Genomic DNA, 57,671 nt, shown 5'->3' on the forward strand with positions numbered 1-57,671 from the left:
ATTGATTACATCAATAGCCTTTTTTAAAAAATACAATTTGATTTTTCGTTTAAAATTAATTTGTTTTTGGTCATCTGAGAACAAAAGATAGCGCGATCTCAATAAACAATTTGAATTTGATTATTAGATAGTTTATTCATCAATTAAGAAGTTAAATATGTTACCTACAACAAACCCACTACGAGTTGGACTTAGACAAGAGAGGGTCATTTCGCCTCAATGTTTAATTATTTTTGGAGCCAGTGGAGATCTAACTCATAGAAAACTTGTACCAGCACTATTTGAACTATTCAAACAAAGAAGGCTTCCTAGTGAATTTGCTGTACTTGGTTGTGCAAGAAGGCCATGGAATGATAATGAATTCCGTAGAAAAATGTCTGATTCTCTTTCTGCAGAAATCAAACAAAATCCTCAAGAATGGGAGGAATTTTCATCAAATCTATTTTATGAACCAGTAAATCTTGAACACTCAGAAGATGTTATAAAGCTATCCCATAAATTGGAGGATATTGACAAACTAAAAGCAACTCATGCTAATAGAACATTCTATTTATCTGTTTCTCCAAAGTTTTACGCAAATGGCTGCAAAGCTCTTGCTGAGGCTGGACTTCTTAAAGACCCTAAACGAAGTAGAGTTGTAATTGAAAAGCCATTTGGTCGTGATTACAGAAGCGCTCAAAGCTTAAATCGCATAGTTCAAAATTGTGCACTTGAGAGTCAGATATTTCGTATCGATCATTATCTTGGGAAAGAAACTGTTCAAAACATTTTGGTTCTAAGATTTGCCAACACAATATTTGAGCCTATCTGGAATAGAAATTATATTTCTAATATTCAAATAACATCAGCAGAAACAGTTGGAGTAGAAGATCGAGCAGGGTATTACGAAAGCGCAGGTGCATTACGAGACATGGTACAGAATCATTTAACTCAAATGCTTGCCATTACAGCTATGGAACCTCCTGGTCATTTTGACCCAGAAGCTATTAGGAATGAAAAAGCCAAAGTTTTGCAAGCCGCTCATCTGGCTGATGAAATAGAACCGTGGAAATGTTGCGTACGAGGCCAATATTCCAAAGGAGGTACCTCCTCAGATCCATTGCTTGGTTATAGAGAAGAAACTGGTGTGAATCCAAATAGCACCACTGAGACTTACGTTGCTATGAAGCTTTTCGTTAATAATTGGAGATGGCAAGGAGTGCCTTTCTATATTCGCACTGGCAAAAGGTTGGCTAAAAGGACTAGCGAAGTTGTTCTAACTTTTAGGGAGGCTCCTGTTCATTTATTTGATGCTGCAGGCGGTACACCTACTTCTAACCAATTAATATTAAGAATTCAGCCTAACGAAGGTGCTGATTTTCGATTTGAAGTGAAGTCTCCAGGGTCAGGGATGAGGAGTAGGCCGGTTGAGATGGAGTTCTCTTACGACGAATCATTTGGAGAGCCTTCAGACGAAGGATACGTTAGGCTTTTAGCTGATGCAATGTTAGGAGATCCAACTCTTTTCACAAGAAGTGATGAAGTAGAAGCAGCCTGGCGCTTATATACTCCTCTTTTGGAACTGATTGAAGACAGCCCATGGCAACTACCTACTTATCCCTATGAAGCTCGCACTTGGGGGCCATCAGAAGCTGATGAATTATTGGCTAAGGATCATTTACTTTGGCGCAGACCCTAATAATTACTCTTAACTACTTTTCAATAAATATCAGATCAAATGTCTCCCCAACTAACGCTTCAAACCCCACTTCAAATACCTTTAGAAGAGATTCCTGGCTACTTAAAGAAGCTTTGGTCACAAGATCAATCTGACAATAAAGGTGCAAATACTTTTTGTCTTCTTGTATGGCATCCAGCTTGGATAGAGCAAAAGCTAGTCCGAACTGGGAGAGTAAGCGGTCCGATAATTGGCAACCAACGAAGTGAACTTATCAATGAGGCAAGAAAAATAGTTTTAGAGAAAGATCTTCCTCACTCAACTCCACCTTTGGCTAAGGAAGTTTTCACATCTATAGATGAACCCAACCAAAATGATCAAGAAGATGACTTAAGGGGCCAACATATTGATTCATCCATAAGTCAACTACAACCTAGGCGATTAATAACTCTTGCTCCTAGTCTTAAGACAGGTCATAAACTGGAAAGTCTAGTTGCAGCCTATTGTCCTTTGCCAGAAGAAGGAGGAGGCAATGCAGCATGTGGAGACGTAATAGTACTTAAAGGTGATATTCATTCCCTTAAAAGCAACCTTTATATTGTTGAGGACTTAATACCTGAGGATCTACCTTCATGGCTTTGGTGGAATGGAAATCTTGACGAAGACCCAGAACTATTAAATCAACTTGCATTGCCAACCAGAAGAATAATTATTGATACAGCTCTAGGGGATCCATCGAGATGTTTAGATGTTCTATCTCAGAGGATAAAAAGTGGCCAAGCAGTTAACGATTTGAATTGGTTAAGACTAAGAACTTGGAGAGAGACTCTAGCAATGGTGTTCGACCCACCTAACCGTAGAGATGCACTATCGAAAATCACTAATTTAGATATTGATATTGAAGGGAATCACATTGTTCAAGGATTACTCTTAGCCTCTTGGATCGCAAATAAATTAGGTTGGGAATTAACTGAAAGTACTGAAAAAGAAGGTAATGGTTTTAGAACAAAATTTAGACGCTCTAATAATGAAATAGTTAATTTCAGATTAATGCCTTTACCTGTAGGAAAACCTAGTATTCATCCTGGTCAAATTATAGGATTAAGATTAATCTGCAAAGCCGACAGGAATGACAAAACAGGGTTATGTGTGATCCTAGCCTCTGAGTCTGGGGAATGCATGAGACTTGAAGCAGGCGGGATGGCCAGAATGGAATTATTGGAAGAGGTAGTTCCAATACAAAACAACCCTGTTGAAAATGATGTAGCACTTTTACTTGAAAGCAGCCGAGGCACCACAAGTCCTTTACTTAGCAATGTGGCTCCAATATCAAAAAAACTGCTTAATCTTATTAAATCTAAGACGTAATCATTACAACAATAAAAAGCCATTATGGCATTTGTAATAGCGGCACCAGCAAGTAGTAATGGGAAAACTCTTTTAAGTCTTCTTCTATGTTCATGGGCAATAAAAAAAGGCAAAAGTCTTCAGGCTTTTAAAGTGGGCCCAGATTACCTTGACCCACAACTACTTAGCTCTGTTACGAAACTACCCTGCAGGAATCTCGATCCAGTTTTATGTGGGCAAGAATGGGTTATCAATAATTTCAATCATTTTGCCAGCTCAACTGATTTTTCATTAGTTGAGGGAGTTATGGGATTATTCGATGGAATTGGAAGTTCAACTAAAGGAAGCACCGCTGAGATTGCCAAGCTTTTAAATCTTCAAGTTGTCCTAGTTGTTAAAGCAAATGGTCAGGCTGGCTCTATAGCAGCTCTTATAAAAGGTTTTAAAGATTTTGACCCAAAGTTAAATATATCAGGAGTAGTTTTAAACAATGTTAATAGCAATAGGCACAAAGAGTTATTAACTGAAGCGCTTAGCAAAATAAGCATCAAAGTTCTAGGTTGCATTCCTCAAAATGATAATTTAATAATCGAAAATGAAGATCTAGGACTTAAGCCAGCTCATGAAATAACAAACTTTAATAGTCTTATAGATATCTGGTCTAGTCTGGCAGAAAAATATCTTCAAGTTAATTATTTTGAAGAACTACTTAAAAAACCGAATAAATTAGAGTATCCCAAAAGTATGTTAATTAAAAAAGAAAATAAATTATTAAGTAAAGAGAAGATTGAAATTGCAATTGCTCAGGATAAAATCTTCCACTTTCGATATCCAGAAACCAAAGAATGTCTTAAGGAGATTGGATTCAATTTAATTGACTGGAAATTAAGTGATGATAAAGCAATACCAAGTAAAGCAAAACTATTAATAATTCCTGGAGGCTTCCCAGAACAATTTGCTGAAGAGATAAGTCAGTGTAAAAGAAGTTTAAATTCAATTAGAGACTTCTCCAAAAAAAATCTTATATATGCAGAATGTGGCGGAATGTTAATTCTTGGTAAATTATTAACTGATAAAAATGGCTTGGAATTTCCCATGGCAAATTTATTACCTTTTACGGCAAAGCAAGGTAAATTAAAAGTTGGATATAGAGATATTAAATGCATCTCTGATGGACTTATATCCAAAAAAGGTGATATATTAACTGGACATGAGTTTCACAAATGGGAAATAAAACCCTTAACTAAAAACAATATTGATACACAATTTCTTAAGCACAATAAAGAATTATATTATCCATGGGAAACAAAAGGATGGGGTGTGGAGTCAACGGAAGAAGGATGGTGTAACAAGTATCTTCATGCAAGTTGGATACATCTTCACTGGCCAAGTTCACCAAGTATTCTAAAAAATATTACCAATAAACTTAATAGTTAAGAAAAAATATCTTATTTCAAATAATACTATTAGTCCAAGGATTATTTAACAGCTTAAGTGAGTTATCTCCAGCAAGCCAAACCTCTTTACTTGCTCTTGATATTGCTACATAAGCCAATTGTCGTCTCAAAGAAATATCCTTAGCCCAAAAGACATCTGAAGCAACAAAGACTTTCTCGAATGTGCTGCCTTGACTTCGATGAACAGTCAAGACAGAAGCAGGGCCAACAAAAGCAAATGAATCTCTTAGATGAAAATAATTTCTCCAAAAGAGACGAGCTTCTTTCTTGGGCAATGTCTTTGCCTTATCGCATAAATTACGCATCAAATCCTCCAAAAGGAATCTGGAATTTGTGCCAATTTCTGGCATTAATCTAATAACTGACTTAGAAGAGCTTGCTCGGACCTTTGCCACTAAAATATGAAGTTGAGGAATCTCAACTTCATATTCAATTTCAAAATCAATGTCTGAGCAATTAAAGATCTCATTGCTTACTTCCTCAACAACAATTTCAGTATTTGATCCAAATAGGATGCCTGGCTCTTCCTCTACACCATTACTTTCTATAGATGCTGCAGTCATCACAGCTCTTCGACTAATCAAAATCTCACCTGGCAAGACTGACATTTGATCTGCCATTTCCCCATGGACAGCTCTTCTTGCATGAGGAACTAATCTTTCTAAAAAGCTATTGGTATAACAAAGGATCCTAGCTGCATCTGGTTGATCACTTAGAGCAGCCATTCTTAACGATGATTTAGCTTTCTCCAGCCAGCTTTTTTGATCTAATGCACCAATTACTCCATGTTTAGATTCACCGCTAGAAAAGCAAGGGGGTTGAATACAAGGGAAGGTCCTTTCTCTAATTACACTAGCCAGTTTAAGTAATTCCCCTTTATGCCTAATCACCTCGCTCAGATGGGATTTTGTTGCTCTATTAATCAAAAAGACAGGGCTGCTTTTCTCACCGACAGGTGGAAGTTGAGCTGGATCTCCTATAAAAACCAAGCGTGTTTTATAAATATAGGCACAAGTAATTACAATTTCTAAAAGCTTGCTATCTATCATCGAAGCTTCGTCTATTAATACCAGTCCAATTTGATCTAAAGATTTCTCAGTTTGATCTGTTCTCTCACATATCTCTAGATCGCCTTTTCTCTGCAACTTTAATCTTAAGAGTCTATGTAGGGTAGATGGATGCCATGTAGGTCTTAATCCTTCCTTTTCAAGAGCATTACGTAAAACACCAACAGCCTTATGAGTAGGAGCGGCTACTGTCCAGCAAATACTTTTATCTTCTACAATTTTCAAAAATTTTCTAGCTAAATATGTTTTTCCACTTCCCGCAAATCCGCTAAGTAAAAAAGGCCCTTCAACAACTTTCTTCTCTAACCAATAAATAAATTCTTCAAGAGCGTTACTCTGATCTGTGCTTAATTTAGGCTTCTTAGTCACCCTAAGGTCAATCCAAATTCTTGCAACAAATGAAGAGGTGAACCAAAAAATATCATCCCAGGCAATGCAACAGCTGGGCCAATTAGGCTGCCAATGAATACCTCTAGGCGAGAATGTCCAAGAGATTCCTTTAAAGGGGATTCAGGAAAGGATGGCCAATTCTCAGCTGGAAGGTCATTAACTCTAGAGGCAATCATACCAGCAGATTTTCTAATCCCACTAGCGTCATACATGACAATAAAAGAAAGTGTAGAGGCAATTGCAAAGGCTGGGTGATCAAAACCAAGCTCTAAGCCAACCCCAGAAGCCGTTCCTGTTACAAGTGCAGAGTGACTAGAAGGCATTCCTCCTGTTTCCAAAAGGACTGATGGTCTCCATTGCCGATTAAATATTAATTCAACAAACAATTTGGAAAATTGTGCTGCGCCACAAGCCAATAGGGACCAAAACAGAACTGAGTTGTCAAGCAATTCAGTTAAAGGCAATGGAATTATTTGATCAGAAAGATTCATCGATCTCTATCAATTATGTAATCAGCCAAGGCTAATAATGGTCGAGCTTTTTGTTCCCAAGGTTGCATTACGTCTTTGGCTTTAGTTATTAACTCCTTAGCTCGTTTTCTAGATTCATCTAAGCCAAGCAATTTTGGATAAGTTGTTTTATCAGCAATTAGATCCTTCCCGGCTGTCTTGCCTAACACATCACTACTTGCTGTCACATCAAGAATGTCATCTACTATTTGAAATGCTAAGCCTATCCCATTTGCATAAGTACTAAGAGCTTGTAAAAGTTCTTCTTCCGCTCCTCCAATAAGGGCACCACAAACAACTGATGCTCTTAGTAAAGCCCCTGTTTTATGAATATGAATAAATTCAAGGGTTTCTAGATCTACCTCTTTGCCCTCACATTCCAAATCTTCTACCTGGCCACCTACCAAGCCTGGGGCACCAGCAACCAAAGAAAGTTCTCCAACAACTTTCAATAATCTTTCTACTGGAACATTGGTAGTTCTTAAGGAAACCATCTCAAATGCCCTTGTTAAAAGAGCATCTCCAGCAAGTATTGCTATAGCATCTCCATAAATTTTGTGATTAGTTGGTCTTCCTCTTCGGAGATCATCATTATCCATAGAAGGTAGATCATCGTGTATTAATGACATCGTATGAATCATCTCTAATGCGACTGCAGTAGGCATAGCTTTACTAGAATCTTCTCCAGTCAATTCACATGCAGCCAAGCAAAGTATTGGTCTAAGTCTTTTGCCACCAGCTAATAAGGAATAACGCATTGCTTCCCTTAACTGTCTGGGCCTCTCAGGACCCAAAGATGAATCCAAAGCCTCCTCAACTTGATCTCTAGCTTTCGCGAGATAAGCGGTGAAGTCAAAAGGAGAAATGACTGCTTCCGCCATAAATGAAAAATGATTAATTAGATTCTCTCAGGATTAATGCTTTAAAAGAGCAAATCACTAAGGGTAGATGACAAACCGCAATGGTATTGCCATTGATTAACAGTATTTACTAAAAGCATTGAAACTGTCATTGGTCCTACACCTCCTGGAACAGGCGTAAAAGCTTTTACTTTAGATTTAATTTCGTTAACTTTAATATCACCGCAAAGTTTAAATTTTGATTCTAATGGATTCTCGGATTCTATAGGAATCCTATGAATTCCAACATCAATAACAACTGAGCCAGGAGAAACATGCTCAGCTCCAATTAATTGCGGCTTTCCAGTTGCCACAACTAATACATCAGCTTCTTTAGTCAATTTAGCTAAATTAACAGTTCTAGAATGAGCAACAGTAACAGTTGCATTAGCAGCTTGTAGCATTAATGCCATTGGCTTCCCTACAAGAATACTCCTACCAATAACAACCACTCTTTTTCCCTCTAAAAGAATATTATTTTGTCGAAGAAGTGCCATTATACCAGCTGGAGTACATGATCTAGGACCTTTTTCTCCTTTAATTAATCTACCTAAATTCAAAGTATTAAGTCCATCAACATCCTTTTCAGGGTTTATAGCTTTCAATAAAGGTGCTTCATCAATCCCTTTAGGTAAGGGTAATTGCAATAAAATGCCATCTATATTTTTATCCTCATTCAAGATGTTGATTTTTTGAAGAATTTCTTCAGTAGAGCTATTGCCTGAGAAATGAAACACAAAACTGACTAAACCTATCCTCTTGCACGCCTTTTCTTTATTAGATACATAAACTGCACTTGCTGGGTCGTCACCAACTCGAATAACTGCCAAGCCTGGAGGCCTCCCAGTTTTAGGAGTTAATTGATTAATTTCATGCTTAAGCCTAAGCTCTAATTCTCCAGCGAGTTTTTTACCATCAAGAATATTTGCCATAAGAACAAATTAAATTAAATACAACATGCTGCCAACAGATAGCTAACTTTAGATGGGTCTTACAAATCCTGTGCAAAAAATTCCTAGTTTGAAAAGCATTTGGAGAAATTGGTTTGTTAGCCAGTCACCAAGCAGGTCTCTTAGACAATGGTCTTTAGGAGAAAAGTCTTTAATAGTAATTTTAGCTGTATTAATAGCAATTGTTTCGTCATACAAACTATTAGCTGTTCCTGACTTGAAACCTGGAGACTTATCAACTTTTGAAGCCAGAGCCCCTAAAAACGCAAATGTAATTGATAGCGCTGCCTTAATTCAAAAAAAATCTGATCTTCTTCCAAGTACTTCGGTACAAGTAATAGACAAGAAAGCTTCCGGCAAAATAAAGGACCAAATCATTATTCAACTTAACGACTTAGAGCTATTAGCCAAAACAAATGATTCAGACCGAATAGGTCCAATAAACCTAACCTCTCAAGAGAGACTATGGCTTAGCAATCAGTCAAGAAAAAGATGGAATGTCTGGACCAAAGAAATAATCAGCGTTTCTGAAAAAATGCTTAGCCAAGGTTTAGTAAAGACCTTGGCATTAGACCAATTGAAAGAATCAGCATTTATACAATTGTCAAACTTTGAAGATAGCAGTCCTGCAAAGAGTATTGGAAGCAAATTAATTTCAAATACATTACAAGGAAAAAGCAATCTCAAACATGACCCTGGTAGAAGTCAACAATTACTTGAAGAATTGATTACAAAACAGGGCATCCCAACAATTGAAGTAAAAAAAGGTGATCTAATCACCAAGAAAGGTGAGGCTATTACACAAAAGAAGTATGACGTTCTTGATCACTTTGGTCTGATAAGAAGAAGGCCTCGACCAACTGAATGGTTTTGGACCTTTAGTGAGGCTCTAGTGAGTTGCTTCATATTGGTAATGATCATGAGAAAAGAAAAGCCTTTTCTTAAATCCAAACATGCATTATTAGCACTTGGTTTATTACTTACCGCACAACTCGCAAAGGATTGGTTTGGTGCTGCCATTAGTCCTCTTCAAATACTGGTTCCACCAACTCTTCTACTCTCCCAAGGGATTGGTCCGTTAAGTGCTTTAGGCTGGATGTCTATTACAAGTCTCTTATGGCCTGTCCCTGTAAGTGGCATTGGGGAGGGAAGATTAGTGGTCGCTGCAATTACAGCCTCATTAGTTGCATTTCAAGGTGTTCAAATGAGAAACAGGGCGCAATTACTCCAAATAGCCGTATTACTACCATTTAGCGCACTCTTACTTGAATGGTTCTTATTAAAAACCCAAATAGCTCCTTCAAATAGCGCATGGGGGAAACTTGCTCCAAATTCCGAAACTCTGATAACTGAAGTATTGGTTCTTGGCGCAATGCTTATGATCACAATCTTACTTTTACCACTTCTGGAAAATGCTTTTGGGTTATTAACTAGAGCTCGTTTACTTGAACTAGCAGATCAAGAGAGACCATTGCTAAGAAGGCTCTCAAGGGAAGCGCCTGGAACATTTGAACATACATTAATGATATGTAGCTTGGCTGAAGAAGGAGCTAGAAGCATTGGAGCAGACGTAGATCTTATCAAGACAGGAGGTCTATATCATGATATTGGAAAACTTCATGCCCCAAAATGGTTTATAGAGAATCAAGGCGACGAAAAAAACCCTCACGATGAACTTGACAATCCATACTTAAGTGCAGATATTTTGCAGGCGCATGTTGATGAAGGCTTAAAACTTGCGAAGAAGCATAACCTCCCAAGCCCTATAGCTGATTTCATACCAGAACATCAAGGCACATTAAAAATGGGATTTTTTCTTCACAAAGCGCGTGAAGCAGATTCTTATGTTAAAGAAGCTCGTTTCAGATATAAAGGTCCAAGACCAAGATCAAAAGAAACGGCAATCCTAATGCTTGCAGATGGCTGCGAAGCATCATTGAGATCATTAGGTCCCAAATCCAATGAATTAGAAGCAACTTTAACTATTAGAAAGATTATTAAATCACGAACATTAGATGGTCAACTTTCTAATAGTGATCTTTCAAAAGCAGAGATTGAATTAATTGTTTATGCATTTATAAATGTATGGAAAAGGATGCGGCATAGAAGAATAAAATATCCTATTAGTAATAAAAAACCATTCCTAGTTTCCTAAATATATTGAGATTTTAGAGCCTTATGTTTTTTCTATGAACAGGTAAAACCCAATAAATCAATGCAAATAAATTAAGCAGGGCTATCAAAAGGGAGATTCCAGTTAAACCAAAAAAGCCATCTACTAATAACAATCGAACAATTCCATAAGGCAATGCTCCAGCAAGAACCATAGAAGTAGCAATTATAGACATTATTACTCCCCATTTTCTTTGGGCCAAAAGGCCTGCAGAAGCAACAATCCCAACTATCGCTGCTGGCCAAGCAAGACTAATAGCAATAGTTATATTTGCCACTTGGAAAGGTGGGCCAGACGCAACAACATAAGCTATTAAAGGAAGGGCTACAATGTTTGCAAATAGTCCTACCCAAGAAAGAATCCAGTAATCTCGATAACCTATTCTCATAAGAATTAAAATAGAGAATAATAACAATTAAAATAGCTATAAAATTCTCACTAGGAGATAATCAAGTCAAAGTTGAAACTATATTTTTATACATAAGAAAGACTATCTAACTTAATCTATAAAAGCATATTTACTGAGTGATTTTAAATAATCTACTATTTAAGAATATTTTATGGTTCTCCAGGAACCATTAGAAGTCATCACTTCAATTCCAATTTTGCTATCGGAGTTTCTACTATCATCAAAGTTCATCCCTGAATTCCAATTTTTAGCGGCTCTTATAGCTGCATCAATAGATTCGTATTGCATATCTAGTACTGGATGAGGATGTCCATCCATACCGACCAATCTATAAAGGCTTGATTTAACTGGCATTATGGCCAACCATACAACTGTCACCTCTTAATTCTATATCGAATTGTGGTCACTCGGTAATTTCTTTACTGAATTTAGATCTTCAAAGATTTGCCTTTACAACGTCATGTTGTGGATGAATAGGAGATTTCTTTTCTGATGAGACAAGTCTATTAAGTGCATTGAGGTAAGCCTGAGCTGCAGCCACAACAACATCAGTGTCTGCTGAATGTCCTGAAAAAATCTTCCCATTTCGTCTAAGCCTGATTGTCACTTCACCAAGTGCATCTATCCCTTCAGTAACTGATTTAACCGAAAATTCAATTAAATCATTTTGTTCAGAAGTCAAAGTTTTGAGTGCTTTACATACAGCATCTACTGGCCCCGTTCCCAAGGCAACTGTTGTGTGTTCTATACCATCTTGATCAGCAATAGTTACTGTTGCTGTTGGCTTTAAAGCAGTTCCACAACTAACCTGAACTAAATGCAAATGAAACCATGCTTCTGGTTGCATAACTTGTTCACTAACTATTGCCTCAAGGTCTCTATCAGTAATTTCTCTCTTACGATCTGCTAAATCTTTAAATCTTGCAAATGCATCATTCAAATCGTCCCTATTGAGATCATATCCAAGCTCTTCAAGCCTTGCTCTGACAGCACTCCTTCCACTTAACTTACCTAGAGAAATTCTATTGTCAGTTAGTCCAACAGTTTTAGCGTCAACAATTTCATAGGTAAGTCGATTCTTCAAAACACCATCTTGATGAATTCCCGACTCATGAGCAAAAGCATTAGCACCAACAATCGCCTTATTAGGTTGTACAACCATCCCAGTGAGATTGGAGACCAATCGAGATGTTTTAGTAATTTCTTCAGTTCTAATTGCTGTTAATGGGGTTGGACTATTATCAGCCTTCCCAAGGAATGGATTGAAATAACGTCTTCGTACATGTAATGCCATGACAAGCTCTTCAAGGGCCGCATTGCCTGCCCTTTCTCCTATTCCATTAATGGTGCATTCTAATTGCCTTGCTCCATTTTTTACAGCCTCAAGAAAATTAGCTACTGCAAGGCCCAAATCATTGTGACCATGAACAGAAAGAATCGCTTCATCAATATTTGGAACATTATTATTGATTCCAGAAATCAATTTACCAAATTCAGATGGGGTAGTATATCCGACTGTATCTGGGATATTGATTGTTCCTGCTCCTGCAGAGATGGCATTTTCAATTACTTCGTATAAAAATTCAGGATCACTCCTTGCTGCATCTTCACAAGAGAACTCAACATCATCAGAAAGTGATTTTGCATATTGAACCATTTCGGGAACAATTTTAAGGACATCCCCACGTGACTTTCTAAGTTTATGCTCAAGGTGAATATCACTGGTTGCAATAAATGTATGTATTCTTTTTCTAGGAGCAGGGGAAATAGCTTCTCCACAAGCTTTTATATCTGCAATTGAGGCTCTAGCCAATCCGCAAATAATAGGTCCATCTTCACCTCCAACATTCTCAGCTATTTTCTGCACTGCATTAAAGTCGCCTTGACTAGCAAAAGGAAATCCAGCTTCAATAATGTCTACTCCTAATCGGGCAAGTTGTTGAGCTATAGCAAGTTTCTCCTCTAAATTGAGACTTGCACCAGGAGACTGTTCTCCATCCCTCAGGGTTGTATCAAAAATAAGAACTCGGCCTGGATCTTTGGCCATTTGAATTTCCTATTTAATTCAATAATGTTTTTATTCTAACTAGATTTCCATAACATCCTAAATTTACTAAAACTGTTTTTAAAACTTGGCAAAAGGAAAGCTCGCTATAATCTTGCATGCGCACCTCCCATACGTGAGGTCAACAAAACCTGGTTCTCTGGAAGAAGACTGGTATTTTCAAGCCCTAATGGAATGTTATCTTCCACTTTTACAAGTTCTGGAAGAATCCTCAAAAAATACGAATGAGAATCCAAAACTGACAATTTCACTTTCTCCAACTCTTCTTTCTCTTATAAATGATGAGGATTTAAAAAAAAGATTCCCAAGGTGGCTCAAAATTAGATTAAATCTATTGAGCAAAGTTGAAAAAGAACAACAAACCGCTGCTGATTTTTTAGCTGAAAAAATCAAGAATCAACTCGATAATTGGTTTGGCTGTGAAGGGGATTTAATTAAAAGATTTTCAGAGTTAAGGAATAATCAAGTTATAGATATTCTTACTTGCGCAGCTACACATGGATATCTTCCTCTTCTTAGAGAGAACAAAGAGTGTGTCAAAGCTCAACTTTCAACAGCTGTCAAACAACACTTTCGTTTTTTTGGGACCAATCCACAAGGCATTTGGCTCCCTGAATGTGCCTACTATGAAGGATTGGATAAACTAATGCTAGAGAATGGTCTTAGGTACTCTGTACTAGATGGGCATGGAGTTTTACATGCCCATCCCAGACCAAGATATGGGATATATGCTCCAATATGCACAAAAAGTGGAGTAGCATTTTTCGGAAGAGATAGTGAGTCAACCCTACCCGTATGGTCAGCAAAGCATGGCTACCCAGGAGATCCAAATTATAGAGAATTTCATCGAGATTTAGGTTGGGATCTACCTTTAAGTACCTTAAAAAAGATTGGAATAAATGAGAATAGGCCACTTGGTCTTAAACTTAACAAAGTAACTGGTGCAAATATATCTCTTAATCAAAAAGGCTTTTACGATCCTATAATTGCTGAAAGAAAAACAAAAGAACATGCCAAATCATACTTATTAGGGAGAAAGCTTCAAGTTGAAAATCTATCGAAAACAATTGATAAACAACCTATACTTGTAGCACCATTTGATGCAGAACTTTTTGGGCATTGGTGGTTTGAAGGTCCTTCTTTCCTCGCAGAGATCTTTAGACAAGTTAACAAGCAAGAAATAGAGTTTGTAAGGTTAAATGATATTTTATCTAAAAAGAGCAGTATTCAATTGTGTGAACCATGTCCTTCAAGTTGGGGGCAGGGAGGCTTTCACAATTATTGGATTAATGAAAGTAATTCCTGGGTTATAGCTGAATGGAGTAAAGCTGGTAAAGCAATGGTAGAAAAATGTACTAAAGGAGTTGAAAATGATTTTGAAATTAGAATTCTTCAACAGGCTGGAAGAGAATTACTTCTATGTCAATCATCAGACTGGAGTTTTATACTTCGTGCTGGAACTACTACAGAGCTTGCTAAAGAAAGAATCAATAGACACTTAAAAAGATTCTGGATTTTAATAGAAGCTTTAGACAGTAAAGAAAAACTATCAAAATCAACCTTGATACAGTTTGAAAACGACGATAATATTTTTCCGCTAATACAAGCCAAAGACTGGCAAGAGATAGAAGATAATTGATAGGATTAGACTTTAACCAAGCCAATCATTCCTAACTTTACTTTTAAAGGTGAAATAGTAAAAAGCCTTAGCATAACCAAAATCAACTGAGGCAAAGGGAGTGTGTTAGCCAAAAATCTAGACCAATCCTCCTTAGGCAGTCGAAAGAAAGTTGCAAAGAAACTTCTTAACAATGCCTCATCAAAACTCATTAAACGTTTTAAGCCAAACTGATATAAACGATGTCTTTGCACTAGTTCTTTTGTCCATAAAACCTTCCAACCTTTTTCTGCCAATTTAGCTGAATTCAAAGCTGGCTCAATTGACATTGACTGAGACAATACTTTAGCCAAATCTGGAGCTCGTCTTAAAAGAGCCCCAACCATATAACCAGAAGCAGGGTGAACCATGCTTGCAGATCCACCAAAAGCAAGAATAGGCTGGTCACGATCAGGCAAAGGAAGATTCATTGGAAATAAGCAATGTTCTTCATCTAAAACCTCTTGTATCTCTATCCCTCTCTTAGCCAACCTTGCTATTAAACGTTGTTTCAATTTACTCCAAGACAATGGGGGAGAACATGCAAGTGAGGTCTCTTCTACAAAAAATAATTCATCTCCAAAATCCATTGCATATAAAAAGGAAGGTGGTTCTTTCAATTCATTCTCTGTTAGATGATTAGATCTAAAATCCATTAAAACAAATCTATTTTTCTCTACAGGCGGTAAATTAAATCTTCCTACAACTCCATATGCTGCCTGTTGAGCTACTGCTCCATGATTAGGTCGACGTATAAAAGGACTTCTATGTCCACTTGCATCAACAACAATTCTGGCTCTATAAATATTTCCTGATGTACAAATTACTTCAGTAATTTTTTCGACATATCTTATGCTTTCTGCTGTTTCAATAAGCCAATCTAGACCTGAACATTTATCCAAAAGTGCATTTTGAAAGGCAGCCTGATCAAAAAGCCCATAATCAAAATCATGAGAAATTGGATCCACTCCATCAAAGCCCTCACCATTTCCAAAATAACTAACAGTGTCTTTCCAGCGGTGACCTAATAGTGACGCCATGCCAAGAGACTCAAGTTCTTCTGCCCATATGCCATAAGTATTAGTCCATGGTTTTTGGGGAGAATGTGATGCTAATGCACTTACGTCCAATCCTTGCTGAATCAACTCTGAAGCTATGCAAAGGGCAGCTGGTCCTGCACCCATAACCAATACATCGGAACAATTTTCCAATTTCAATCTTTAGTTATGTTTTCAACTTCAACATCATTAGTTGACCCTGAAGATTCGCTTTCAATCACTTCTTCTAACAAAGGAGGTACCAAAACGACTTCCGCTAAATGATCTCCTGTATCAAGACGTTGAAGCCTCACTCCAGTGGCAGCCCTGGATTGCTGAGAAACCTTATCAGCACTAGTACGAACAATCACACCTTTTTCGCTAACCAACAGCAATTCTTCCCCTTTGTCTAATACTTTTAAACCTACTAATTTATCTCGCTCACTTCTAAATTTTATTGCTCTTAGTCCCATACCAGCTCTTTTTTGTAATCGAAATTGCGTCACAGGAACTCTTTTACCCAAACCATTAGCTGATGCAACTAAGACCCAAGGCCCTTCATATTCACCCGATGAATCTATTTCTTCATCCACATTGGTATTAGCAATACGATCGGCAAGCTCCTTAGATAAAACATCCATACTTACCAATGAATCTGCTTTTCTAAGGTTCATAGATCTAACTCCCCTTGCTGTTCTACCCAAAGGCCTCAATTCACTATCATTTAAACGAAAATGAATAGTCATTCCAGTCCTCGATCCAATCAAAACGCTATCTCCACTTGAAGCTAATTTGACCCATCTTAATGAGTCTCCTTCTTCAAGATTTATAGAAATAAGTCCATTGGCTCTGATTTTACTAAAAGCTGAAACTGGCGTTCTTTTTATAAAGCCCCCAGTGGTGAGCATAAGCAAATGATTATCCTCATCAAATGAAGATACAGAAATCAATGATGTAATTGCTTCTTCACGGGGGATTGGCAAAAGTTGAACTACTGGAGTACCTTTTGCAGCTCTACTACACTGAGGGACACGATAAGCAGGAACAGAATAAGCAACTCCCTTAGCACTAAAGAGAAGCAAATTATCATGATCATTACAACTAATAAAACGTTTAACTTCTTCTTCTCCTTGACTTCTTGTTCCAGATTTACCTCTAGTTCCCCTACTAGTAGATTCAAATTCATTAACAGGCATCCTTTTTAAATAACCAGTTTCTGTAAGCAATACAACAGACCTTTCATTTGCTATTAAATCTATATCTTCAAGTCCGCTACCCAAATCAAGTATTTCAGTCCTACGCTCCTGTAAATATTTTTCTTTTATTGAAGATAATTCAACTTTAACAATATCCAAGACTCTAGTTTTATTAGACAAAATATCTTTAAAGTCGGTGATTTTACGAAGTAAATCCTCATGCTCTAGTCTTATCTTATCTGACTCTAAAGCAGTTAATCTTCTTAATTGCATCTGCAAAATAGCATCAGCCTGTATATCAGTTAATCCATGAATATCTTGAAGTTGCTTCTTTGCAATAGATGCATCAGGAGCTGATCTGATTAAAGAGATTATCTCATCAAGTTGATCTAAGGCAAGAAGTAGTCCTAACAAAAGATGGTTTCTTTCCTCTGCTTTCCTTAACAAGTAACGTGTTCTTTTCTCTATTATTTCAACCCTAAAGTCTAAAAAGACTTTAAGCATTTTTAACAATGACAAGGTTACAGGTTCACCATCAACTAGCGCAAGCATATTTGCACTAAAATTTGACTGCAAAGGTGTTAGCTTAAAAAGATTATTTAAAACAACCTGAGGATAAGAATCCCTTCTCAGTTCAACAACTACCCTCATCCCATCACGATCACTTTCGTCTCTTATATCTGAAATACCTTCAAGCTTTTTATCATTAACCATAAAGGCAATCCTTTCTATTAAAGCAGCTTTATTTGTCTGATAAGGCAATTGAGTTATTACAATCGCATCCTTATCTGGCCTGCCAGGACTTTCCAAAGTCTCTATTTCAGCGACCCCTCTCATGGTCACAGATCCTCTACCTGTTAAATATGTATCCCTTATTCCACTTCTTCCCAAGATCTGTCCACCTGTTGGGAAATCTGGTCCTGGAATAATTTTCATAAGCTCTTGATCGTTTAAATCTGGCTTAGAAATCAAAGTCATCAAACCATCAATCAACTCACCAAGGTTGTGAGGCGGTATATTTGTGGCCATTCCTACGGCGATTCCTGATGAGCCATTAAGCAATAGCTGAGGAATACGTGCAGGCAAAACAGTTGGTTCTTGCTGTGAACCATCAAAATTATCAATGAATTCAACCGTCTCAGACTCAATATCTTCAAGCAAACTATCTTGAGTTAAAGATCTTAAGCGAGATTCTGTATATCTCATTGCGGCAGGAGGATCATTATCAATTGAACCAAAATTCCCATGACCATCTACTAAGGGCATTTGCATAGAAAAATCTTGCGCCATACGAACCAAGGCGTCATAGACTGCAGTATCTCCATGGGGATGATATTTACCTAAGACTTCTCCCACGACACGTGCACATTTTCTATAAGGCCTGTCACTTGTAAGTCCTAATTCATACATTGCATAAAGAATTCGACGATGAACAGGTTTCAAACCGTCCCTTGCATCAGGCAAAGCCCTTCCAACAATTACACTCATCGCATATTCCAAATAGGAACGCGACATCTCATTTCTCAGGTCTGTCTGGATGATCCGATCTTCAAACTCGCCTGGAACACCTAAATTGGGTTCCGTAGGATCAGCCATACAAGGTACTCTTATTAAATATGCCTATTTTATCTCGGAACTAGCTTAATTGTTAGTACAAAATACCAAATTCTTCTACATGATTTGATCTCATCACAAGCCATGCGCAAACGCGCCTTAAAGAGTACGAATAAAAATATCATTTAAGATAAGCTATCCCTTTTCGTAAATCAATAAAACCATCCTTCAACGATGAGTCTTCTTCGAAAGATTTAAGAGCACAAGAGGATGTTAAGAGCAACAATTAAATACAATAAGCAAGTCAATTAAGGCCTAAAGTTAGAGGGTGTTGTCCAGAAGAAGAACCAAAGCGTAAAAGAATAGAAAGAAATATTAAATCAAGAAAGGGCCAATAGACCTATTAGAACTAAATATAATGATCTATTCTCTTTTAAATTTAGAAGGATAAATATTTTATTAATTTAAAGTTGTAAAATTTTTACCAAAAAGAATAAATTCAAAAGAATATCAAGATTTTTTCAAAACAAGTAATTCCCTCTAATTAGATGGCTACATTTATATTATAGATTTATAGCCTTAAATGATTTGGAGTATAATAATTTATATAATATAAAATATGATCTGCATTAATTTACTTTAAATTGTCAATATTTCTTCAGTTAAATCTTCCGATTGATAAAAGCAAATTAGTTATTTACCTACCGCCCAATGACACATCCAATACTTCTTGCTATTAAAAAAGATGCTGATTAAGAAACTTTTCATTCACGATCGAACACTATACCGATAATCTCCTAGAACAATGTTCAACTACTAACAACCAAAGCATTAGACTTTGTTATTCGTAGTGTTCCAGAACACCTATTGATTGAAACCTAACTTGGATATTCAACTCGGCCACTCAAAACATGTTCGTCGTGCTTATGGCATAGATGAAATAGCACTCGTACCTGGAGGAAAAACAGTAGATCCAGAAAACACAGAGACAACCTTATTACTAGGCAATAAAGAACTCGAAATACCAATTATCGCAAGTGCAATGGATGGTGTGATGGATGTAAATATGGCGGTTACACTTTCGAGACTTGGTGCATTAGGAGTATTGAACCTTGAAGGAGTACAAACCAGATACGAGGACCCTCAGAAGGTATTAGAACGTATTTCTTCAATAGGCAAAAACGAGTTTGTCCCGCTAATGCAAGAAATATATAGTCAGCCCATACAAGAAGACTTGATAAAAAGAAGAATAAGTGAAATCAAAGGCCAAGGAGGAGTAGCAGCTGTAAGTGGAACTCCTATTGCAGCACTTAATTTTCAAGAATCAATTGCTCAAGCAGATCTATTTTTTCTTCAAGCAACAGTGGTATCAACTGAGCATATTGGGAAAAAGGATCAAACAAAGCTAGACATCTCTAAACTTTGCAAAACATTAGGCATACCAGTAATAGTAGGCAATTGTGTAACTTATGAAGTAGCAATCAATCTAATGAAAGCAGGGGCTTCAGCAATTCTTGTTGGAATAGGCCCTGGTGCAGCATGTACATCTAGAGGAGTTCTTGGTGTTGGAGTACCTCAAGCTACTGCTGTATCAGATTGTTCAGCAGCACGAGATGATTATCAAAAAGAGACTGGAAAATATATACCTATAATTGCCGATGGAGGAATTATTACTGGTGGAGATATTTGCAAATGTATTGCATGTGGAGCGGATGGCGTAATGATCGGTTCTCCTATTGCTAGAGCGTATGAGGCTCCAGGCAATGGTTTCCACTGGGGGATGGCGACGCCCAGTCCAGTACTTCCAAGAGGAACCAGAATAAAAGTTGGGTCAACTGGAAGCATAAAGCAAATACTTCGTGGGCCAGCGACCTTAGACGATGGGACTCACAATTTATTGGGTGCATTAAAAACATCAATGGGGACTCTTGGTGCGCAAACAATAAAAGAAATGCAAAAAGTAGAGGTAGTCATAGCACCATCGCTTCTATCGGAAGGGAAGGTATATCAAAAGGCCCAACAACTTGGAATGGGCAAATGATTTATCAGAATTGTCAACAAATTTGCGGTTAGTTTTTATGGAGAAATGACTCAAAGGTTAAAGCCCTTTTCAATTAGCCTAGAAGATACAAAAGACTTATTCCAATTAAAGGTCAAACAAATACAAGTAATGGCAAGAATCATTTTTTCAGGCAAAATAAATATATAAAAACAGTTTTCTTTAGTTTTTGAATTCATGTCTAGCGCTGCTGCTGTAACCGATTCTTCATTCGAGCAGGAAGTGCTCCAGAGTAGTATACCTGTACTTGTAGACTTCTGGGCACCCTGGTGTGGTCCATGCAGGATGGTTTCACCTATTGTTGATGAAATTTCAAAAGATTTTGAAGGCAAAATAAAAGTTTGCAAACTCAATACAGACGAAAATCCCAATGTTGCAGGTCAATACGGTATTCGCAGTATTCCAACACTAATGATCTTCAAGGGTGGGCAAAAAGTTGATACAGTTGTAGGCGCTGTACCTAAAGCCACTCTTTCCAGCACGATATCCAAGCATCTATGATTTTTAATAACAAAAGAATTTAATTATCTGATTTAGTGAATATTAATATTGGTCTAATCGATTATGGGATGGGAAATCTACATTCTGTAGAGCAATCATTCAAAAGACTTCATCAGCCCTTAAAGATAGTAAAAGAAGAGAAAGATATAGACGAATGTCATGCATTGATTCTTCCTGGAGTCGGTGCATTTGACCCAGCAATGAGAAACCTTAAGCAAACCAATCTCATTCCCAAATTAAAAGAGTGGAATAAAAGCAATAAGCCTCTTTTGGGAATATGTCTTGGGCTCCAACTTTTATTCGAATCGAGTGATGAAGGAACTTTAGAGGGATTAGGGCTAATCAAGGGGAAAATAAAGCATCTACCAGAGCAACAAAATCAATTAATCCCTCATATGGGATGGTCATTATTAAATCATCACAAGCAATGCCCATTGTTTGATAAAAAAGATGGTCCTCAATGGATGTATTTTGTACATTCATTCGCAGCCGTACCTGATGAAGATATAGACATTGCTGCATCAGTTAATTTTGGAGAAGAAAAAATTACTGCAATTATATGGAAGGATAAGCTTTCAGCTTGTCAATTTCATCCCGAAAAATCAGGTAAGTCTGGGCAGAAATTGTTGACTCGCTGGCTTAATTGGGCAAAAGAAGAGAGGTTAAAGTCAAATTGACAGGACAATTACGTTTATTAAGTGGGAGAAAGCTTATAAGTCCTATAGGGAAATCAACCAGACCTACTACATCAATTGTAAGAGAATCATTAATGAATATTGTCAGAAGTAAAATTATTAATTCCAACTGGCTTGATCTATATAGCGGCAGTGGAGTAATTGGGTGTGAGGCCATTCAAGCTGGAGCAAGCTCCGTATTAGCAGTTGAAATTAATAAAAAGGCATATCAAATATGTAAATCAAATCTCTATACTGTGAATAAAGCATCTCATAAAAAAGTATCTGTTAAAGTAATAAATAGTGAGGCAAATAGATTCCTTAAGGAAGGCTTTGAAAAATATTCCGAAGACATGTATAAACGTATTCAAATAAAACCCTCACGATTTAATTTCATATATATAGACCCACCTTATAAAAGCGACTCATATTGCTCGACACTTGAAAACTTATTAAGAGGTAAATGGGTAGAAAAAGAATGCTTAGCAATATGTGAGTTTTCAATTTTCAATCAAATCAAAGTGCCTTCTAAATGGATTATGAGCGAACAAAAAAATTATGGGAAAACAGGGTTAATGCTTCTCACTCCCAATCAGGCATAGCACTGCCGCGTCTATATTGATTCCATGCAGCCACAAATAAACCTAAAATAGTGATAGGGACTAAGCCTAAAACAATTCCACAGAGTAGAGGTTCAATCATTTGCTCGCAAAAAGTTAGATTGTTAATGACAATTATTTCATGTTAACTCTCTTTTTGTGAAAAGCACTTCATCAATTGGTGCAGTTGAGGCAGAAAACCTTAAAAGAGGTTTGATTCCCTTATTAATAATCTGTGGAATTTCTTGTCTTTTAATTCTGTTCTTACTAATAAACAATGCTAAGAAAGATCCATATATAGAAAAAAGTCTTAGCCTCACAGGGTCTATAGATAAAGGCAGCAAGCTTTTTCGAATGAATTGCGTAGGGTGTCATGGAATCAGTGCGCAAGGATTTGTAGGCCCTCAACTAAATAATGTGACTGATGATTTAAACGACGAAAAAATTATCAAGCAAATTATAAAAGGTCTTACACCTCCCATGCCCAGCTTTGAGATGGAACCTCAATCAATGGCAGATCTACTTGTTTATCTTCATTCATTGAATTCTTAGCTGTGAATCTAAACACTCATAAACTAAAAATCATTCTTGTTGAGCCACTAGGAGAAATAAATATTGGAAGTGTAGCAAGACTTTGTGCAAACTTTGATGTAAATGAATTACGACTAGTTTCACCACTATGCGATCCAATGAGTACTGATTCAATAAAGATGGCTGTTCATGGTAAACGATTCCTAGAAAATGTATCGATTTATTCAAATCTTATAGATGCTATTAATGATTGTGGTCGTGTAGTTGCAACTTGTGGTCGGATTGATCATGGAAATATTCCTCTCCATTCCTCAGAGAATGCATTGAAATGGCTTTTAGAAAAAAACACACAAAAGCCTATTGCAATAATTTTTGGGCGCGAAGATAGAGGTCTTAAAAATTCAGAACTGCAAATGGCCCAAAAAGTTCTAACATTAAGAACATCCCATCAATATCCTTCATTAAATCTCTCCCATGCTGTGGGAATTGTCCTCCATGAGTTATCCTCATATTCTCAAAAAGATTTTTCACACAAATTATCATCAAAAGCTGAACCTGCTTCAGCAAAAGAGCTTAATGATTTTTTAGAAGATACTAAGAGCTTATTATTAGAAGTAGGCTTTCTGCTACAACATACTTCTCAAGCACGAATTTCTAAAATAAAAGGGTTATTGCAAAGGGCAGAAGCGAGAAGTGAAGATATTGCTTTAATAAGAGGTATGATAAGGCAAATACGATGGTTTTCTCAAAATAAAAACCAGGATCTATAATTTAAGACGGGGAAGTCTAATTGGAAAATAATAACGATTCATTCAACAGATTTAAATTTAACGATTTAATTAAAAATATAATTAATCTCATTTTAATCGGTATAGGTCTAGGAATAATAACAGGCACTCTACTAAAGATTAACAAAGACGAAATTACAAAAGATTATTCTAAAAGCGATTCAAATATTGGTAAAAATCAAAAACAATTTAAACCAAAAGAGAATTTAAAAGATCCAATTCCATATTTTAAAAAGAGCATAAAAAGTAATGAAAATAACTATTCAACAAAAGATTATAGCCATTTAACAGAAAAATATCCTTCGGAAGTTCAAATTAGGATCCTAATACAAGAATGGTTAAAAGCAAAATCTGACATCCTTTCAGGAAATGAAAATTCCAATTTATTAAAAGTAGCAGATAATAAACTTGTTAATATTGTCAAAGTGCAAAGAAGAAAAGACATGTTATCAGGTGAGAAGCAAATTATAAATGCAAAAATAGATTCATTAGAAATAAAAGAACAACTCGACAAAAGGATTGAGGTTAATGTTATAATTCAATATAATGACAAAAGGATAAGCAAATATGGTGAGGTCATTAAAGAAACAAATCTTACTTCTTTGAAGATCAAATACATATTAGGTAAAATCAAAGGCAAATGGAAGCTTCTTGACTTTTATAATATTAAATAATATAAATGCATTGTTTTAGTTAAACATCAAAGCTATATAGAAATATAAAATCATCTATTAGATAATTCATAAGGGTTCGAAATTTATTCAAGATATGAATAGGAAATAGTATGATGATTTAATGGTTTATCAGAAAAACTTAATTTAAAATTATTATCTTAATTAGCATATTAGATGCAACCTACCAACTTAGTCATCGGTTCAAGCATTTTGTTGATCATGAAATCCATTTGGGCTTTCATGGATTTCCTTAAAGATTGCTATATCAACCTTTTACTAAAAAAACAAGTTCTAGGTATCCCAATTGTGAAACAATCTTCTTCAAGACAAAATATCAAAAAGTGAGTTCACCTCGGAAGCGCAGGGTTTTCCCCTTTGCAGCAGTAATTGGACAAGCAGAGATGAAGCTTGCTCTTCTTCTCAACGTAATTGACCCTCGCATTGGCGGGGTGATGATTATGGGAGATCGTGGTACAGGGAAATCAACCACAATTAGAGCCTTGGCAGACCTCCTACCCGAAATTACCGTAGTACAAGGAGACCCATACAACAGTTCCCCAGATGATCCTGATCTCCAAAGTTCAGAAGTCAAGGGATTAATTGATCAAGGAGAAGTTCCAATTACGGAGAAAGCCCAGGTACCAATGGTTGACCTGCCACTAGGTGCAACTGAGGATCGCTTATGCGGAACAATTGACATCGAGAAAGCATTAAGTGAAGGAGTAAGAGCTTTTGAACCAGGACTGCTAGCAAAAGCAAATAGAGGCCTTTTGTATGTAGATGAAGTAAATCTCTTGGATGATCATCTTGTTGATGTGCTTCTTGATTCAGCAGCTTCTGGATGGAATACGGTTGAGCGAGAAGGTATTTCTATAAGGCATCCAGCTAGATTTGTCCTTATTGGTTCAGGAAATCCAGAAGAAGGCGAATTAAGGCCACAACTTCTTGACCGTTTTGGAATGAGTGTGGAGGTTCGTACAGTTAGGGAGCCAGAACTGAGAGTTCAAGTTGTTGATCAAAGAACAGCATTTGACAATGATCCTGACGCGTTCACCTCTGCTATTGAGGCATCTCAGGAAGCTCTTCAGAACAAAGTTCTCTCTGCTCAAGAGCTACTTCAAAAAGTTGAGATCGATGATGACCTTCGCCTTAAAATCTCAGCTATTTGTGGTGAACTTGATGTGGACGGTTTAAGAGGAGATATTGTCACAAACCGATCTGCAAGAGCTCTCGCTGCATTTGAAGGGCGCTCAGAAGTCACTGAAGACGATGTTGCCCGAGTTATTTCTTGCTCTCTTAGGCACAGACTTAGAAAAGATCCGTTAGAACAAATCGATTCAGGAGATAGAGTTATAAAGGCTTTTTGCAAAATATTTGAAAGAAGCGATCAAAACACTCTCAATGAATTCGAATTAGCTTCAGCGGAGTAATGGCATTGTGATCATTCTTGGAATTGATCCAGGGCTGGCAAGAGTTGGGTTTGGCCTTATAGATGTGACACTTGGTAGAACAAAAATGCTTGATTGTGGAATAATCAAAACAAGCAAAAGTCTCAATGAAGGGAAGAGAATGTTGGAAATCAAGAAAGACTTGAGTGAATTAATAGAGCAATGGAGACCAGATTTAGCAGCGGTGGAAAAGTTTTTTTTCTATAAGTCCAGTACAACAATTAGTGTGGTTCAAGCTAGAGGTGTTTTGTTAATGACACTAGCTAGTTTTGATATACCAATATTAGAGTTTCCACCAATGCAAATCAAACTTGCTGTGACAGGCTACGGTCATGCAAAAAAAGATGAAGTATTAGAAGCAGTAATGAGAGAATTAAATCTTGAAACTCCACCTAGGCCTGATGACGCAGCAGATGCTCTGGCCATAGCTCTTACAGGTTATTTTCAAAAATAGAACTTATCAAAACAAGCTATATAAAGTAATTAATTAAACATTTAGTTAAATGAATACATACAAGCAAAAAAAAGAAGCTAGAAAGAAATATAGAGCTATTAGGATGGAAAATATATCATTGGCACAGGATTTTATTCTTATAAAAGTTAAAGAGTATATAAACAGTTTAGCTTTAGAAACTTCATCAAGATTAATGATAGGGATCTACTGGCCTTTAGCTGGAGAAGTTGATTTAACAAGTTTAAAAAACATTCCTAAAATCGCTCTAGCTTTACCTGTTGGACATAGTAGAGGTTCAATTAGTTACCACCGATGGACAAACACCCCCTTAGGTAAAGACTCATATGGCATTCCAGCGCCTATATCAGAACCACCCCTTCACCCACAAGATCTTAATCTTCTTCTTGTACCAGCTTTGGCAATTGATCAAAACGGAATCCGATTAGGATATGGAGGTGGATGTTTTGATCGTCTAAGAATGAAACCCATTTGGTCGAAAACTCCGGCTTTCGTAATCACTCCAAAAGCTTGTATAACAGATTCCTTATTGCCTAGAGATAATTGGGATATTCCTTTTAATGGATGGATCAACGAAAAAGAGATATTGGAAATAGAAAATTTAAAACTCTAGTCAGACAGATACTATGCTTAAAGGATTATTCATTACTGCAATTTCACTTTATGACTCAGTCGACAGTTAATGATCCAAATAAGGATAATTTTGGAAGTGATGAATTAAATAAGATCGTAGCAAAATTGCAATCATGTTCCAATCCTCGTATCCGCTATGAATATTTACTTTATTTAGCAAAGCATCTGCCATCTCTCCCACTGGAATCATTAAATGAATCCAGCAAAGTCAGAGGTTGTATTTCCCAGGTATATGTTATCGGTCAGCTTAAGAACGGGAAATTATTCTGGGAAGGCTATTCAGATGCACTTATCACTAAAGGCATGCTCTCTTTTTTAATTAAAGGCCTTAACAACTTAACTCCAAAAGAAGTCCTAAATATCGATCCCAATTTCATCCCAGCAACAGGTCTAAGTAATAGCCTTACGCCCTCAAGAGTAAATGGATTTATGAATATTTTTCTTAAAATGAAATCCCAAGCTCAATCTTTTAATAAGTAAATAGACCTGTAGAAAAAACCATCACTATATAATTAAAACCATGACTCAAAAAATTGGTATTGGACTCCTCGGTCTTGGAACTGTTGGAACTGGTGTAGCGAATATTATCGGTTCCCCAGAAGGGCGAAACCCTCTACTGTCAAGTATTTACATCTCGAGAATAGCCGTAAAGGATTTAAACCGTACTAGAAATATACAGATAGATTCTTCAATACTTACTGATGATCCATTCGAAGTGGTAAATGATCCCAATGTTCAAATCGTTGTGGAAGCGATTGGTGGTATCGAACCAGCAAGAAGTATTATCTTAAGTGCTATAAAATCTGGCAAATCTGTAGTTACAGCTAACAAAGCTGTTATAGCTAGATATGGTCAAGAAATTTCAAATGAAGCTAATAATGCAGGTGTATACGTACTGATTGAAGCAGCTGTAGGTGGAGGCATCCCAATTATTGAGCCATTAAAGCAATCTCTAGGAGGCAACAGAATCAAAAAAGTAACTGGGATAATTAATGGAACAACCAATTTCATTCTTAGCCAAATGACTAAAGATGGTGCTAAGTATCAAGATGTTTTGAAAGCAGCTCAAGATCTTGGATATGCAGAAGCCGATCCTGAAGCTGATGTCGATGGACATGATGCCGCAGATAAAATTGCAATATTGAGTGGTCTTGCATTTGGTGGTGCAATTGAGCGAGAAAAGATACCCACCAAAGGAATAAGCAATCTAGAAAATATTGATATTAATTATGCCAAGCAACTGGGATATGAAGTCAAATTACTTGCAACTGCTCAACATTTAGTCGACAAGGAACCAATTAATTCTTCTATAGCTTTGGCTTTAAGTGTAGAGCCAACCCTTGTTCCCCAAGCCCATCCCTTGGCAGCAGTTAATGGAGTAAATAATTCTATTCTTATAGAAGGTGACCCTATAGGCGAAGTAATGTTTTATGGCCCTGGTGCAGGAGCTGGTCCTACGGCATCAGCTGTAGTGGCTGACATACTGAACATTGTTGGGATAGAACTTACCCAAGACGTTAAAAAGTCACTAGATCCACTATTGTCGGCATTTAGCTGGAGAAAATGTTTTTTAGCTGATCCCAGAGACATTCCCCAAAAAAACTATTTGAGGTTAATTACTAAAGACACTCCAGGTGTAATTGGTAATATAGGAAGTATTTTTGGGGAGAATCAAGTTTCTATTCAATCAATAGTTCAATTTGATTCAATGAATTCTCAAGCAGAAATAATTGTAATAACTCACAAAGTTAGCAAAGGGCAAATTTCTGATTCATTACAGAAAATAGAACAATTAAATGACGTAATAAAAATCGCCTCTCATTTGAGTTGTCTTTAAACAAAGTCATTTATGGCATATAACAGGAAATATTGTTAAATATATATATGTTGGGAAAATCTCAACTTATAAATCCTCTTTCCTATTTGAAATCCTCAGTGGGCAAGGGAATTAAAATTAGTATTCTAAGCTGAGCCAATGCCTCCAGAAACCCTTAATCAAGGTGATTGTGTAAAGCTATTAGATGAAGAAAGCCTTTTTCAAGTAATAGGCGTAGATACTGAACATAAAAAATGCTGGGTAAGGCGCTGGCCAATGCTGCCAGCGGGATCTCCTGTGTTTGAAGTACCAATTCAAAAGGTAGCTGCTCAATAGATACTTCTTCTTATTCCAACAGAAATCAATGAAAATCATTAAATGCATTTCAAATACAAGTCTGACACATTAAAAAATTTAAGTCCATTAGCAAAATTGGGAGTATTAATATTACTTTTAACTCAAATTTCGTGTGCTAAAAGTATTTCGGAAAACAAAGTAATTATAGCCAGCAAAGGGAAGATTGAATCTATTGATCCAGCACAGGCTTACAAATTACTTGCAATTCAATTAATTAGCAGCCTAGGAGATACATTATATCGTATCAATTCCAAAGGTATTATTGAGCCAATACTAGCAAAGTCAGTTCCAAAGATTAGCAAAGATGGATTAACAGTTTCTATAGAGTTGAGAAATGATGTTTTGTTTCATGATGGGACTCAGTTTGATGCTAAGGCAATGGCATTTACCATCAATCGCTTTATAAATATAGGAACACTTAATTATGTTATTGATGATAGAATTAATTCTATTGAAACACCTGAAAAATTTCTTTTAAAAATAAATCTTTCCAGGCCTTCAAGCTCTATCAAAGGACTCTTATCTTCCATAAACCTTACACCAGTTTCACCAAGTTCATACTCGGAAAATACTGATAAATTCCTACATGATAATTTCATTGGGACTGGACCTTATAAATTAGTTAGTTATACGCCAGAAAAACAAATCATTGAACCTTTTAAGGAATATTGGGGCGAAAAAGCAAAAAATCAAGGTGTGAATTATATTAGTTTAAATACATCAACAGCACTTTTCAGTGCAATTAAAACAGGTCAAGTAGATATATTATTATCTAATTCTATAGAAGATGGTCATAGACTTGCATTAAATAGATTATCTATCAATAGTGTTTTGCAGCAAGTAGAGACTACTCCTATGCAAATTGGATATATAGCATTTCGAACAAATTCAGAATTACTTTCAAAAAATGCAATTAGAAAAGCACTCTTACATTCTTTGGATAGAGAGTTAATTTCTAAACAGGTAAGCTATGGGTTAAGGAAGCCTTTAAGATCATTAACACCTCGATTCTTATGGAGCCGAAGCACTTCACCTTGGCCAAAATACAATATTAATATTGCCTCTAAATTATTTGAAGAAGCAGGATATTGCAAAACCAAAAAACTGAAGCTACCTCTAACATTTAGATCAAATGTACCTTCAGATAAGCTTTTAGCCCTTACATGGAAAGAACAAGTTAAACGTGATTTGTCTAATTGTTTGGAGATTTCACTGAATGGAGTTGAGTCAACAACTGTATATAAACAACTTGCCGATGGAGTTCACCAAGCAGTAATTCTAGATTGGACTGGGGACTATCCAGATCCATACGCTTACTTATCCCCTCTACTTGATTGCAAAAAAATCAGTTTCGAAAGCTGTAAAGAAGGGGAAGCAGTATCTGGAGGAACTTTTTGGACAAATAGCGACCTGCAAGAATCTCTAGAAAGAAGTGAGTCTCTACAAGGGAATGAAAGACTCAAAGAGCTCCAAAAGGCTGAGGATATAGCATCAGATGGAGCTGCTCTTTTACCAATATGGCTTCTTAGACAAAGAGTTTGGTTCCAAAACAACTTAACTAAACCTGAATTTGATGGAAGCGGAAGGCTTCTTCTTCATAAAATCGTCAAGACAAATGAATAGATCCAAAGCATTACTTCAATACTCATTAAGCAGATTGGCTTTAACCCCAATAATGCTATGGCTAATTTCTACTTTAGTTTTTTTATTACTTCGAGTGGCTCCTGGAGATCCAGTAGATGCAATTTTAGGTAACCGTGCAGACAATGCTGCAAGAGAAGCTCTAAGGGCAAGGCTTGGTTTAGATATACCTTTAATAAATCAATATTTTCAATACCTAAATAACCTTATCCATGGAGATTTAGGTCAATCACTTAGCAATCAAGAACCCGTTCAGGCAATAATTGCAAAAACCTTACCTGCCAGTTTAGAGCTAGGGATTTCGGCATTGTTAATTGCTTCAATACTTGGTTTTTGTGTTGGCTTTACCAGCATTGCCATACCAGAAGGGAAGACAGATCTTGCAGGTCGTTTATTTGGGATTGGCACCTATGCATTACCGCCCTTTTGGGCTGCAATGGTAATTCAAATTTTCTTCTCAGTTGTTCTAGGTTGGCTTCCAGTAGGAGGTCGCTTTCCACCTTTATTGATGCAACCAGAAGGCAGTGGCTTCATAATATTAGATAGCCTTAAAAGTGGAAATATAGATGCATTAATAGGTGCAATTAGACATCTTGTTTTACCCGCAAGCACATTAGGTCTCCTATTAAGCGGTATATTCAGCCGGTCTCTAAGAATAAATCTAGGAAAAGTACTAAACGCTAATTATATTCAAGCCGCAAGAAGTAGAGGCATTAAAAAGTATAAGATAATTTTAATTCATGCTTTACCTAATGCTTTATTACCCGTTCTAACGATTGCTGGACTGACAATTGCATCATTGATAGGAGGTGCACTTTTAATAGAAGTAACATTCTCATGGCCTGGGATTGCACTAGGTTTAAAAGAAGCAATAAGCCAAAGAGATTATCCAACAGTTCAGGGTATTGTCATTGTGATTTCAGGCCTTGTAGTACTAATTAGTTTAGTGGTAGATCTAATTATTGCTTTTATAGATCCAAGAATTAATTACTAATATTTTTTACTTTAGTAACAATATTACGGTCAAGTAAATGAAATCTTAAATCTGTTGTGACATTATTCATCAATACAGGAACAGATTTATTTTGTTCCAAATTATCAAGGAAGTTTATTATTTCCTTCGCTAATAAGCTTTGTACTGAAAAAGGGTGTGAACCAACCAAAATATCACTAATTTGATATATATCTGTTTCTTTTAATTGCTTATTTTGATCATCAACTCTAATAGGGGAAAAATGGCTAGCACCTTCAATAATTAAAACCCTACTTAATTTATTAGACTTAGCCGAAAGAAAAAGGCCTAATTGTTCTGAGAGAGCTGGAGTAACAAGATCAAAAGTTCCACCTGTTAAAAAAATAGGTACATTTATTTTTGCACTTAAAGGCTCTGGCCACAATAATTTACCAAAGCTATTGATACCAATAATTGCAGATAAATCAAAAATTTTATCTTCTTTTGCCAAAGGCACATCTACTAATTGACACTGTAAAAGTCTAGAAAGATTAGTAATTGAAAGATCATTTAATGCAGAATTACATCTTGCAGCCAAACCTGCCTGAGGGGTGGCACCAGAAGCCAAAAATGCCGTTAAAGCTCCTAGAGAATGTCCCATTAAGACAACTCTCTTCCCCTTTAAATTGAGTATTCCTTTTTCCTTGGCATTTAAGACTGCTTTTAAATCAGCTAAGCGATAAGGATATACTTCTGCTCCTCCTGGTACAGGATTGCTACCTTCAACAAAAGAATGCATTGCTTTTGCATTACTTCCAGGATGATCAAGGACAACAACCTCCCAGCCTCGATGACTAAGACTTCTAGCAAGCCAACGAAAATGACTTTGGTCTCCTCCTAAACCAGGCATAAAAGCAATCCAATTATCTCTTGAGGAACTTCTTGCTAATGGTTTCCAAATCTCAACTTCTAAATCTTCAGATCGATGAGATACCTTTATTTTCAAAGTCTCTTTTAACGATTCCTTTAAATCATCTTCAGAACTTTTATCAACTTTCAACAAATTTATATTAGAAGAAAAACTTCTTAAATCTGTCAATAATTTTTGCTGCTTCTGCAATTCATTTCGCCAATTAGATAAAACAAGGAGCCAGCCATCTAAATCAAAATGTACAACCTCTGCAGATAATCCCTTTAAAAGATCTAATAATGAAACTTCCTCCTGATCCTCAAGGAGAGTCTCTAAAGTATTAAAAAGCTTTATACCACTATTATCATCATCTATTACAACAAGATCACTGATTTCGTCTAACAACTTGCGTCCTGCCCAACTCCTAAGGAGTTGTCTAGCCATACTTTTATCTTTAATTAGAGGAGCTTCTAAGAATTCTGATAATGCAGCTCTACTTTTAAAGCCAAGCATATTAAGCCAAAAAGCTAGTTCTGAATTAGCCTTTAAATCATCGAGATCTTTGTCATTTAAACCTCTATTCCAAAGATTCAATTCGTCTATTGGAATAGGAATAGTCATTCCATCAAAATGAAACTCCACCCTTTCAGCTGCATATAAATGGCTTCCAAAGCAATTGATTGTACCAATAGTGGCAACCAAGCAACTAACAATTATTCTTCGTATTGAGCTTCTTAAAGGCAACGACAACTCTCAAACAATGGTGGAATCAGTTTCCCTCAAAGCTGCGCAGAATCACAACTTGTAGATTATTAGCTTCAATTGGAGCTGGAGGTGTTCTATACCTAACTCCTCTTGTATTTAATAATCTATCTTTTAGTGCAACTCAAATTGGATTAGGTTTTTGTGCAGCTGCAGCAGCAGGAACATTTACAAGACTAACAACTGGCATTTTCCTTGACAGGGGAACTGGATTTTCTATCCCATTAAGGATAGCTGCCCTATTAGCAATTACAGCTGATCTTATTCTTTTTACAGCCTATACGAAGCAAGCCTACATCTTCGGTGAATTATTCCTTGGGGGGGCTGCAGGTATTTATTGGCCTTCTGTCGAAATAGCTATCCCAATTTCCTGCAAAGAAGGTCAGTCTGGTAAAGGGTTTGCACTAGCTCGTACAGCTGACGCTCTAGGAGTCAGCATAGGTGTTTTACTAGGCTCAGTTTCTGCATCAATTGGCTATTTAAGGTCAATTTATTTGATAGAAATATGCTGTATGTTTATTTTACTCGCATTGCTCGAAGATAAGGATTCCAAGCAAATACTTCCAGTCAGCAGAGTCAATCCAAATATAAATAGTTCAAATATGATAATAAAAAACTATTCGGAAATAATTAATTTAATAAAAACACTTTCTCCAATGTTGGTATTAAGCATATTAAGCACTGGCATACTATCTCTAATGCAAATCGGACTTCAACTTGACCTAGTAAAAGGAGGGATTAACAGACCGGGAATAGAAAGCAATCTAATAGGATGGGTTATAGCCTACAAACTTATATTATTATTATTATTACAATGGCCCATTGGCAAATGGCTATCCAAAAAGAATATTAAATATGGATTAAGACTTAGCACAATTAACTTTATGGTTGGATGTTTACTGCTTTCACTTTCAAGTTTTTACTATAATGGTCTGATATTAATGATAGTTGGTTTAGTTCCTATTTCTATTGGAATTGCAATGTTCTTGCCAACTGCCACTGAATCAATAGTTCAAATATCTCCTAAAAGTTTTCGAGGTTTGTCAATGGCTATCTACTCACAATGTTTTGGAATTAGCTTCTTAGTATTTCCATTAATAGCAGGTAGAATAATAGATGAAACTGGAGATGGCATGATTCTATGGTTAGCTACAAGCATATGCTGTTTACTAGTATACCCTTTAATAAATAAAATCAAGTTAGCATAAATTTATTAGATTAAGAAATACTTAGTATTTAAATATGTAAGAATAGTAAATGATAAATATTCAACTATTTGGAAGGTTTTCATTCTCAATCTCATAAAGCCGACGTTCCCTTAAAAAGAGAAAAAATGGTGCTGAGAATCCTATAGCAATAGTAAATGTTCCTAAAGCTACAAGCCAAAAATACCTTATATTCAATCGACGAGCTTCTACATACATCCATAAGAAAATTGCACTTGCTAAAAAGAGCAAATCAAATGAAAGAGATTGTGAGGCTGCATTAGAAGTCGCCAAGTCTATGAATTTTGCAAAATCAAAGCCTGGTCCATAAGTTTTTGCAAATCGAACATTGGCAAGAGTGGGGAAAATTGCTCCTGCTATTGATATAAGCAAGTAAAAGTAAGCAAGCATCTTAGAGAATAAATCCTACTTATATCAAAGTTACAATGAGATTAAATATATATCAAATTTCTTAGAAAACCACTAAATAATAAAACCAGGATTCAAAGGGTATCTATTGAAATCAAACTAAAACATTAAACAATTTATGCTGACGATTCATTAGCAAGCAAAAAAACATTTCAACATAACTCCTTGACAAACAAATGATTATTTCCATTGAGAAAAAGGCTTTAATAGTATACATAAATCTCTAATGAAAGGTAATTAACAGAAAAATAGATTTACAATAGTATCGATTGAATAGAATTATATTAGAAATTCTTTAATTAATAGCATACAGAAAGATATAATTATGTTTAATATGTTTTTTAAAGTTCGTTAATCAGATGAAATCAATAAATAATATAAGATTAGCTGTATTAGGTCATATCGAATGGGTCTCATTTATATCAGTAGAGACAATGCCTACTCAAGGATTGATAACACATGGTAATAACTTTCTCGAAAATGCTGCAGGAGGTGGGGCTGTAGCAGCAGTGCAAATGTCAAAACTAACCAATCAAAAAGTTCATTTCTTTACATCTCTAGGCAATGACTCTATAGGTCATAAATGTTTTAAAGAACTAAGCTCATTAGGGATAGAATTACATACTGTTTGGAAAGAAAAGCCTACAAGAAGAGCATTTAGCTTTGTAGATAAAAATGGGGATCGTGCCATAACAGTTGTTGGAGAAAGGCTTCAACCGTCATATAAAGATTCGCTACCTTGGGATATGATGGAAAACTTTGATGCTGTGTTTATAACAGCAGGAGATTCAGAGGCAATTAATGCTTGCAGGGAAGCAAAAATTGTTTGCGCAACTCCTAGAGTAAAAATAAAAGCCTTGAATGAAGCGAGTATTCAATTAGATGCTTTAATTGCTAGCAAATTAGACCCTGATGAACAAATTAAAGAAGACTCTCTGTATGTAAGACCTAAATTCATAATAAAAACAGAAGGCGCTTTAGGTGGGCTAATAACACCAGGTGGTAGATATGAAGCAGTAAATCCAGGAAAAGAAGAAGTAGATAGCTATGGATGTGGCGACAGCTTTGCAGCAGGAGTTACTGCAGGATTAGCAGCAAATCTGGAGATAAAAGAAGCTGTGCAACTCGGTGCAAAATGTGGGGCAGAATGCGCTTCTCACTTTGGAGCTTATAATAAATAAAAAAGACGCAACTTTACTACTTAAAGTGAAGACTTCAGAAGAATCAAAAAGAATTGAGTCTAAGCAAAGCTTACGATCAACAAAACAATATAAGAAGGACTTTATTGCAATGTATATATTAACTATAATAACTCTTATAGTTATGTTCTTAAATTCCGTCTATATATTATTGAAAGGGATACAAAGAGGTATCTTTAAAAAGGAGGTTCTTTCAAAAGAAAGTGATTTAGGATTTGATATCGATATTATAATAAAACCTTGATTAGGTTATTAATAATCTTAAATGTAATTACCTAAAATAAACTATATAGAATAAGATTTAAACCAAAATGAAAATCATTATTGCTTTTATTATCATTTCATTTATATCCCTATTATATAAATATAAAAAGGCAAAGCAGGCTAGAAAATTAACTCGAACAAGGATTTATTCCTTCCGGAAAAAGTTAACAGGTAATGTTCATGCAAATCGTAAGTTATTTCTACAATATTCATATTCTTTAGAAATAGATCCCACAAAGAATATTCAGGTGAATACATTTGACAAAGATGAAGAAGTTTTTGAGAAAGCAAGTATTCACAAGGCTAGGCTTTTAAAATTTGGAAAATCAAAAATGAACGGTCAAATGTTTTACTCATCTTTAAAAGGCGATGTTTTTATTATTTCAAGTGATGGGAAGAAGGAATATGTATGATTACTATAAACATCCTTGGAAAAGTAAAACCAATAAATTCAATAGATTTTTTATAATCCAAAATCTTATATGTTTTATAAGATAATATAGTTGATTATAATCTATAGTTCTTTGCTTATTTTTTATTTGCAAGGGCTTAGGAGAAGTTATTCTATATGAATGTCCAGCCATCTATTCTCTAACCATAAATGCTCACCAAGCAAAAGATAAGGATAGAAAGAAGAAAATCTAAGATTATTCTTCTGACTTTTTTGAATTCTTTCTAACTACCTTTTTTATAATTCGTTCCTATAATCAAGAGTAAATTTGATGTGTAGTTGAAATGTATAGCTAGATAAAATAAAGAAATCTAATTTTTCAATGGGAAAAGAAGATTTTCCTCACAACGTATTAAATCAATGCAATTTGGGTGATCGTGTATGTACTTATTGAATTCCATTGCAAGCATTCTTGCTTCAAAGGAATCACTCGCATAAAAACAATTCTCCTGCCTTAAATTATCGAATGATCGATAACGAACTGTATAAGGTTTCAAATTAATCATGGACTCCTTAAAATTAGGATGTCAATTTAACTATCACTCTTAAAGAAGGTAAATTACCAGCTATGTCTTCCAATCAATATATTAATAGTATTCCTGAATTACCCAACACAAACCAATAAATTAATTACCAGGCATTGCAGGTTTATACCCAACACCTCTCTCTGAACATTCAAGACTGTTTCTAGTTTCAACTCCTGTTACGGGGTTAGTACCTTCTGCGATTTCACAAAGATTTCTCTGATCATCACTATCAAGTACTGCATAACTAAAGTCAGCTCCTTCTATTAGGGCTCCTGCAAAACTACTTCCAGAAGCAATCATATTTACTAAAACAGCATTTCTTAAATCAGTTTTCTGAAAATTCACCCTATCCGATAATGTATCCGTCAAATCAATACCATTAAGATTGGACCCTTTTAAATCAGCTAGCGTTACGACTGTCCCATGCAAATCAACATTACTAAGGTTTGCATCTCTAGCAGTAGCTCCAGCAATGGAAGACTTGGACAAGTCTTGCCCGTGAAGATCAATCCCAGTAATTTGAGAGCGAACATAGTTTGGCACCTCATCCCCTACATTTAAGACTGCATTAACCGACAAACAGGGAAGGAAAGTCAAAAGTAAGGCTATAGAAACTCCTAAAAGTCTCTTAAAAGGGGAAATTATCGACATTGGATTAGCCCTAATCTGATTGTTCTTTTTATTATCACCCCTAAGGGAAGGACAAATCACATGCAAAGATATATCCAGTTACCTTAAATATCTTTTCAAGCAAAACTAATTAAATAAACCATCAAAGAGGTCTACCTGAAAAGTATTGGTGAACCGCAGTATTTGTCCAGTAAACACAAACAAATGACATGAGGAACAAATTAAATAGAACAAAAGCTCCTCCTATTCCAAAAGAATTCAATTGAACACTAGGCCTAGTGTTTAATGCTTCTGAATCTACTGTAAACATCCTTTTAACTTCTTGACTCATCCTAATCATTAAGAATACAGTAATGAGAATATAACTTAAAAAAAAATCCGACGTGGTCAGCTAAGTCTATAAAACAACTTCGAGACAAGATCTTTATTTTTGCTTAAGTATTGTCAAGACTCAAATTAATAGCCTTCATGCTATTAAAAGCTCAAAATCGATTTAAAAGAATAATTTCTCTATTTATTTGATTAAGTAAACATCAATTTTTCTTAAAGTAAATATAAATACTATTTAGCTCATAGTTTGAATGATATTAATACAAAGGAGGGCTTAAACGGAGTCAAAAAGACTTGCCATTTGATTGACACAAATAAAATGACATAGATTCCTAAAGTTCCTAAATTGTTAGTCAAAATTACTTACTCTTAATAATTTCATCAGCATTTTCATATTCTTAAAACTGGTTTCTTGCAAGCTAGTCATAGGCGATTAACATTTTCATATCTAATACAACTTTAATGTCCACTAGCAAAAGAGAAGAAATCAGCTCACATTTGCGCTATATACGCCAAGAGCTAAGGGATTTAGACCAGATGCTTAATGAAGATGGCCTCCTACCTGAGATAACAGAGCTTAAGGAAGTTTATAACTCTTTAGATGCTCTTCATCAGCTTTTGACTGGCAAAGTCAAAAAGAAGCCCAAGCCAGAATTTGATGATTAATCCTTAGAGATAGATTGATGTTTTGAATATTTAATACTTTAATTAAAATTAAGCTCCAGGCATTTCACTTTTCAACTGCTCTGCCCATTGAGATATCCTTGTATCTGTCATATCAGATTCACTGTCTTCATCCAATGGGAGGCCGCAAAAAGTTCCTCCTAGTACGCTCTTAGACTCATCAAATGTATATTCACTTGTACTTACATAGCCAACCATAGTAGCTCCTGCTTGTTGGAAATATCTATGCAATTCCTCCATTGCATCGCAATAATTTTCTGTATAGGTCGATGAGTCTCCTAAACCAAAAATAGCGACTTTTTTACCTGATAAATTTAGTTCGCCTATTTCCTCGAGGATTGTGTCCCAAGCTGTTCCTGACCTCTCTGAATCTGCTCCTGTGTTCCATGTTGGTATTCCACAAATAATTCCATCATGGCTTGCAAGCTCTGAAAGGTCATCAACATCTGACATGTCTTTGGGATCTTCTGCCCCATCCAACAATCCATGAATCCTTTCTGCAATGTCCTCTGTTTTTCCAGTAGTTGTTGCGAAATAAATACCTATTGTCATTAGAATTTTAAAGCCAACTATGTCCTAGGCGATTCTGGAAAACAAGGGTGAAAAGATATCACTAAACTACGTGCAATCTTATACTTTCGAAGGTATCGATATGATCATGATGCTTATGTGAATTGGGTTAAACCGCTATGCAAGCCATATGAAATCAAAAGAAATGACATTACACCAAGACTTATAAGCATTGATGTATAAAGCCTGTTAACTCCATAGTCATCTTCAACAGGAGTAAAGTCTGCTATTACAAAAGATTTATTTGAATATTTGGCTCTATCAACAAGACCAGAAGGTTTTAGCTTAAATGCCTCATTTTGTATTTTTGTATTCAATGAATACTGATCTTCCTTGAAAAATCTGGGGAACATATAAGTATGCCATAAAGCAATTACTGCAACCCAGAAGATTGTGCTTAATCCGGCTATACCAAAGAGAAGATACTTAAATAATTCCATGAGAATAAATCAACTTCTTTTATGTCAATGGATTCTTAATTGAATTCCTTTGTTTTTCTAGTGCTTTGCCTCTGATATACATGAAGATACAAAGTGTTGCTATGACTATAGGAGGATGAGAAGAAAGTAAATTTCCTACAGTTTGAATTTCCTCTGCTGTCATAGGAACTTATTCTTGTGACTAACTAATACAGTAATTCTTTAATAATGATTAGGCTGTGATATAGATCATTTGCGTAAGCATTCTTTTTTACTTTTAAGCCTATCAATTATTTAATTCTTATTGGATATGAAAACTTTTAATTCTTATCAGAATATTTCTTCTAAATAAAAGATTCCAATAAAAAACCTCGTTCTCACGAGGTTTTTTATTGGAATCTTCTGATTATCCAAAGATTACATCTAGGTAATTAAGAATTTATTCTAAATGTACTCTCCTTCTCATTACCAATTGAAGCAGTTACGCTTTTGAAATTAAAGCCTAATGCCCGTAATGCATGCCAGAAATGGCCTTGCAAGAAAAAGAAGCCAAGGTAGTAATGAACATTTGTTAGAGCAGCTCTAGTTGAATGTCCCCAAAATGCAGTTGCATCAGAAAGATCTCCTGTGTCAACCCAATAGGGAGAGACAGCAAACTTAAGTTGAAGCGTCTCACCATACCAAGCCTCTGGATAAACAGTTGTATTAGTTGCACACCAGAATGCTGCAACTATTGCCATCCAACCAATACCTGCAAGTGACCAAGAGAGTACTGCCTCTGCTGAAAGCAATTCAGAACCCTTGAATTTGCTCCATTCACCAAGTCTTTTATCTTCCCATGGGGTTGATCCTGCAATAACGTGAAAAGCTCCACCAGTAATTTCAGCGAAACCCAAGAAAGCATGGCCACCCATAACATCCTCAAGGCTGTCAATAGTAATGAAATCAAACTGCCTTTGCCAGATCATAGAAAGGTCAAGGTTGTAATTAACCTGACGGACTGCTCCAAGAGCAGGATCATAAATTCCATGAATCCTGGCCCATTCAACAAACCAAACACAGGCAACACCCATAAAAACTAAATGGTGTCCAAGAATAAATGTCTGGTTGTCAGGGTTATTCCATTCAAGCTTAAATTTCTGAGCTTGCAAAACCTCACTATCTTCTACATTTTCATCAAAGAGGACTCCATGAAGAAGGCCTCCTCCTCCATAAACCATAGAGAAAATAAGGTGGAAAATAGCAATAGTTGCAACACCGGCTCCAGTCCAAACACCAGCTTCATCAAAGCCAATGCCTATAGAAGCAAGGTGTGCCAAGAATAAAGAGCTCTGATGTCCCATGGGTATCTCGGGATTGTACCGAGCAAGCTCCCAAAGAGTGCTACCACCAGCTGCAAAGCAAATCAGGCCTGTATGTCCTACATGAGAGGCAATGAATCGGCCAGAGCGGTTGGTAACTACAGAATTACCAGCCCACCATCCATAGGTAACTTCTGGATTTCCATAGGTCTGCATAATTTTTTAAGCAATACAGGCGAATATCCAATGCAGATTACACGGTGCTCAATAGATATGCGCAGAATAGTTAAAGGTCTTTATTTTGTTAGTAAGAAATAATTTTAGATCGTAAAAAAAAACTGCTCCTCGATGCCTATATAGGAAAAAATTTTCCGGCTAGATTGATTAAGACAATAAGTGTTAAAGCCTGCAGTACAAGGGGTTCCACAATAAAAGCGGAAAGTTTTTTTCAAGCGGGAAGACTAGAACATCGTTATAAAGTTGAAAAAATAAAAATAAAAGCAAAAATAAAAAAATTATTAAGAAGCAAGGTCGAGGTGATTTGGCTTAAAAATAAAGACAGGAAAAATCATTTTCAATAACTTTTATAGCGCCCAAAGATTTCCAAGAAGAATAAAAGTGCCGAATCAGAAATTGATCAAATCAAAGAAACAAACACTTGTTCTGAAGAAAAACAGAAATTTTAGCTTTTTAAATTAATAGTGATGTCAAAAAAGGATTTAATTGCAAATTACTTTTAACTCTAGGCTATAACTAATCTACTTTTCATTGACTTGATGATTGATTTCTCGCATTTGCTGGATTTCGCAACGCAACTACCTCACCCATCAGACATAGGTTTAGTAAAGCCATCAGGTGGTTTCCAACTCATACCAGTAATTTTTGGAATACTTGCAATAATTCAAGTATCTCAATTCCATTGGTATGCAAGAGACTGCAACGATCCAGAAAAATTTGAAGGAACGGAAAGACAAAAATTATCACGTTAAACTTTGATTATTTAAATCTTTTCAAACTAAAAAAGCAGAGCTTAAAGCTCTGCTTTTTTGTGTTTTATATATTCCATTAAAAAAATCCCTATTTAAGTAGGGATTTTTTTAATGGAATTGAAACTATCAATGAGTAAAAGCATTAATAGCAAAACAAAAGATCGTTAACTTGAAAGAGTCCTTGGTATACCAAAGGGACCAGTTCTGTCTAGCAATCTCTTAAAGTCAAAGCCCATAGCACGCAATGCATGCCATAAATGACCTTGGATAAAGAAGAATCCTAGATAATAATGAACGTTAACTAAAGCAGCCCTAGAAGTGTGTCCTAAGAAAGCAGTTCCACCAGGAACAGTATCTATCCAATAAGGAGCAACCCCAAATTTAAATTGAAGAACTTCTCCATACCAAGACTCAGGATAAACAGTGGTGTTTTGAGCAGCCCAAAAAGCAGCCACACATGCCATCCAGCCTATACCTGCTAATGACCAAGAAAGAATTGCTTCAGCTGAGAGCAATCCCTTGCCCTTGAATTTTGTATAAGTGCCAATTTGCTTAGTTGCAATATGAAAAGCACCTCCTCCAATTTGGAAGAAAGCTAAAAACGCATGGCCCCCTAAGACATCCTCAAGGCTGTCAATAGTTAAAAAGTCAAACTGATGGTTCCAAATTTGAGTGAGGTCAAGGTTGTAATTAACCTGTCGTATTGCCTCAATAGCAGGATCATAAATTCCATGAATCCTGGCCCATTCAACAAACCATATATTTGCAACACCAAAGAAAATTAAATGGTGTCCAAGAATGAAAGTTTGGTTATCAGGGTTGTCCCATTCCAACTTGAACTTTCTGGCTTGTGGAACTTCTGAATCCTGCATATCTCCTGTGAAATATACGGAGTGCAAAAGTCCTCCTCCTCCATAAACCATAGAGAGGATTAAATGAAGTATTGCGATATTGGCTACACCAACACCAGTCCAAACTCCAGCTTCATCAAAGCCAATACCGATAGATGCCAAATGAGCAAGAAAAAGAGAACTTTGGTGACCCATAGGCAATGAAGGGTCAAATCCTGCTAGTTCAACAAGTGTGGCTGCACCACACCCAAAGGCAATTAGTCCTGTATGAGCTGCATGAGCTGCAATGAATTTGCCTGAGCGGTTGGTGACTCCAGAATTACCAGCCCACCACCCGTAGGTGACGTTTGGGTTTCCGTAGGTCTGCATAATTTTTTTTGAGCGAAAAAGGCGCTATTCCCCATGAACACTACATGGTGGTTCCTTAATCTGTGCGGAATCGTTAAAGGACTTTATCTAAGAGAAATAAAAAAACATTTTTCAACATGCAACGAGATGAGATTTTCTGTGCTCTTTATGTTTATCTATTAGGAAATTTTACTAAAACTCCATTCCATGATTTCCCTTCTTCACTCCCCAGATTTATTAGCGACTATTACTGTTGGAGGGTTTAACCCCCTTGCAGCAATCTTTGGTGTAATCACCTTTATTCAGGTAACTCAATTCATTTATTACGGTTTCGACGCAAACGACCCTTCTTCTAACTAAGGACTAATTACTAGGTAATTACATAAAACAAAAAGCCTCCTCGCAAAAACTAGGAGGCTTTTTGTTTGGCATCAGAAGAAACTTGTGTACAAAAAACGAAAATAATTTGAATTAAGTCAAGAAATACTTTCTGAAATCTCATTGAGTCGAAATCAAAGCCTTAAACAATCAAACGTTGAGGAAAACCGCAAAAAAATAAAAGAAGGCTATAAAAGAGGCATGGAAATCTTATCCATTGCTAATCAAGGATGCGCTAACTTAATCCAAGAATCTTTTTTAGAAAAAGACAAGTAGAGCAGACCTATATCAAGGCAATAAGTCCCAAATAAATTAATCAAGTAATAATTAATGGCAGTATTTCAATGCAGAAGGAATTTATAAGGCTTAGCTTCTGATAAACCCTAAAAATTTGTTCAGACAAGTAGGAAGTTTGTTTTGATTAGAAGAACACGCAGGCCTTCAAGCTAAATAGATTCGATCAAATAAGCAAAGGGTATATTTGTCAATGTAAGTAGAGTTGTAGTCTCTAATGTAAAGCTGATGTAAAGTCTGCATGCACGGGTCTGGCAAAGTGGCCACCTGGGTTATCTATAGACAAAAACTGCTATCCAATTCAATGATTGATCCAACTCACTTACTTGATTTCGCCACACAATTACCACACCCATCTGATATTGGAATCATAAAGCCTTCAGGTGGCTTCAATTTTGGCGCTGCTCTCTGCGGCTTAGGAGCTTTCTTTGGCGCTTCTCAATTCTTTTACTATTCAGATGATTCAAAAAGAATTGACCCTTGGGCTAAAAGAGATTAATTAAATCAAATTTTCTCTAACGAACCAATATCACCTTTCTATCTCAACTAATGAATTAGAAGGTGATATTTGTGTTTTTAGAACAAACATTCGATATCTTTTTTTAAAACCATCAAATTTTGAACCAATGATTGATCCAACTCACTTACTTGATTTCGCCACACAACTCCCTCATCCATCTGACATTGGAATCATAAAGCCTTCAGGTGGATTTAACTTAGGTGCTGCATTGGCTGGGTTAGGAGCGTTTTTTGGGGCTTCTCAATTCTTTTATTATGCAAACTCTAAAGATTGATTCTTACAACAGATTTTAGCCTCATATAGAAAGACTTTTAAATAAATAAATTGCGCTTATCAAATTAAATGCAGTTTCAAAAGTCTTTTTATCAATCATTAAAAAAGCCTCGTAGTAAAACGAGGCTTTTTTAATGATTGAGATTCTACCGAGAACCTAGGAAGCAGTTGACTCAGTTAATCCACCTATTGCTTTAGCAATACGTCTGAAATCAAATCCCATAGCACGCAACGCATGCCATAAATGTCCTTGAAGACAGAAGAAAGCAAAGTAATACTGAACATTAACTAAAGCCGCACGAGATGTATGGCCAAAGAAGTATTTGCAATCTGATATATCCCCAGTATCGGCCCAGTAGGGAGAGATACCAAATTTGAACTCAAGTGGTTCGCCGTACCACTCAATTGGATAAACAGTTGTATTGTTAGCAGCCCAGAATGCTGCAACAACTCCCATTAAGAACAACCCTGCCAATGACCATGAAAGAATTGCTTCTGCAGAAAGAAGCCCTTCTCCCTTGAATTTGGTGTAATCACCAATTTGTCGAGTTGCTATATGGAAAGCTCCTCCACTGATCTGCAAGAAAGCCAAAAATGCATGGCCACTCATAACATCTTCAAGACTATCAATATTAATGAAGTCAAATTGATGACCCCAAACCATTGCAAAGTCTCCATAGCCAGGGAAAACTGTCCTTACAGCTCCAATTGCTGGGTCATAAATGCCATGAACCCTAGCCCATTCGACGAACCAGATATTCGCCACTCCCAAAAAGATCAAATGATGACCAAGAATGAAAGTCATGTTGTCAGGGTTACCCCATTCCAACTTGAACTTATCAACTCTTCCAATTGGGCCACCTTGAAGGTCGGGATCAAAGAATAAAGAGTGAGCAAGTCCTGCTCCTCCATAAACCATTGAAAATATCAAGTGGAAAATTGCAATTGTTGCAACACCTGCACCTGTCCAAACGCCAGCTTCGTCAAAGCCAATGCCTAGTGAAGCTAAGTGGGAAAGGTATATAGAGCTTTGATGCCCCATGGGAATAGAAGAATCAAATCTTGAAAGTTCCCATAGACAACTTGCACCAGTTGCGAAACAAATAATTCCTGTATGACCAACATGAGAACCGATAAAGCGGCCTGCTCGGTTGGTGACTACAGAATTACCAACCCACCACCCATAGGTGACATCTGGGTTTCCGTAGGTCTGCATAATTTTTAAAAATGAGGACTAAAAACCTTTTACAAGAGTACAAGCCTGTCATTAATATGTACGAAATAGTTAAAGGACGTTATTTAATTGGAACTTTTCAAAAAACGGATTTCTCTGAATCAGTCCGTATAAGCAATCCTCCCTTATCGCTCAAAAACTCAATAAACAACTCAAAATCAACTTTTGAACAGCCAGTGATTTTAAATATTTCATCATGAAACTTTTTAAAATGCTTTGGATCAATTGACTCTGAACACATAGCCAATTCTAAAAACACAACATAAACGATAAGCCTAATTCTTCAAACTTCATCAAAGATTGATTAAAAACATATTGCAAATTCGTTAAGAATTAGATTTAAAACCATTCTTAAAAGAGAAGACATTGATGCTTGGAAATAAAATTTTCAAGTAAAGCAAGCTCTCTTTGCTTTACAAAGCTTTACAGAACATGTAATATTGCTTTACATGAAATCATCAGTCAAATGTCCCCCGAAGCAGAAAGATTCAACGGTTGGGCAGCAATGATAGGCATCGTTGCTGCATTTGGGGCTTACTCCACAACTGGTCAGATCATGCCAGGAATCTTTTAAACCCTAAACATAATGACCACATCAAGCTCTACTCAAATCACAACAGAATCTGGGAATCGTCAGAACATTTTCCCAGTCGAGGCTCAACCTCAATTGATTGAAAACTATTCTGGATATGGAGAGGATGCAGAAAAAGCAAATGGCAGATGGGCAATGATTGGCTTCATAGCATTATTAGGAGCTTACTTAACAACAGGACAAATTATCCCAGGCATTTTCTAATTAATCAAAAATATTGAATTAAAAAAATCTTTTTAGATTTAATCTAATGTTTTACAAAAGATAGTAATCATTGTATTAACTTATAACTTGAAAATTTTCAGTAATGATTAAAGCTTAAAACAATATCTGTCGAACCGGGCAAAAGATCAAGGCACTAAATCCACTGTTGGAAATCCCTTTAAGCATAAATGCATCAATTCAAACATTAATATTTGAATTGATGCATTTCAAAAGATTTTGCAAAGAATCTATTTCTATAGATTGAATATAAAGTAAATCAACCAAATACATAATTAAGAGTTTGTCATCACCTACAAAAGGGCAAATCATAGCCGCTTCATCTGGATGGATAGCTGCGTTATTAAACTTTTTACCTGGTTTAGGTACAGGATATTTATATCAAAGGAGATGGAAAGCCTATTGGATAACAACCATAGCCTCAGCCTTATGGGTCTATTTTGATTTATTGAGCTTATTTTCAATGGACCCTTCTGATCCTGCTTCTTCCCAAACGAACAATACTGGATTGATAGGTATCCTTGTTATTTCATCTATATCAGCATACGAAGCTGCTATTGCAGTAAAAAGGGAAAGAGAAAAGGAGAATTCACAATCAACGTAAAAAATCACAGAAAGGTCTATGGAATTCTTTTAAACGAATAAAGCTCAGAAAGATTTAAAGCCAAGTTATTAAGCGCTTAGCAACTGCTTAATTTTTATGATTGTAAATTTTCAATAGAAGCTTGCCTATTGGAAGGCTTATAGAGTAGTATCGTTGGAATTTTTTAAAATCATTAAAGAGATTGGGCAACTACCCTGAAATATCAATACCTTTCTATATAGCAATGTTTTTTATAGCATTGCTATTTTTAGAAGACAGTGGCGATGACGATGACGAGGGAGGAGGATTAATGCAGCCTGTTTATGAAGGCCAAGCTTCTGGAAGGCAATAACTAAGCCCTCAGCAACTTAGAAAAACATATCAGTACATCAATTCAACTTTAGATTCGAACAAATGTCCGCCAAAGGGTAGAATATTAAGAGAATCTAAAGGCATATGAAATACCTTCTTTGCCCGCCTGACAAAAGCATCAAAGTAATTGATGATTATTTTTCAGAGAGAGTAAATTTGCTAAGAGGGAAAGATAAGAATGCCTTAATATCTGAATTCAAAGAATGGCTAATCAAAGATAGGCGAGCAGAAGATAATGTCTGGACAATACCCGACCTTACTGATGAGGGCTTATGTGATTTTTTTAAAAGAGCTATATCAAAAAACTGAGTTATATCAAGACTAATAAGGGGTTATGCTTATAATTTATTGTTGAATATAGTTAGATGATTGAAGTTTAGGTTCAAAGAAAAGCAGAAAGAGTAGAGGCTAAACCGCATACGAGAAGATCAAGTTTCATTGACTTTGAACATCAATAGCAGTTGATAAAGCTTTTACAAAATCACTGAAATCGCATTTCTCTGTTCCATCATCTCCTTGAATTCCATATCCTGCGGCAAGACAAAGTGCATCTCCATTCCCATTAAAGTCATTACGATGCTCCTCTAAATAAGAAGCAAGGGCCTTCCCTTCTAGTTTGGCTTTGTTTTTGTCCATTTGGGTATAACTCCTCTCTTGATATTTAAAATAGTCAAATATAATAATGATTTCTCAATTAAAGTTATATTTGTTAAGCAAAAGCTAGGCCAAGACAAGGCATAAATCCTAGTCGAATAATTGACTAAAGACTAGGCAGCCAGAAGATTATCGGGATGGTTATCGTCTTTCCAGTCTCTTAGGTCATTGATTATATTATTTGTAGCGTCATAAAGATCATCCTCGGAAACAGATCTACCTCTCTTTTTGATTTCTTTTTCCAGTAAAAGCATCACTTCTTCTTCTGCTTCAGAAAGCAAAATACCTTCTCCTTCCAAAGTGTTATTTAAGTCTTCTAAGGAAAGTAATGTGGTTATTTCATCAATAGTCACAAGTCCTTTAATTTCCTCATAACCACTGCCATCTGAAATACAGTAGTTAAAAGCATAAACCTTGAATTCATATGGTAATTCTGTCCAAGCACTATCATCAAAAAGATTAAATTGTTGATCGGAATAGCCTTGCTCTTCACAAAATGAATACTTGGCATTCTGTAAATCGTCGCCTTCATTTTGATCCAAAGAAAAGGCTTCTTCAAAGAGATCAAAAAACTTGGCCTTTTCCTTATCAGTTTTTAAATTCTTTGCTTGGCTCCAGTAATAGCGAAGTTTTTCGTAGTTTGTCATGAAGTTAGAATTGTTATGATTTTGAGCTATAATTCTTTTAATATATCCTTGAGAAAAGTCCAGTAGTTAGTTATTAATTTGCAATATTATCAATAGATAATATTGCAAATTACATAAGTTAAGTTCATTGCTACTTATCAGAAAAATTTCTATATACTGATATAGAAATAGAGTTAATTTGCTTCTTAGTGAGAATTAATAAGAAAGAAAAAGCTAATTAGGAATCGCTTGGATCATTGAAACAAGAGTTTTATGAGCATCAGAACTATCTTGTAAACAATGATCAAATGGTATTACAATTATTTCACCACTAACTTTTAATTTCATATTCTTATTATTTATTTCGACCATCTCTGGATCTTTAGGATTAGGGATTCCTCCATAATGACAAGCATATTTGACAAGGGAGTCTTTATGATCTTTATTCATGTGAAGGCAAATCCTTTCACTAACTAAAGGGGTTATATACTCAGAAGTCATAAATAAATTAAGTTATTCAGTATTATTTATACTAGGATATTTAATCAAAAAAAGCTTTCAAGTTTTTATTAAAGATTGAAATAGGAACTTTTTAGAAGAAGGGGGCATTTCATTAAATGCTTCACTATCTATAGTTCTACTTGATAAAACCCATGTGCATTCATCCTCCAAACAAATAAATTCATCTTTAAAATGACATTTCGCTGACTTAGGAGACTTTGTAGATGGTTCGAAATATTGGCTAGTATAATTACTACTTAAATATCCGCTGCCAGTATGTAAAACTTTATTTGTATAGATATTAATTAATGATCCATGTATATTCCTATATACCATAGTAACTATATTATCTTTTATTCTATATTTATCACCTGAATTTTTCCCACCAACTAAAATCTCCATACCAATTTCATTTGTATCTCCTAATGTAAATGTATTGTCACCATGAACTTTATCAAATCCTCTTCTAACTCTATGAATACACACTTCCCATAATTGAGAAGAAATTAATTTAGTTATATTATCATCATTTATATCTATAATTATAGGTTTAAAATTGCTATCTAAACTGAACAATCCTTTGTGCTCATTAATTCCATCATAGAAAACGCAAGATCCCTTGTATCCATTGAAATCTGGATCCCATGTATAGCGATTTTCATAAGCACTTCGAAACAAGTCTCGACACTCTACGTTAACATCTGGTTTAATCACTATTTTTAAATCCAAAGACAAATCAAGTTAAGCATAGTCTTGGTTTTGCAAAAATTCAACCAAGTTTTACTCCAAAAAGCAACACCCTATATTCCAACTTAACTTCAAAAATCAAAATCAAAATATTTTTTTAGATTCATAACTTATTAACAGGATTGGAATGATGTTGGGTTAAAATTAACTCTAAACAAAGACTTCTCAGATTTTTGGCCATCCAACCCGAGGTAATACCCAATAATAGCAATGCGGGTGAGGAGGCGAAAGTGATATATCCAAATTTGTTTCCCCTAATAATCTTGATAATTGCATTTATTTTTTCAATAATTTTTCTAAAAGTAATTTTTAGCTTTATTTTAATGGTTATAGGTCTTATCTTTATTTGGAAAAATACTATTAAGTTAATTTCATCAGATCAAAAATAGAAAGCGCTTATTATTAATTATATTCTCCAGGAACATCTTTTTTCTTTACAGTTACTCTCCCAACTTTTTTACCTGAAAAACGTAGCAACTCATCACCTGAAAATTCATACCCATATTTCAGTGCTATTAGTGCTACATCATCAGCAGTAGAGCTTGCTAAAACTTGACTTTTAATAGAAGGATCATCCTGCATCTTCTGAAGGAAAGCTTTAAGTTGATCTATAGACATATCTTAATTCTAGGCTAAAGGAAGAATGTTAATGAGTTATCTATATATTAACAGATATTTATTAAGCTTTCTTTAGCAGTAATGAAAATAAAGAATTGATATCGGCCAAGGCAATATATAGACAATTAAAGCAATTTAGAAAAGCCAAGGGTTAAGCAAGTCATTATCAATTGAATAAGAATGGTTAAATTAAGTAATATTATTAAATTCATAGATGTCTTTAATTAAAGAACGTCTGCTTTAAGAATTTAGTCGACAAAACAAGACCATTTAGACACAATTTATAACGCAAGAGGGTTCTTTTAAGTAATTAGGTGTCATTAGATTATTATTTTACTCGAATCAACACTTATATGACTATCTTTCCAAAGACATTAATGATACTAGGCAGTGGTGAGCTGGGGAAAGAACTTGCAATTTCAGCCAAAAAACTTGGGTGCAAAGTAATTGCTTGTGATAAATACAAGGGTGCTCCAGCAATGCAAGTATCTGATTTAGCTCTCGTTTTTGAAATGAATAACAAAGAAAAGCTTGAGGAAACTATAAGAACTTATCAGCCAGATTTGGTTGTACCTGAAATAGAAGCACTTGCTGTAGATGCCTTGCAAGCAATAGAGGAAGAAGGAATCAAAGTAATACCGACAGCTAGAGCTACCGCGATAACAATGAATAGAGATTTGATAAGAGAATTAGCATCTAAAGAACTAGGTATAAAAACAGCCAAATATGTGTATGCAGGGAACCTACAAGAATTAAAAGATGTTGCATCACAAATAAATTATCCGATGCTCATAAAACCTGTAATGAGCTCATCCGGAAAAGGACAAAGTCTTATAAAAGAAGAATCTAATTTAGAAGAAGCTTGGCATCTGGCAATCAAAGAAGCCAGAGGGCAGTCTAAACAAGTGATAGTCGAGGAATTTATATCCTTTGACTTAGAAATAACACTTTTAACCGTTAAACAGGAAAATGGTGACACCCTATTTTGTCCACCAATAGGGCATGAGCAGAAAAACGGTGACTATCAAAGCAGTTGGCAACCTCAAGAAATAAATGAAGCCCAACTAGATGAAATGAAGTTAATTGCAAAAAAAGTTACAGACAACCTTGGAGGGGCTGGTTTATTTGGTGTGGAATTTTTTCTCCGTAATGAAGAGGTTATTTTTTCTGAATTATCACCAAGGCCTCATGACACAGGGCTTGTAACGCTAGTTAGTCAAAATCTCAGTGAATTTGATTTACATTTAAGAGCAATCCTAGGACTGCCAATTCCATCAATCATATGTTCCTCTCCTGCAGCAAGCAGAGTTGTTTTAGCAAATGATCTTATTTCAACTGTTGCCTATAAGGGTATTGAAAAAGCATTAGGCTATAACAACGTGGAGGTTTTAGTATTTGGCAAACCAAATGCAAAGGAAGGGCGACGAATGGCTGTAGCACTTTCAAAAGCTGAAACTGTTGAAAAAGCAAAATTACTAGCTGATCAAGCAGCAAGCTCTATTGAGATCTTTGAAAGAGGAAGTTATCGCAATTGATTTCCTGTTTGTAGCGAATAGCCAACTATTTCAAAACTCAAAAATCTCTTAAGGATCACTAAAGAAGTGGAATCACATATATGTCTTGAAATGATGTTATTTTCTATATGACTTTAGAAAAATATGATGTTAACCAGCCTTAATGTCTGTTCGCTACTAGAAAAATACTGTTATTCGAAGAAGGTGTCAGAAAATGAGCTTGATTTTCTAGAGAGAAGTTGGCTTGAATCCCTAAATAGCATTCATTACAATCGCTACCCTGGTATAGCTCCAGCAGTTGTATGTGATGAGGCTGGGCTAGCAAGAGGAAGTTATTGGATTAGCTGCAATGCTGCAATACTTGATAAAATCAGACCAATTGAAACAGGAAAAAGCCGAAGCGCGCGAATTTTCGATGTTCTTTTTCAATCTGGACTAATTGCAGCTTAAAACATAAACAGATAAACCACTTGCCATGATTATTAGATTTATTAATAATCATAAATCTAATAAAAATATGTTTAAATAGGTAGATAGTTAATTTGAAATTATTTACCATGGCTCCTGAGGAAGGCGGAGGGATGATACCTGGATTAGTTGCAATAGCCATATCTGTTGTATTTGCAGCTGTAATAGGGTTTATTATTCTTCATTTTCTACCAAATACACCTTTTTAATAGTAATACATCTAAAACCAAATAATCATATGACTTATCTTAAAAGTGTATCCAGAAGATAATGTTTTCCTATAATTGGGTCAATAAACTCAACTTTATTTTCTAAAGACTTAGAAACTTCTTCTATTGTTCCATCTACTGAGAAGAGATTATTTAGCATACCTGTAAATTTAGAGTCCCCTCCTGTTGTGCTTGAAATGATAATTTTAGGGTTAAAAGTTTTGATAAGTTTAGGAAGTATAGATTTGCCTCTAATGAATGACCCAACAAAAGGTAATTTAATATCAATGACTGGCGTAATTACAGTATCAACATCTCTTGCTGGAAGGTTTTGATCTAGGAAGCCATGAGGCTCTATATAAAAAGAATTTTTAGTATTAGAAACAATATATCCATTCTCTATTTTTGGGACATTTGCACCTGCAGTAGCTTCAAGAGTAATAGAAGATATCTCTCGAATCTCGCCCGGCTTAAGAAGGAATATTTGCTGGAATCCAAGTTTCTGAACAACCTTACAAGCACTTGTTGATCCCACAACAGGAATTGAACGGTCAAGTAGTTCTAATGTCTGAGGATGTGCATGATCTGGCAAGCCTTGAGTTAAGAGTATGAGGTCTATTTGCTGAGGTGGATCGATTTCTCTATTTAAAGTGCCTCTGATCAACCAAGGCCCAGGGGGGAAAACAAGATCGCCTTTAAGCCATGGGTCAATTAAAATTCTAAAACCATTTAAATCAATCAACCAGCCGCTGGAGCCAAGATAACTGGCATCAAAGTTCATCAATCAAAAGGCAAAAGTCGCTTTCAACAATAATCATAAAGAACGTCTGCTGGATGGGTAAATAATTCACTAACAAATTTTTTATCAAATGAAGAGGCATTGAGGCTATCTAATTAATTTGAGAGAAAACCCTAAGTCTTCACAAAATGCACAGATTAAGCCAAATAATATTAATATATTAATTAGTCTAAAATTGATTTTTATTGAATCTATCTCTTCTATGCCAAGCTAAGCATATAGGAGAATAGGTCAAGCAGTATTCACCTATTCCAACCAAAGTATTGTCATGTCTTATGAATCTGGAAGCCTTGAGTGTAGAAGACTCGTTGAAATAAAGGAGAATTTAATTAAGACAATGCAAGCACTTGATTCTTTAAGTTCTACTGAACATATAACCGATAGATTAAAGACTATATATAATGAGATAGAAGAAATGCATGAAGAAAGAAGAAAGTTAGAGAATGAAGATTAAATGCTTTAATCATAAACCATTTAAGTCCTTAATCGTATTATTTCTATAATAGATTTTGAGTAATAAAATAGCACTGTTAAAACCCAATGTAATTATGTTTGCAAATAAAACTGGTAAAGAATTGACTTGGATCCCATATGTAATCCAAAACAGCAAACCAATAATAAAAACCACAAGCATTACCAAAGAAACATCATCAGCAGATTTTGTTCTAAATGTTCTTATTAACTGCGGTAGGAAAGCAATTGAAGTTAAGAATGCTGCTATAAAGCCAAATAAATCAGTCAAAAGGTAGTCATATCATTATTAGCATTAGTTATAACTTACTTGCAAAGAAATTGCACAATAAGTATTTATAGGAAAATATAATTGAATTAAGCTCGTTTGAAAGCTATAACAAGAGAGTTGATTAATTTTATTAGTTACTATAATTTAATCAGTGTGATGATTCTAATTAATATAATACAAGGGTTTCGATTATAATTGGAATTTTTGTTTTTTAAGGTACATAATCTAAAGCATTTCTTGAAAAAGACTATCTGTATAACAAATCAAAATCCAAAAGAACATTAATAATTATAATTTCATACCAAACAAACCGACAGGTTTTAGTCATTCTAATATTATTTGCAACGTAATTCTTTTATCTAAAGAGGAGCTTCTATATTAAAAACTAATAGGAAGCAAAGATCTTTAAACTGTAATTCAACAAATTGGGACTAAATATGAAAAATCCACACTTTCTAAGATATCAGGTTATAGTTTTTAAAGATTTTCAATTAAAAGACATTGTTCAATAAAGATGAAAAGAAGGCTCTTACACGCCTAGCAGTTCTCTCAATTGGCTGGGGTGTAGGCTTGGATCGATTCTACGAAGGTAGAACTAAAGACGGAATACTTTCTATTGTTGGATGGACATTAGTATTTGGAACTCTTTTTTACCTTTCTCCCTGCCAGGGCTATGAATATACGGAAGGTGTGAAGAATTATTCTGATATGGCTTTCAATCCGTATTCTATATTTCCAATTGGATTTGGAGCCTATGGGATAATATTAGTCATACGAAAAGCATTTAAACTCCTACGATCATTTGAATCTTCAGACTAATAGTACCAACTGTTATTTACACAAGTTTAGAGACGTTATTACATCAAAAGCTAGCTTGTTACTATAGAGGTAATTATTTATATAACTTCCCTTTGAATTTTCATTAGATTACTTAACTTCAATTTACAGTTGCTATTTAGTTAATCATCTGCCGATCAAACTAATATATTTTCATGACTCTCATAAGTCTTGTTAAAGCATCTAAGGATTTTGGAGTTCGTACTCTTTTTGAAAACCTAGATTTACATATCAGTGAGAAGGAACGGCTTGGTTTGATTGGGGCAAATGGTTCGGGGAAATCAACACTCCTCAAAATAATTGCAGGGAAAGAACCTCTTTTAAAAGGTAAGCGGGAATCTTCAAGCGGTATTCGTATAGCACTAGTTGATCAAGACGATGATTTTAATGAGCAAAGTAGTGTACTTGAAGAGGTTCTTAGAGGTTGCGGAGAAAAAAGGGAGTTATTGCTACGTTTTAATGCCTTGACACAAGAGGTTGCTCATAATCAAGAAAAAGCAATCCTACTTAAGCAATTAGGAGAAGTAAGTGAGCTTATGGATATCTCCAAGGCCTGGAATCTAGAACAACAATGTAAAGAAATCCTAGGGAAGCTTGGGATAAATAATATCAACAAAAAGATTAACGAGCTTTCTGGTGGATATCGAAAAAGAGTAGGCTTAGCATCTGCATTAGTCTCAAACCCAGATGTTCTTCTACTTGATGAACCAACAAACCACCTAGATGCTATTGCAGTTGACTGGCTTCAGGGATGGTTGGAATCTTTTAAGGGTTCTCTTGTTCTTGTTACCCATGACAGATATTTTCTCGACAAAATAACGGCAAGAATGATTGAGCTTGATCGAGGTAAAGCTTATAAATATTTCGGTGGTTATGGCAAGTATCTTCAAGATAAAATCAAACAAAAAGAGTTAGAAGTTAGTTCCAAGAAAAAATTTCAAAACACATTAAAAAAAGAACTGAATTGGCTAAAGCAAGGACCAAAAGCAAGGAGCAGTAAGCAAAAAGCGAGGCTTCAACGAATTAGTGAAATGAAATCTCAACCTTCAATTCAAATTAAAAAATCATTAGAAATAAGTTCGTTATCAAGGAGAATTGGCAAGAAAGTGATTGAAGCTAAAGATGTAAGTGTAATAATTGAGAGCGACAAAAACAATTCATTCCTGCTAAAAGACTTCACATATAGTTTTGGTCCGGAAGACCGTGTGGGAATTATTGGTCATAATGGGAGTGGCAAATCTACATTATTGGACCTTATTGCAGGAATAAAAATCCCTTCTAAAGGAACAATTGAAATTGGTGAAACCATAAATATTGGTTATTTAGATCAACACACAAATGATTTAGTCCAAGGAGAAGGGTTAGAGAGAAAAGCAATAGATTTTATAGAAGAAGTTGCTTCTAGCGTTGATATTGGAGGGAAGCAAATAACTGCCTCACAACTATTAGAAAAGTTTCTTTTTTCACCATCTGACCAACACAGTCCATTAAAGAAGCTATCAGGAGGTGAGAAAAGAAGACTTACTCTTTGCAGAATGCTTATACAAGCACCAAATGTATTACTGCTAGACGAACCTACGAATGATCTCGATATCAACACTCTAAGTGTCCTGGAAGATTTTCTTGATGATTTCAGGGGATGTGTTGTTGTTGTATCTCATGATCGATACTTCCTTGATAGGACTATAGATAGACTCTTCCATTTTGAAAAGGCACAATTGCATAGGCATGAAGGTAATTACACTTCATTCATAGAACAAAAAAGACTTGAAAATGATCATCAAAAAATGGCACTTGTAAGCAATGAAAAGTCAGTCCCACTTAAGAGTCCGAGTAATCAAAATAAAAAAGGCGTAAAGATAAAAGCGATAGGATTGTCGGATTCAAGAACTCTTAGTTTTCAGGAGAAACAAGAACTTAAAGAAATAAATAAGAACCTACCCTTCTTAGAAGAAAAAAGAGAATCCCTTGAGAAGCATATCTTAGACTCCGACATCTCAGCTAATATTTCAAGTGATAGTCAAGACTTAGCCGATCTGATTGAACGAATCAAAGAGCTAGAAGATAGATGGATATTTCTAAGTGATCTTGAAAATTAAGATAGACT

At 35.6% G+C, this 57,671-nt stretch carries 66 protein-coding genes; 40 read left to right on the forward strand and 26 right to left on the reverse strand.

The genetic code is table 11. The features are described 5' to 3' along the window. Positions 1-157: 157 nt before the first annotated feature. From zwf to EV07_RS05330, 3 genes are read left to right on the forward strand one after another with little or no spacing between them, the layout of a single operon-like run. Entirely contained in the window at positions 158-1,678 is a 1,521-nt protein-coding gene (zwf, locus tag EV07_RS05320) for a glucose-6-phosphate dehydrogenase (RefSeq protein WP_036917952.1), read from the forward strand. 39 nt (positions 1,679-1,717) lie between these two features. Next, positions 1,718-3,025 carry a glucose-6-phosphate dehydrogenase assembly protein OpcA gene (locus EV07_RS05325; protein ID WP_036917953.1) on the forward strand — a complete coding sequence of 436 codons (1,308 nt, stop codon included), beginning with the start codon at positions 1,718-1,720 and terminating at the stop codon, positions 3,023-3,025. 24 nt (positions 3,026-3,049) lie between these two features. Beyond that, positions 3,050-4,441, forward strand: a complete 1,392-nt coding sequence (locus EV07_RS05330) for a cobyrinate a,c-diamide synthase (protein ID WP_036917954.1) — start codon at positions 3,050-3,052, stop codon at positions 4,439-4,441. A 16-nt stretch (positions 4,442-4,457) separates the two neighbouring features. Here the strand turns inward: EV07_RS05330 and EV07_RS05335 are convergent, their stop codons facing one another. Genes EV07_RS05335 through folD form a run of 4 tightly spaced genes read right to left on the reverse strand, consistent with a single transcriptional unit; the run spans position 4,458 to position 8,258 of the window. After that, complete coding sequence (locus tag EV07_RS05335) at positions 4,458-5,897, reverse strand: AAA family ATPase (RefSeq protein ID WP_036917956.1); 1,440 nt, start codon at positions 5,895-5,897, stop codon at positions 4,458-4,460. Beyond that, complete coding sequence (locus tag EV07_RS05340) at positions 5,894-6,409, reverse strand: divergent PAP2 family protein (RefSeq protein ID WP_036917958.1); 516 nt, start codon at positions 6,407-6,409, stop codon at positions 5,894-5,896. Before EV07_RS05340 ends, EV07_RS05335 begins: the two co-directional genes overlap by 4 nt. Beyond that, on the reverse strand, positions 6,406-7,308 hold the full coding sequence (gene crtE / locus EV07_RS05345) for a geranylgeranyl diphosphate synthase CrtE (protein WP_036917959.1): 903 nt from the start codon (positions 7,306-7,308) through the stop codon (positions 6,406-6,408). Before crtE ends, EV07_RS05340 begins: the two co-directional genes overlap by 4 nt. Before the next feature lie 41 nt (positions 7,309-7,349). After that, the gene (folD, locus tag EV07_RS05350; protein ID WP_036917961.1) at positions 7,350-8,258 is read right to left on the reverse strand and encodes a bifunctional methylenetetrahydrofolate dehydrogenase/methenyltetrahydrofolate cyclohydrolase FolD; all 909 of its coding nucleotides are present in this window, start codon (positions 8,256-8,258) and stop codon (positions 7,350-7,352) included. A gap of 52 nt (positions 8,259-8,310) precedes the next feature. Here folD and EV07_RS05355 point away from each other — a divergent pair, with 52 nt between their 5' ends. Continuing rightward, complete coding sequence (locus tag EV07_RS05355) at positions 8,311-10,431, forward strand: HDIG domain-containing metalloprotein (RefSeq protein WP_052043896.1); 2,121 nt, start codon at positions 8,311-8,313, stop codon at positions 10,429-10,431. A gap of 13 nt (positions 10,432-10,444) precedes the next feature. On the opposite strand, the gene EV07_RS05360 is transcribed toward EV07_RS05355, so the two are convergent. The 3 genes from EV07_RS05360 to EV07_RS05370 form a co-directional block, all read right to left on the reverse strand. Continuing rightward, the gene (locus EV07_RS05360) at positions 10,445-10,837 is read right to left on the reverse strand and encodes a hypothetical protein (RefSeq protein WP_036917963.1); all 393 of its coding nucleotides are present in this window, start codon (positions 10,835-10,837) and stop codon (positions 10,445-10,447) included. Positions 10,838-10,996: 159 nt separating this feature from the next. Next, positions 10,997-11,236: a hypothetical protein gene (locus EV07_RS05365; protein ID WP_241434000.1), complete on the reverse strand. Its 240-nt coding sequence runs from the start codon at positions 11,234-11,236 to the stop codon at positions 10,997-10,999. A 58-nt stretch (positions 11,237-11,294) separates the two neighbouring features. Further along, positions 11,295-12,905 (reverse strand): 2-isopropylmalate synthase, encoded by a 1,611-nt coding sequence (locus tag EV07_RS05370; RefSeq protein WP_036917966.1) that lies wholly within the window; start codon positions 12,903-12,905, stop codon positions 11,295-11,297. A gap of 85 nt (positions 12,906-12,990) precedes the next feature. On the opposite strand from EV07_RS05370, the gene EV07_RS05375 reads away from it, so the two are divergent. Next, the gene (locus tag EV07_RS05375; RefSeq protein WP_036917968.1) at positions 12,991-14,562 is read left to right on the forward strand and encodes a glycoside hydrolase family 57 protein; all 1,572 of its coding nucleotides are present in this window, start codon (positions 12,991-12,993) and stop codon (positions 14,560-14,562) included. A gap of 5 nt (positions 14,563-14,567) precedes the next feature. Here the strand turns inward: EV07_RS05375 and crtL are convergent, their stop codons facing one another. Continuing rightward, positions 14,568-15,797 carry a lycopene beta cyclase gene (gene crtL / locus EV07_RS05380; protein WP_152557555.1) on the reverse strand — a complete coding sequence of 410 codons (1,230 nt, stop codon included), beginning with the start codon at positions 15,795-15,797 and terminating at the stop codon, positions 14,568-14,570. Next, positions 15,794-18,409 (reverse strand): DNA gyrase subunit A, encoded by a 2,616-nt coding sequence (gene gyrA / locus EV07_RS05385; RefSeq protein ID WP_036917969.1) that lies wholly within the window; start codon positions 18,407-18,409, stop codon positions 15,794-15,796. Before gyrA ends, crtL begins: the two co-directional genes overlap by 4 nt. A gap of 841 nt (positions 18,410-19,250) precedes the next feature. Here gyrA and EV07_RS05390 point away from each other — a divergent pair. The 4 genes from EV07_RS05390 to rsmD all read left to right on the forward strand — a co-directional run bounded on the left by EV07_RS05390 (position 19,251) and on the right by rsmD (position 22,203). After that, on the forward strand, positions 19,251-20,408 hold the full coding sequence (locus EV07_RS05390; RefSeq protein WP_036918320.1) for a GuaB3 family IMP dehydrogenase-related protein: 1,158 nt from the start codon (positions 19,251-19,253) through the stop codon (positions 20,406-20,408). Positions 20,409-20,603: 195 nt separating this feature from the next. Then, a complete protein-coding gene (gene trxA, locus EV07_RS05395; RefSeq protein WP_036917971.1) occupies positions 20,604-20,927 on the forward strand; it encodes a thioredoxin in 324 nt (107 codons plus the stop codon). A gap of 35 nt (positions 20,928-20,962) precedes the next feature. Beyond that, on the forward strand, positions 20,963-21,604 hold the full coding sequence (gene hisH, locus EV07_RS05400; protein ID WP_036917973.1) for an imidazole glycerol phosphate synthase subunit HisH: 642 nt from the start codon (positions 20,963-20,965) through the stop codon (positions 21,602-21,604). After that, positions 21,601-22,203, forward strand: coding sequence for a 16S rRNA (guanine(966)-N(2))-methyltransferase RsmD (rsmD, locus tag EV07_RS05405; protein ID WP_072013330.1), 603 nt, complete (start codon positions 21,601-21,603; stop codon positions 22,201-22,203). Before hisH ends, rsmD begins: the two co-directional genes overlap by 4 nt. Here the strand turns inward: rsmD and petG are convergent. After that, the gene (gene petG / locus EV07_RS05410; protein ID WP_036917974.1) at positions 22,184-22,303 is read right to left on the reverse strand and encodes a cytochrome b6-f complex subunit V; all 120 of its coding nucleotides are present in this window, start codon (positions 22,301-22,303) and stop codon (positions 22,184-22,186) included. The genes rsmD and petG overlap by 20 nt on opposite strands. A gap of 56 nt (positions 22,304-22,359) precedes the next feature. On the opposite strand from petG, the gene EV07_RS05415 reads away from it, so the two are divergent. The 11 genes from EV07_RS05415 (at position 22,360) to EV07_RS05460 (ending at position 31,554) form a co-directional block, all read left to right on the forward strand. Next, the gene (locus tag EV07_RS05415; RefSeq protein WP_036917976.1) at positions 22,360-22,752 is read left to right on the forward strand and encodes a c-type cytochrome; all 393 of its coding nucleotides are present in this window, start codon (positions 22,360-22,362) and stop codon (positions 22,750-22,752) included. Between the two features lie 2 nt (positions 22,753-22,754). Continuing rightward, positions 22,755-23,501, forward strand: a complete 747-nt coding sequence (locus tag EV07_RS05420; RefSeq protein ID WP_036917978.1) for an RNA methyltransferase — start codon at positions 22,755-22,757, stop codon at positions 23,499-23,501. A gap of 20 nt (positions 23,502-23,521) precedes the next feature. Continuing rightward, positions 23,522-24,193 (forward strand): IMS domain-containing protein, encoded by a 672-nt coding sequence (locus tag EV07_RS05425; protein ID WP_036917980.1) that lies wholly within the window; start codon positions 23,522-23,524, stop codon positions 24,191-24,193. 341 nt (positions 24,194-24,534) lie between these two features. Then, positions 24,535-25,623, forward strand: coding sequence for a magnesium chelatase ATPase subunit I (gene bchI, locus EV07_RS05430; protein WP_036917982.1), 1,089 nt, complete (start codon positions 24,535-24,537; stop codon positions 25,621-25,623). Positions 25,624-25,630: 7 nt separating this feature from the next. Then, complete coding sequence (gene ruvC / locus EV07_RS05435) at positions 25,631-26,095, forward strand: crossover junction endodeoxyribonuclease RuvC (protein ID WP_036917984.1); 465 nt, start codon at positions 25,631-25,633, stop codon at positions 26,093-26,095. 49 nt (positions 26,096-26,144) lie between these two features. Beyond that, a complete protein-coding gene (locus tag EV07_RS05440; protein WP_036917986.1) occupies positions 26,145-26,726 on the forward strand; it encodes a 5-formyltetrahydrofolate cyclo-ligase in 582 nt (193 codons plus the stop codon). Positions 26,727-26,776: 50 nt separating this feature from the next. Then, the gene (locus tag EV07_RS05445) at positions 26,777-27,226 is read left to right on the forward strand and encodes a SufE family protein (protein ID WP_036917987.1); all 450 of its coding nucleotides are present in this window, start codon (positions 26,777-26,779) and stop codon (positions 27,224-27,226) included. Between the two features lie 40 nt (positions 27,227-27,266). Next, the gene (locus tag EV07_RS05450) at positions 27,267-28,583 is read left to right on the forward strand and encodes a homoserine dehydrogenase (protein WP_036917989.1); all 1,317 of its coding nucleotides are present in this window, start codon (positions 27,267-27,269) and stop codon (positions 28,581-28,583) included. A gap of 138 nt (positions 28,584-28,721) precedes the next feature. Beyond that, positions 28,722-28,898: a hypothetical protein gene (locus EV07_RS09860; protein ID WP_193742713.1), complete on the forward strand. Its 177-nt coding sequence runs from the start codon at positions 28,722-28,724 to the stop codon at positions 28,896-28,898. 42 nt (positions 28,899-28,940) lie between these two features. Further along, positions 28,941-30,542 carry an ABC transporter substrate-binding protein gene (locus EV07_RS05455; RefSeq protein WP_036917991.1) on the forward strand — a complete coding sequence of 534 codons (1,602 nt, stop codon included), beginning with the start codon at positions 28,941-28,943 and terminating at the stop codon, positions 30,540-30,542. After that, positions 30,535-31,554 carry an ABC transporter permease gene (locus EV07_RS05460; protein ID WP_036917993.1) on the forward strand — a complete coding sequence of 340 codons (1,020 nt, stop codon included), beginning with the start codon at positions 30,535-30,537 and terminating at the stop codon, positions 31,552-31,554. The genes EV07_RS05455 and EV07_RS05460 overlap by 8 nt, the downstream gene beginning before the upstream one ends. On the opposite strand, the gene EV07_RS05465 is transcribed toward EV07_RS05460, so the two are convergent. Continuing rightward, positions 31,544-33,166 carry an alpha/beta hydrolase gene (locus tag EV07_RS05465; RefSeq protein ID WP_241434001.1) on the reverse strand — a complete coding sequence of 541 codons (1,623 nt, stop codon included), beginning with the start codon at positions 33,164-33,166 and terminating at the stop codon, positions 31,544-31,546. The genes EV07_RS05460 and EV07_RS05465 overlap by 11 nt on opposite strands. On the opposite strand from EV07_RS05465, the gene EV07_RS05470 reads away from it, so the two are divergent. After that, positions 33,148-34,392: an MFS transporter gene (locus tag EV07_RS05470; RefSeq protein ID WP_036918324.1), complete on the forward strand. Its 1,245-nt coding sequence runs from the start codon at positions 33,148-33,150 to the stop codon at positions 34,390-34,392. The genes EV07_RS05465 and EV07_RS05470 overlap by 19 nt on opposite strands. Positions 34,393-34,452: 60 nt before the next feature. On the opposite strand, the gene EV07_RS05475 is transcribed toward EV07_RS05470, so the two are convergent. Then, positions 34,453-34,800, reverse strand: coding sequence for a DUF2834 domain-containing protein (locus EV07_RS05475; RefSeq protein WP_036917995.1), 348 nt, complete (start codon positions 34,798-34,800; stop codon positions 34,453-34,455). Positions 34,801-35,177: 377 nt separating this feature from the next. Between EV07_RS05475 and EV07_RS05480 the strand changes: the two genes are divergently transcribed. Together EV07_RS05480 and EV07_RS05490 are read left to right on the forward strand one after the other, a co-directional pair. Further along, positions 35,178-35,999: a PfkB family carbohydrate kinase gene (locus tag EV07_RS05480; protein WP_036917996.1), complete on the forward strand. Its 822-nt coding sequence runs from the start codon at positions 35,178-35,180 to the stop codon at positions 35,997-35,999. Between the two features lie 329 nt (positions 36,000-36,328). Beyond that, the gene (locus EV07_RS05490; RefSeq protein ID WP_036917998.1) at positions 36,329-36,694 is read left to right on the forward strand and encodes a hypothetical protein; all 366 of its coding nucleotides are present in this window, start codon (positions 36,329-36,331) and stop codon (positions 36,692-36,694) included. A 349-nt stretch (positions 36,695-37,043) separates the two neighbouring features. Here EV07_RS05490 and EV07_RS05495 read toward each other — a convergent pair whose 3' ends face one another. Together EV07_RS05495 and EV07_RS05500 are read right to left on the reverse strand one after the other, a co-directional pair. Continuing rightward, a complete protein-coding gene (locus EV07_RS05495) occupies positions 37,044-37,238 on the reverse strand; it encodes a hypothetical protein (RefSeq protein ID WP_036917999.1) in 195 nt (64 codons plus the stop codon). A 120-nt stretch (positions 37,239-37,358) separates the two neighbouring features. Further along, positions 37,359-37,910: a pentapeptide repeat-containing protein gene (locus EV07_RS05500; protein WP_036918326.1), complete on the reverse strand. Its 552-nt coding sequence runs from the start codon at positions 37,908-37,910 to the stop codon at positions 37,359-37,361. Positions 37,911-38,681: 771 nt separating this feature from the next. Here EV07_RS05500 and EV07_RS05510 point away from each other — a divergent pair. After that, on the forward strand, positions 38,682-38,885 hold the full coding sequence (locus tag EV07_RS05510) for a hypothetical protein (RefSeq protein ID WP_036918001.1): 204 nt from the start codon (positions 38,682-38,684) through the stop codon (positions 38,883-38,885). A gap of 48 nt (positions 38,886-38,933) precedes the next feature. Here EV07_RS05510 and fldA read toward each other — a convergent pair whose 3' ends face one another. From fldA to EV07_RS05525, 3 genes are all read right to left on the reverse strand, one after another. Further along, on the reverse strand, positions 38,934-39,455 hold the full coding sequence (fldA, locus tag EV07_RS05515; protein ID WP_036918002.1) for a flavodoxin FldA: 522 nt from the start codon (positions 39,453-39,455) through the stop codon (positions 38,934-38,936). A 113-nt stretch (positions 39,456-39,568) separates the two neighbouring features. Then, positions 39,569-39,913 carry a hypothetical protein gene (locus tag EV07_RS05520; RefSeq protein WP_036918003.1) on the reverse strand — a complete coding sequence of 115 codons (345 nt, stop codon included), beginning with the start codon at positions 39,911-39,913 and terminating at the stop codon, positions 39,569-39,571. A gap of 410 nt (positions 39,914-40,323) precedes the next feature. Then, a complete protein-coding gene (locus EV07_RS05525; protein ID WP_036918004.1) occupies positions 40,324-41,409 on the reverse strand; it encodes a chlorophyll a/b binding light-harvesting protein in 1,086 nt (361 codons plus the stop codon). A gap of 560 nt (positions 41,410-41,969) precedes the next feature. Between EV07_RS05525 and EV07_RS05535 the strand changes: the two genes are divergently transcribed. Next, positions 41,970-42,182 (forward strand): hypothetical protein, encoded by a 213-nt coding sequence (locus tag EV07_RS05535; protein ID WP_036918007.1) that lies wholly within the window; start codon positions 41,970-41,972, stop codon positions 42,180-42,182. A gap of 164 nt (positions 42,183-42,346) precedes the next feature. Here EV07_RS05535 and EV07_RS05540 read toward each other — a convergent pair whose 3' ends face one another. After that, positions 42,347-43,402, reverse strand: a complete 1,056-nt coding sequence (locus tag EV07_RS05540; RefSeq protein ID WP_036918009.1) for a chlorophyll a/b binding light-harvesting protein — start codon at positions 43,400-43,402, stop codon at positions 42,347-42,349. Between the two features lie 186 nt (positions 43,403-43,588). Between EV07_RS05540 and EV07_RS09870 the strand changes: the two genes are divergently transcribed. From EV07_RS09870 to EV07_RS09640, 3 genes are all read left to right on the forward strand, one after another. Next, complete coding sequence (locus EV07_RS09870) at positions 43,589-43,741, forward strand: hypothetical protein (RefSeq protein WP_193742714.1); 153 nt, start codon at positions 43,589-43,591, stop codon at positions 43,739-43,741. A 571-nt stretch (positions 43,742-44,312) separates the two neighbouring features. After that, positions 44,313-44,552, forward strand: a complete 240-nt coding sequence (locus tag EV07_RS05545; protein WP_241434002.1) for a hypothetical protein — start codon at positions 44,313-44,315, stop codon at positions 44,550-44,552. 127 nt (positions 44,553-44,679) lie between these two features. After that, positions 44,680-44,847: a hypothetical protein gene (locus EV07_RS09640; RefSeq protein WP_152557556.1), complete on the forward strand. Its 168-nt coding sequence runs from the start codon at positions 44,680-44,682 to the stop codon at positions 44,845-44,847. A 156-nt stretch (positions 44,848-45,003) separates the two neighbouring features. Here EV07_RS09640 and EV07_RS05550 read toward each other — a convergent pair whose 3' ends face one another. Next, positions 45,004-46,062 carry a chlorophyll a/b binding light-harvesting protein gene (locus tag EV07_RS05550; protein WP_036918010.1) on the reverse strand — a complete coding sequence of 353 codons (1,059 nt, stop codon included), beginning with the start codon at positions 46,060-46,062 and terminating at the stop codon, positions 45,004-45,006. An 11-nt stretch (positions 46,063-46,073) separates the two neighbouring features. On the opposite strand from EV07_RS05550, the gene EV07_RS09645 reads away from it, so the two are divergent. From EV07_RS09645 to EV07_RS05575, 6 genes are all read left to right on the forward strand, one after another. After that, on the forward strand, positions 46,074-46,280 hold the full coding sequence (locus EV07_RS09645; protein ID WP_152557557.1) for a hypothetical protein: 207 nt from the start codon (positions 46,074-46,076) through the stop codon (positions 46,278-46,280). 266 nt (positions 46,281-46,546) lie between these two features. Next, positions 46,547-46,654: a high light inducible protein gene (locus tag EV07_RS05560; protein WP_036918331.1), complete on the forward strand. Its 108-nt coding sequence runs from the start codon at positions 46,547-46,549 to the stop codon at positions 46,652-46,654. Positions 46,655-46,666: 12 nt separating this feature from the next. Further along, positions 46,667-46,876, forward strand: a complete 210-nt coding sequence (locus EV07_RS05565; protein ID WP_036918012.1) for a high light inducible protein — start codon at positions 46,667-46,669, stop codon at positions 46,874-46,876. Between the two features lie 301 nt (positions 46,877-47,177). Next, positions 47,178-47,498 carry a hypothetical protein gene (locus tag EV07_RS05570; RefSeq protein WP_052043898.1) on the forward strand — a complete coding sequence of 107 codons (321 nt, stop codon included), beginning with the start codon at positions 47,178-47,180 and terminating at the stop codon, positions 47,496-47,498. 181 nt (positions 47,499-47,679) lie between these two features. Next, complete coding sequence (locus tag EV07_RS09875; RefSeq protein WP_193742715.1) at positions 47,680-47,829, forward strand: hypothetical protein; 150 nt, start codon at positions 47,680-47,682, stop codon at positions 47,827-47,829. A gap of 104 nt (positions 47,830-47,933) precedes the next feature. Then, the gene (locus tag EV07_RS05575) at positions 47,934-48,158 is read left to right on the forward strand and encodes a hypothetical protein (RefSeq protein ID WP_036918015.1); all 225 of its coding nucleotides are present in this window, start codon (positions 47,934-47,936) and stop codon (positions 48,156-48,158) included. A 126-nt stretch (positions 48,159-48,284) separates the two neighbouring features. Here the strand turns inward: EV07_RS05575 and EV07_RS05580 are convergent, their stop codons facing one another. From EV07_RS05580 to EV07_RS05605, 5 genes are all read right to left on the reverse strand, one after another. Further along, positions 48,285-48,485 (reverse strand): hypothetical protein, encoded by a 201-nt coding sequence (locus EV07_RS05580; protein WP_036918017.1) that lies wholly within the window; start codon positions 48,483-48,485, stop codon positions 48,285-48,287. Between the two features lie 131 nt (positions 48,486-48,616). Then, entirely contained in the window at positions 48,617-49,150 is a 534-nt protein-coding gene (locus EV07_RS05585) for a hypothetical protein (protein ID WP_036918019.1), read from the reverse strand. Between the two features lie 213 nt (positions 49,151-49,363). After that, positions 49,364-49,630, reverse strand: a complete 267-nt coding sequence (locus EV07_RS05590) for a DUF2470 domain-containing protein (RefSeq protein WP_036918020.1) — start codon at positions 49,628-49,630, stop codon at positions 49,364-49,366. A gap of 57 nt (positions 49,631-49,687) precedes the next feature. After that, positions 49,688-50,344 (reverse strand): DUF3386 domain-containing protein, encoded by a 657-nt coding sequence (locus EV07_RS05595; RefSeq protein ID WP_241434004.1) that lies wholly within the window; start codon positions 50,342-50,344, stop codon positions 49,688-49,690. A 435-nt stretch (positions 50,345-50,779) separates the two neighbouring features. After that, complete coding sequence (locus tag EV07_RS05605; RefSeq protein WP_036918023.1) at positions 50,780-50,995, reverse strand: Nif11-like leader peptide family natural product precursor; 216 nt, start codon at positions 50,993-50,995, stop codon at positions 50,780-50,782. 353 nt (positions 50,996-51,348) lie between these two features. On the opposite strand from EV07_RS05605, the gene purT reads away from it, so the two are divergent. The 3 genes from purT (at position 51,349) to EV07_RS10120 (ending at position 53,186) form a co-directional block, all read left to right on the forward strand. Further along, on the forward strand, positions 51,349-52,530 hold the full coding sequence (purT, locus tag EV07_RS05610) for a formate-dependent phosphoribosylglycinamide formyltransferase (protein WP_036918025.1): 1,182 nt from the start codon (positions 51,349-51,351) through the stop codon (positions 52,528-52,530). Positions 52,531-52,713: 183 nt separating this feature from the next. Continuing rightward, positions 52,714-52,959 (forward strand): hypothetical protein, encoded by a 246-nt coding sequence (locus EV07_RS05615; RefSeq protein WP_052043900.1) that lies wholly within the window; start codon positions 52,714-52,716, stop codon positions 52,957-52,959. A gap of 92 nt (positions 52,960-53,051) precedes the next feature. Beyond that, a complete protein-coding gene (locus EV07_RS10120) occupies positions 53,052-53,186 on the forward strand; it encodes a hypothetical protein (RefSeq protein ID WP_275040987.1) in 135 nt (44 codons plus the stop codon). A gap of 34 nt (positions 53,187-53,220) precedes the next feature. Here EV07_RS10120 and EV07_RS05620 read toward each other — a convergent pair whose 3' ends face one another. Next, entirely contained in the window at positions 53,221-53,967 is a 747-nt protein-coding gene (locus EV07_RS05620) for an MBL fold metallo-hydrolase (RefSeq protein ID WP_036918028.1), read from the reverse strand. Positions 53,968-54,253: 286 nt separating this feature from the next. Here EV07_RS05620 and EV07_RS05625 point away from each other — a divergent pair, with 286 nt between their 5' ends. Continuing rightward, on the forward strand, positions 54,254-54,439 hold the full coding sequence (locus EV07_RS05625; RefSeq protein ID WP_036918030.1) for a hypothetical protein: 186 nt from the start codon (positions 54,254-54,256) through the stop codon (positions 54,437-54,439). A gap of 9 nt (positions 54,440-54,448) precedes the next feature. On the opposite strand, the gene EV07_RS09405 is transcribed toward EV07_RS05625, so the two are convergent. Continuing rightward, positions 54,449-54,727 carry a SemiSWEET family sugar transporter gene (locus EV07_RS09405; protein ID WP_072013326.1) on the reverse strand — a complete coding sequence of 93 codons (279 nt, stop codon included), beginning with the start codon at positions 54,725-54,727 and terminating at the stop codon, positions 54,449-54,451. A gap of 501 nt (positions 54,728-55,228) precedes the next feature. Between EV07_RS09405 and EV07_RS05635 the strand changes: the two genes are divergently transcribed. Continuing rightward, positions 55,229-55,546: a hypothetical protein gene (locus tag EV07_RS05635; protein ID WP_036918033.1), complete on the forward strand. Its 318-nt coding sequence runs from the start codon at positions 55,229-55,231 to the stop codon at positions 55,544-55,546. Positions 55,547-55,719: 173 nt separating this feature from the next. After that, positions 55,720-57,663 (forward strand): ABC-F family ATP-binding cassette domain-containing protein, encoded by a 1,944-nt coding sequence (locus tag EV07_RS05640; protein ID WP_036918034.1) that lies wholly within the window; start codon positions 55,720-55,722, stop codon positions 57,661-57,663. Positions 57,664-57,671: the final 8 nt, after the last annotated feature.

The organism is Prochlorococcus sp. MIT 0603 (genome assembly GCF_000760215.1).
In the GTDB taxonomy this organism is placed as follows: Bacteria; Cyanobacteriota; Cyanobacteriia; order PCC-6307; family Cyanobiaceae; genus Prochlorococcus_E.

Bases quoted from the DNA above. Each gene is read 5' to 3' on its own strand.
- EV07_RS05330 (WP_036917954.1), top strand. From the start codon at position 3,050: ATGGCATTTGTAATAGCGGCACCAGCAAGTAGTAATGGGAAAACTCTT.
- EV07_RS09860 (WP_193742713.1), top strand. From the start codon at position 28,722: ATGCCTCCAGAAACCCTTAATCAAGGTGATTGTGTAAAGCTATTAGAT.
- EV07_RS05480 (WP_036917996.1), top strand. From the start codon at position 35,178: ATGAAATCAATAAATAATATAAGATTAGCTGTATTAGGTCATATCGAA.
- petG (WP_036917974.1), bottom strand. From the start codon at position 22,303: ATGATTGAACCTCTACTCTGTGGAATTGTTTTAGGCTTAGTCCCTATC.
- EV07_RS05340 (WP_036917958.1), bottom strand. From the start codon at position 6,409: ATGAATCTTTCTGATCAAATAATTCCATTGCCTTTAACTGAATTGCTT.
- EV07_RS05625 (WP_036918030.1), top strand. From the start codon at position 54,254: ATGTCTTATGAATCTGGAAGCCTTGAGTGTAGAAGACTCGTTGAAATA.
- EV07_RS05510 (WP_036918001.1), top strand. From the start codon at position 38,682: ATGTCCACTAGCAAAAGAGAAGAAATCAGCTCACATTTGCGCTATATA.
- EV07_RS05580 (WP_036918017.1), bottom strand. From the start codon at position 48,485: ATGGACAAAAACAAAGCCAAACTAGAAGGGAAGGCCCTTGCTTCTTAT.
- EV07_RS05560 (WP_036918331.1), top strand. From the start codon at position 46,547: ATGTCCCCCGAAGCAGAAAGATTCAACGGTTGGGCAGCAATGATAGGC.
- EV07_RS05550 (WP_036918010.1), bottom strand. From the start codon at position 46,062: ATGCAGACCTACGGAAACCCAGATGTCACCTATGGGTGGTGGGTTGGT.
- EV07_RS05605 (WP_036918023.1), bottom strand. From the start codon at position 50,995: ATGTCTATAGATCAACTTAAAGCTTTCCTTCAGAAGATGCAGGATGAT.
- EV07_RS05445 (WP_036917987.1), top strand. From the start codon at position 26,777: ATGACTCAGTCGACAGTTAATGATCCAAATAAGGATAATTTTGGAAGT.
- EV07_RS05525 (WP_036918004.1), bottom strand. From the start codon at position 41,409: ATGCAGACCTATGGAAATCCAGAAGTTACCTATGGATGGTGGGCTGGT.
- EV07_RS05455 (WP_036917991.1), top strand. From the start codon at position 28,941: ATGCATTTCAAATACAAGTCTGACACATTAAAAAATTTAAGTCCATTA.
- purT (WP_036918025.1), top strand. From the start codon at position 51,349: ATGACTATCTTTCCAAAGACATTAATGATACTAGGCAGTGGTGAGCTG.
- EV07_RS05450 (WP_036917989.1), top strand. From the start codon at position 27,267: ATGACTCAAAAAATTGGTATTGGACTCCTCGGTCTTGGAACTGTTGGA.
- EV07_RS05565 (WP_036918012.1), top strand. From the start codon at position 46,667: ATGACCACATCAAGCTCTACTCAAATCACAACAGAATCTGGGAATCGT.
- EV07_RS05500 (WP_036918326.1), bottom strand. From the start codon at position 37,910: ATGTCGATAATTTCCCCTTTTAAGAGACTTTTAGGAGTTTCTATAGCC.
- EV07_RS05440 (WP_036917986.1), top strand. From the start codon at position 26,145: ATGAATACATACAAGCAAAAAAAAGAAGCTAGAAAGAAATATAGAGCT.
- crtE (WP_036917959.1), bottom strand. From the start codon at position 7,308: ATGGCGGAAGCAGTCATTTCTCCTTTTGACTTCACCGCTTATCTCGCG.
- EV07_RS05495 (WP_036917999.1), bottom strand. From the start codon at position 37,238: ATGATTAATTTGAAACCTTATACAGTTCGTTATCGATCATTCGATAAT.
- EV07_RS05535 (WP_036918007.1), top strand. From the start codon at position 41,970: ATGATTGATTTCTCGCATTTGCTGGATTTCGCAACGCAACTACCTCAC.
- trxA (WP_036917971.1), top strand. From the start codon at position 20,604: ATGTCTAGCGCTGCTGCTGTAACCGATTCTTCATTCGAGCAGGAAGTG.
- fldA (WP_036918002.1), bottom strand. From the start codon at position 39,455: ATGACAATAGGTATTTATTTCGCAACAACTACTGGAAAAACAGAGGAC.
- EV07_RS05490 (WP_036917998.1), top strand. From the start codon at position 36,329: ATGAAAATCATTATTGCTTTTATTATCATTTCATTTATATCCCTATTA.
- EV07_RS09640 (WP_152557556.1), top strand. From the start codon at position 44,680: ATGATTGATCCAACTCACTTACTTGATTTCGCCACACAACTCCCTCAT.
- folD (WP_036917961.1), bottom strand. From the start codon at position 8,258: ATGGCAAATATTCTTGATGGTAAAAAACTCGCTGGAGAATTAGAGCTT.
- EV07_RS05370 (WP_036917966.1), bottom strand. From the start codon at position 12,905: ATGGCCAAAGATCCAGGCCGAGTTCTTATTTTTGATACAACCCTGAGG.
- EV07_RS05360 (WP_036917963.1), bottom strand. From the start codon at position 10,837: ATGAGAATAGGTTATCGAGATTACTGGATTCTTTCTTGGGTAGGACTA.
- EV07_RS05590 (WP_036918020.1), bottom strand. From the start codon at position 49,630: ATGACTTCTGAGTATATAACCCCTTTAGTTAGTGAAAGGATTTGCCTT.
- gyrA (WP_036917969.1), bottom strand. From the start codon at position 18,409: ATGGCTGATCCTACGGAACCCAATTTAGGTGTTCCAGGCGAGTTTGAA.
- EV07_RS05520 (WP_036918003.1), bottom strand. From the start codon at position 39,913: ATGGAATTATTTAAGTATCTTCTCTTTGGTATAGCCGGATTAAGCACA.
- EV07_RS05540 (WP_036918009.1), bottom strand. From the start codon at position 43,402: ATGCAGACCTACGGAAACCCAAACGTCACCTACGGGTGGTGGGCTGGT.
- zwf (WP_036917952.1), top strand. From the start codon at position 158: ATGTTACCTACAACAAACCCACTACGAGTTGGACTTAGACAAGAGAGG.
- EV07_RS05640 (WP_036918034.1), top strand. From the start codon at position 55,720: ATGACTCTCATAAGTCTTGTTAAAGCATCTAAGGATTTTGGAGTTCGT.
- EV07_RS05585 (WP_036918019.1), bottom strand. From the start codon at position 49,150: ATGACAAACTACGAAAAACTTCGCTATTACTGGAGCCAAGCAAAGAAT.
- EV07_RS05475 (WP_036917995.1), bottom strand. From the start codon at position 34,800: ATGCTTGCTTACTTTTACTTGCTTATATCAATAGCAGGAGCAATTTTC.
- EV07_RS05620 (WP_036918028.1), bottom strand. From the start codon at position 53,967: ATGAACTTTGATGCCAGTTATCTTGGCTCCAGCGGCTGGTTGATTGAT.
- EV07_RS05355 (WP_052043896.1), top strand. From the start codon at position 8,311: ATGGGTCTTACAAATCCTGTGCAAAAAATTCCTAGTTTGAAAAGCATT.
- EV07_RS05460 (WP_036917993.1), top strand. From the start codon at position 30,535: ATGAATAGATCCAAAGCATTACTTCAATACTCATTAAGCAGATTGGCT.
- EV07_RS09645 (WP_152557557.1), top strand. From the start codon at position 46,074: ATGAGGACTAAAAACCTTTTACAAGAGTACAAGCCTGTCATTAATATG.
- EV07_RS05575 (WP_036918015.1), top strand. From the start codon at position 47,934: ATGAAATACCTTCTTTGCCCGCCTGACAAAAGCATCAAAGTAATTGAT.
- EV07_RS09870 (WP_193742714.1), top strand. From the start codon at position 43,589: ATGATTTCCCTTCTTCACTCCCCAGATTTATTAGCGACTATTACTGTT.
- EV07_RS05325 (WP_036917953.1), top strand. From the start codon at position 1,718: ATGTCTCCCCAACTAACGCTTCAAACCCCACTTCAAATACCTTTAGAA.